The sequence below is a fragment of the Microbacterium oxydans genome (assembly GCF_900095745.1).
GTDB lineage: Bacteria > Actinomycetota > Actinomycetes > Actinomycetales > Microbacteriaceae > Microbacterium > Microbacterium oxydans_B.
This window is the reverse complement of sequence record NZ_FMIR01000019.1, coordinates 676,084-731,829: the sequence shown is the minus strand read 5'-3', so window position 1 is coordinate 731,829 and position 55,746 is coordinate 676,084. Positions and strand designations below refer to the sequence as shown.

Genomic DNA, 55,746 nt, shown 5'->3' with positions numbered 1-55,746 from the left:
AAACATCAATAGTGTTTCGGCGGCCATAGCGTGAGGGAAACGCCCGGTTACATTCCGAACCCGGAAGCTAAGCCTCACAGCGCCGATGGTACTGCAGGGGGGACCCTGTGGGAGAGTAGGACACCGCCGGACTCCTTTTAGACAAAATGGCCACCCATCGTTGGGTGGCCATTTTGCGTTTACACGAAAAGAACAGGGAGCATCATGCCAGAAGAGGAAGAGCGCCGTCCGCGTCGCAATGACGACAGCGGATCGCGCGGTAATCGCGCTTCTGGCGGACGCCCCGGAAACAGCCGTGATGGTGGTGCCCCGCGTCGCGAGGGTGGTGGCTACAACCGTGATGGTGCTGCTCCCCGCCGCGAGGGTGGCTATAACCGCGATGGTTCAGCCCCTCGTCGTGAAGGCGGTGGCTATAACCGCGATGGTGCAGCCCCTCGTCGTGAAGGCGGTGGTTATAACCGTGACGGTGCAGCCCCGCGTCGCGAGGGTGGCGGCTACAACCGTGACGGTGCAGCCCCGCGCCGTGAGGGTGGTGGCTACAACCGTGATGGTGGTGCAGCTCCCCGTCGTGAGGGTGGTGGGTACAACCGTGATGGTGGTGCAGCCCCGCGCCGTGAAGGTGGTGGCTACAGCCGTGATGGTGGAGCCCAGCGTCGTGAGGGTGGTGGGTACAACCGTGATGGCGGAGCTCCCCGTCGTGAAGGCGGTGGCTACAACCGTGATGGTGCAGCTCTCCGTCGCGAGGGTGGCTACAACCGTGATGGTGGAGCCCCGCGCCGCGAGGGTGGTGGCTACAACCGTGACGGTGCAGCTCCGCGTCGCGAGGGTGGTGGCTACAACCGTGATGGTGGTGCAGCTCCCCGTCGTGAGGGTGGGTACAACCGTGATGGTGGAGCCCAGCGTCGTGAAGGTGGTGGGTACAACCGTGATGGTGCAGCTCCCCGTCGTGAGGGTGGGTACAACCGTGATGGTGGTGCAGCTCCCCGTCGTGAGGGTGGTGGGTACAACCGTGATGGCGGAGCTCCCCGTCGTGAAGGCGGTGGCTACAACCGTGATGGTGCAGCTCCCCGTCGCGAGGGTGGCTACAACCGTGATGGTGGAGCTCCACGCCGTGAGGGTGGTGGCTACAACCGTGACGGTGCAGCTCCGCGCCGTGAGGGCGGCGGATACAACCGCGATTCCGCGCCCCGCCGTGACGGTGGCGATCGCGACAAGTCCCGCTCGTTCCCGCAGCGCGGAGGCGCCGGTCGGGAGCGTCCGGCTCAGGCGACGAATGAGCGTCCGCGGTTCGACGAGCCGCAGATTCCCGACGAGGTCACCGCGCGCGACCTCAACGGTGGAGCTCGTAACGAGCTCAAGACTCTGAGCAAGGAGAACGCCGAGCACGTCGCGCGCCACCTGGCGATGGCTTCGAAGCTCATCAACGAGGACCCCGCGCTCGCGCACGAGCACGCGCTGGCCGCTTCTCGACGCGCAGGTCGTATCGCGATCGTCCGCGAGACGCTCGGCATCACTGCTTACGCGACGGGTGACTTCGCCCTCGCGCTCCGCGAGCTCCGTACGTACCGACGCATCTCGGGCAAGGACGATCAGATCGCGCTGATGGTCGATAGCGAGCGTGGCATCGGACGTTCCGATCGCGCGCTCGAGACCGGCCGCGCCGTCGACCGCACCGCCCTCGAGACCCCTGTACGCGTCGCACTGGCGATCGCGATGTCGGGCGCTCGTCTGGACCAGGGTGACCTGGAACTCGCGCTCGGCGAGCTCGAGATTCCCGAACTCGACCCGGATCGGGCATTCGAGTGGAGCCCTGCACTGTTCGCCGCTCGCGCTGCTGTGCTCGAAGACCTCGGACGCACCGACGAAGCCGAGTTCTGGGCACATCGTGCGGAGGTCGCCGCCGAGGCACTCGGTATCGACGAGGCCGGTGACGAGGAGATCTTCATCGAGGACAGCATGATCGAAGGCGAGTTCCTCGACGACGACGTCGCCGAACCGGTCGACGAGGCCGACGAGGCTGACGAGGCCGACGAGGCTGACGTCGTCGAGCCCGCTGCTGAGTCCGACGAGTCGGAAGACGAAGCGGACGAGGAAGCGTCTGAAGAGCCTGTGTCTGAAGCGCCCGCTGCTGACGAGACTGATGCGGAAGAGCCCACGGTCGAGGACGAGGTTCGCGAACTCCTCGGTGAGGACGAGGCCGACGACGCGGATCCGGAGGCGTAGTGGCGCTGTTCTCGCGTAAGCGCGCCTTGCGCACGCCGCTCGACGGCGTCGACACGATCCTCGCCGACCTCGATGGCGTGGTCTACGCGGGCCCCGGTGCGCTGCCGCACGCGGTCGACAGCCTCAATGAGGCCGCGGAGTCGGCGCGACTCGGCTACATCACCAACAATGCGGCTCGCACCGATGCATCCGTCGCGGAGCACCTCAGCAGCCTGGGGCTCCGCGTCGATGCGGCAGACGTGGTCACGAGCCCGCAGGCGGCCATGCGTCTGATGGCGCAGATCGTGCCCGCGCCGGCGACGATCCTGGTCGTCGGTGGCGATGGTCTCGTCGACGAGGTGCAGAAGGCCGGATACACCGTCACGCGCAGCGCCGAGGATTCGCCGAGCGCCGTCGTTCAGGGGTTCGCCCCTGAGGTGGCGTGGACCGACCTCGCCGAGGCCGCATTCGCCCTCAAGCTTCCCGAAGACGAGGGCGGGATCCCGTGGATCGCCACGAATACGGACTGGACGATCCCGCGCGAGCGCGGTGTCGCACCGGGTAACGGCACTCTCGTCTCCGCGGTGCACACGGCCATCGGTCGGTTGGCGACCGTCGCCGGCAAGCCCGAAGCCCCGATCTTCGAAGAGGCGCTCGCCCGGTTCGGCGCGCAGAAGGCGCTGTTCATCGGCGACCGACTCGACACCGACATTATGGGCGCGAGCCGGGTCGGGATCGACTCGGTGCTCGTCCTCACCGGAATCGACCGTCCCAAGCATGTGCTGGCGGCCCCCGAGGGCTCGCGCCCGACCTACATCCTCGGCGACCTGCGTGAGCTGCATGTTCCCTATCCGGAGGTCACGGAACGGGACGGCGTGTTCGACGTGAACGGCGCCGCCGTGCGGGTCGTGGGGGCGGACGTCGAGATCGTGGCGGAGTCCGGATCGCAGATCGACCTGCTGCGCGCCGGCGCGGCCGCGATCTGGGCGTCGGGGACACCCGTGTTCGTGCTGCGCGTTCCCGAGCGCCTCTACGACGACCCCTTCCACCGGCCCTGAGGCAGCTCGCGTCGCTCCGGCCGCCGTCGGAGGCGCCGCGTACAGTGGAACCGTGAGCGAAGAGACGACGAGTGCGCCGACCGACGGCCTGTGGAGCCGTCTGCGTCTGATCGAGGGGCAGCCCCTTCCGGCGAGGGCCGATGCGTACGCGAGCCTGCACGACGAGCTCTCCCGACGCCTCGAGAGCGGCGCGAAGCTCGACCAACGGGAGACTCCGGGATCCCGATGACGCGACTCGATGCCGCCCTCGCCGCCCGAGGACTCGCCCGTTCGCGCAGCCATGCCGCCACGCTCATCGCCGACGGGCTCGTGAGCATCGATGGCCGCCAGGCGGTGAAGGCCTCGACCGCTGTCGGCGACGAGGCGCAGATCACGATCGCGGGCGCCGACCACTACGTGGGCCGCGCGGCCCACAAGCTCATCGCCGGGCTCGACGGATTCGCCATCCCTGTCGAGGGGCGACTCGCGCTGGACATGGGGGCGTCCACCGGCGGGTTCACGCAGGTGCTCCGTGAGCGCGGTGCACGAAAGGTGCTGGCGGTCGACGTCGGACACGGACAGCTCGCCGCGTCGATCGCGGCCGACTCCGGCGTCGTCGCCGTCGAGGGCTACAACGTCCGTCACATGACGCGTGAGAACCTCGCAGAGGCGACCGGGGAGGGCGACGCGCCCGACCTCGTGGTCGGCGACCTCTCGTTCATCTCCCTCGAGCTCGTGCTGCCGGCAGTGGCGGTCATCGCCGAGCCGGGATCCGACATCCTTCTCTTGGTGAAGCCGCAGTTCGAGGTCGGACGCACTGCGGTGCGCGGAGGTCTGGTCACCGATCCCGCCACGCGCGCGGACGCCGTCGCCCGCACCGTGTGGACCGCCTGGGACCTCGGGTTCGGGATGCTCGGCATCCTGCCCTCCCCGATCCTCGGAACGCACGGGAATGCCGAGTATCTGGTGCACCTCGCGCCGGGTCGGGGCAGCAATCCGACAGAATGGTTGGACAGCTTCAACCGACTGGCAGGAGGACGATGAACGTGCGCAGCATCCTGGTCGTCGCCCACGCCGGCCGAGTCGACACGGTCGACGCCGCCCGCCGCGTGATCGGAGCCCTTCGCGAAGCCGGAGCCCGGCCGGTGCTGGCCGCCGACGATCATGAGGCTCTCGTGGCCGTGGACGAGTTCTTCGCGGATGCCGACGTCCTCGGCACGTCCGTCGACCCGGCCGATCTCGAGCTGGCCATCGTGCTGGGTGGGGACGGGACCATCCTTCGCGCCGCCGAGCTGGTCCGTGACAGCGGTGCCCCCGTGCTGGGCATCAACATGGGTCACGTCGGTTTCCTCGCCGAGATCGATCGCGACGACATGGACAAGGCCGTCCGCCGCGTGATCGATCGTGACTACGAGGTCGAGGAACGACTCGCGCTTTCCGTGCGCGTGAAAGACGCCGCAGGGGCGGTCGTCTACGAGACCTGGGCCCTCAATGAGGCCACGGTCGAGAAGGCGAGCCGGGAGCGGATGATCGAGGTGGTCCTCGAGATCGACGGTCGCCCGCTGTCGAGCTTCGGCTGCGACGGCATGGTCATCTCCACTCCCACCGGCTCGACCGCGTACAACTTCTCCGCCGGGGGGCCGGTCATCTGGCCCAGCGTGGAGGCGATCGCCGTGGTGCCGCTATCGGCGCACGCGCTCTTCGCCAAGCCCCTGGTCGTGAGCCCGGATGCCTCCGTCGCCATCGAGATGCTCGAGCGCACCGACGGCTCCGGCATCCTGTGGTGCGACGGACGTCGCTCGCACGACCTGCCTCCCGGTGCGCGTGTCGTCGTCCGCCGGTCCTCACGTCCGGTGCGCCTCGCACGGCTGCACCCCACGGCGTTCACCGACCGGCTCGTGCGCAAGTTCCAGCTGCCGGTCGAAGGATGGCGCGGGCAGGCCCCGGGGGCTCCATCATGATCGAGGAGATGCGGATGCAGGGCCTCGGCGTGATCGCCGACGCCGTGCTGCCGCTCGGTCCTGGGTTCACGGCGATCACGGGTGAGACCGGTGCCGGCAAGACGATGGTGGTCACGGGACTCGGACTGCTGCTGGGCCAGCGCGCTGATTCCGGCGCGGTGCGCGCCGGCGCTGCGCAGGCCTCGGTCGCCGGGGTGTGGATCGTCCCCGAGAAGGGCGATGTCGCTGAGATCGTGGCGGACGCCGGGGGAGAGTTGGAGCCCGCAGGGGCGGGCAACGCCGAGCTGTACGTCTCGCGCACGCTGAGCGCCGAGGGCCGCAGCCGCGCGAGCGTCGGCGGCCGCGCCGCACCGGCAGGTGTGCTCTCGGCTCTGGCCGAAGAACTCGTCGTGGTCCACGGACAGTCCGAGCAGCTGCGTCTGCGATCCGCCGCTGCGCAGCGTGACGCGCTCGACCGCTTCGGCGGTGCTCCGATCGCGACGGCGCTCGAGACGTACGCCGGCTCCTTCGCCCGCTGGCGAACACTCGATGCCGAGATCTCCGAGATCACCGAGAACCGCGACCGCCGTGCGGAAGAGGCAGCTCGACTGCGTGAAGCCCTCGCGCTGATCGAGGCGACCGCGCCGGAGCCGGGGGAGGATCAGGAGCTCTCGGAGCGCGCCGAGCGGCTTGCGAACGCCGAAGAGCTGCGCCTCGCCGCCTCCCTCGCGCATGGCGCGCTCTCGAGCGAAGACGGCGAACCTGACGCATCGGCCCTCGTCGCCGAGGCGCGTCGTCTGCTCGAGCGCACGGCCGATGCGAAGCTCACCGAGATCGGCGAGAGCATCGCCGACATCGGATACCGGATCGCCGACACCGCCGGGCTTCTGTCCGCGTACCTGGCCGACCTCGACGAGACGGGCCCCCACGAGCTCGCTGCCGTCGAAGAGCGCCGCGCGGCGCTCGGGACCCTGATCCGTGCGCACGGATCCCTCGACGAGGCTCTCGCGCTGTGGCAGACGGGTTCCGCCCGCCTGGCCGAACTCGACGACGACGGCGATCGCATCGAACGACTCATCGCCGAACGTGACGCGGCGCGCGCCGAACTCGATGCGCATGCCGCCGCGCTGACCGCGACGCGCACCGACGCCGCCGTCCGCCTCGGCGAAGCCGTGACCGACGAGCTGCACGCCCTCGCGATGCCGGATGCGCGCCTCGAGGTCGCCGTCTCCGAGGGTCCCGAGAGCACCCACGGTCGAGACGACGTCGCCATCCTCCTCGCCCCGCATCCGGGCGCTGAGCCCCGCTCCGTTTCCAAGGGCGCCTCCGGCGGCGAGCTGTCTCGAGTGATGCTCGCCATCGAGGTCGTCATCGCGGCGACCGACCCGGTCCCGACGTTCGTCTTCGACGAGGTCGACGCCGGCATCGGCGGTGCTGCCGCCATCGAAGTGGGCCGGCGACTCGCCCGGCTCGCAGAGAAATCGCAAGTCATCGCGGTGACGCACCTCGCACAGGTCGCGGCGTTCGCGAACAATCACCTGTCGGTCGTGAAGGCCAATGATGGCGCGGTCACGGCCTCGAGCGTACGGCGTCTCGAGGGCGAAGACCGAGAGGCCGAGATGGCCCGTCTGCTGTCCGGACTCACCGATTCCGACGCCGCATTGACCCACGCGCGTGAACTTCTCAGCCTCCGCGTCCCCACTGCCTGATAGGATCGAAGCCCGTGATGAACTCTTCTTCCGCGGCACCCAAGAACGACACGACCAAGCACATCTTCGTGACTGGTGGTGTCGTTTCGTCTTTGGGCAAGGGACTGACGGCGGCCAGCCTCGGCAACCTCCTCACGGCCCGCGGTCTGCGCGTCGTGATGCAGAAGCTCGACCCTTATCTGAACGTCGATCCCGGCACGATGAACCCGTTCCAGCACGGTGAGGTCTTCGTCACGGACGATGGTGCCGAGACCGACCTCGACATCGGCCACTACGAGCGCTTCCTCGACATCAACCTGTCCGAGGCCGCGAACGTCACCACCGGCCAGATCTACTCGCAGGTGATCGCGCGCGAGCGCCGCGGCGAGTACCTCGGCGACACCGTGCAGGTCATCCCGCACATCACAGACGAGATCAAGCGCCGCATGCGCCTGCAGGCCAGCGAAGACCCGCGCCCCGACGTGATCATCACCGAGGTCGGCGGCACGGTCGGTGACATCGAGTCGCAGCCGTTCCTCGAATCCGCCCGCCAGCTGCGCCACGAGCTCGGTCGCGACAGCGTGTTCTTCGTGCACGTGTCGCTCGTTCCGTTCATGGGGGCGTCGGGGGAGCAGAAGACCAAGCCCACGCAGCACTCCGTCGCGGCGCTCCGTCAGGTGGGTATCCAGCCCGACGCGCTCGTGCTCCGCAGCGACCGCCCCGTGAGCGCGAGCAACCGCAACAAGATCGCGCTCATGTGCGACGTCGACGTCGAAGGCGTCATCAACACGGTCGATCTGCCGAGCATCTACGACATCCCGTCGACGCTCAACGACCAGGGGCTCGACTCGTACATCGTGCGTCGCCTCGGCCTCGATCAGAAGGCCGCGGAAGAGGTCGACTGGACCCGTTGGAGCAAGGTGCTGCACGCCGTGCACAACCCCAAGCACGAGGTCACGATCGGCCTGGTCGGCAAGTACATCGACCTGCCCGACGCCTACCTCTCGGTGACCGAAGCCCTCAAGGCCGGCGGTTTCGCGCAGGAGACCAAGGTCAACATCCGCTGGATCCCCTCGGACCTCTGCGAGACGCCGGAAGGCGCTCAGGAGCAGCTGGCCGAGCTCGACGGCATCTGCGTGCCCGGCGGTTTCGGCATCCGCGGCATCGAGGGCAAGCTCGGCGCGCTCAAGTTCGCCCGCGAGCAGGGCATCCCGACGCTCGGTCTGTGCCTGGGCCTGCAGTGCATGGTCATCGAGTACGCGCGTGATGTGGCCGGCATCGTCGGCGCCTCGTCGAGCGAGTTCGACCCGGAGACCTCCGAGCCCGTCATCGCCACGATGGCGGAGCAGATCGACATCCTCGACGGCGGCGACCTCGGCGGCACGATGCGTCTCGGCCTGTACCAGGCGGCTCTCGCCGAAGGATCGCTCGCCCGCGAGCTCTACGGTGCGCCGGAGGCCTCCGAGCGGCACCGTCACCGCTACGAGGTCAACAACGCCTACCGCGACCGTCTGACGGATGCCGGCCTGGTCTTCTCGGGCCTCAACCCCGAGCTCGACCTGGTCGAGTACGTCGAGCTGCCGCGCGACGTGCACCCGTACTACATCGCCACGCAGGCGCACCCGGAACTGCGCTCGCGTCCGACCGCGCCGCACCCGCTGTTCCGCGGTCTCGTCGGCGCCGCGATCGAGCGTCACCGTGCGAGCGAACTGTTCGACGTGAGCGATGACGTCACGGCCGATGCCTGAGTCGATCGAGCCCCTCCGGGACGAGCCGTTCGAGCCGGAGGTGCTCCAGAGCGACCTCGTCTACGAAGGCAGGGTCTGGGACGTGCGCTCCGACCGCGTGCGCTACGGCGACGGCGAGATCGTGCGGCAGTACGTCGACCACACGGGCGCCGTGGCGATCCTCGCGCTCGACGACGATGGCCGTGTCCTGCTGATCCAGCAGTACCGGCATCCGATCCGTCATCGGGATTGGGAGCTGCCCGCGGGTCTGCTCGATGTCGAGGGGGAGGAGCCGCTCGCGGCCGCCCGACGCGAGCTCGCGGAGGAGGCCGACCTGGTGGCCGCCCACTGGGAGCCGCTGGTCTCCTCATGGACCACCCCCGGCGGTAACGACGAGATGATCCACATCTTCCTCGCGACGGGCATCTCCTCGGCTGAGCGCGCGCACGATCGGGAGGACGAGGAAGCCGACATCCGCGTCGAGTGGGTGCCGCTGGCCGACGTCGTGGATGCTGTTCTCGAGGGTCGCATGCACAACGGCATCCTCACGATCGGCGTGCTGGCCGCGGCGCAGAGGCTCCGCGATCGGGGCTGAGGGATGCTGCTCGAGCGCGCCCTCGACGCGTACCTGCGTCATGTCACGATCGAGCGCGGTCTGAGCGAGCACACGATCGCCGCCTATCGGCGCGACCTCGGGTGCTACACGGAGTGGCTGGCGGCAGACGGCATCACCGACACCTCGGCCGTCACGGCCGCGGTGATCGACCGCTTCATCGCGGAACGCGCCTCGGCCGAGCCGGCACCCGCGTCGTCGAGCCTCGCACGGCTGCAATCGTCCGTCCGCGGCTGGCATCGATTCCTCGCCCGTGAAGGAATCGAGGTCGACGACCCGAGCGGACGGCTGCGTCCCCCCAAAGCCCCGCGTCGCCTCCCGAAGGCGCTGACCATCGATCAGGTCGAGCGGCTGCTCGGTGCGCCGTCGCCGGAGGATCCGCTCGGCGTGCGCGACCGCGCCCTGCTGGAACTGCTCTACGCGACGGGGGCCCGCGTTTCCGAGGCGATCGGGCTCGACGTCGACGACCTGGCACACGGTGATGTGCTGCGGCTGTGGGGCAAGGGCTCGAAGGAGCGCATCGTGCCGATCGGCTCGTTCGCGCGTGCGGCGGTCGATGCCTACCTCACGCGCGTCCGCCCGGCGCTCGCGGCGAAGGGGCGCGCATCGGCCCGGCTCTTCCTCGGTGCGCGCGGGGCACCGCTGTCGCGGCAGAGCGCCTGGCTCGTGATCCGGGCGGCCGCCGAGAAGGCGCAGATCACCTCTGAGGTGTCGCCGCACACGCTGCGGCACTCCTTCGCGACGCATCTGCTGCAGGGCGGAGCCGACGTGCGCGTGGTGCAAGAGCTGCTCGGGCACTCGTCGGTCGCGACGACGCAGATCTACACGCACGTCTCGGTGGACACCCTGCGGGACATCTACGCCACCTCGCACCCGCGCGCGCGTTGAGGTCGGCCGACACGGGAGAGGCGCCGTGCCGCGTGCCGAGGCGGCTGAGGAACGGGCCGACCGGTACAATCGACCAAGCACGAAGGAGCAGGAGAATCGGTGGCTGAGAAAGTGGCGAAGTCCAGGGCGAAGGCGCAGAAGGCCGACGAGACCCCCATGGGACCCACCGGCCGTCCGTATCACGGGTTCGCGATCCCGGAACCGCTGAAGTCCCACGGTCCTGCACGCATCATCGCGCTGTGCAACCAGAAGGGCGGCGTCGGCAAGACGACGACGTCCATCAACCTGGCCGCAGCTCTCGCGGAGTACGGCCGGAAGGTGCTTGCCGTCGACTTCGACCCGCAGGGCGCGCTGTCCGCCGGTCTCGGCATCCCGACGCACGACGTACCGACGATCTACGACCTCCTGCTCGACACGAAGCGCGACGCCCACGACGCAATCGTGCACTCCAGCGTCGAGGGCCTCGACGTGATGCCCGCGAACATCGACCTGTCGGCTGCTGAGGTGCACCTCGTCAACGAGGTCGCCCGCGAGACGATCCTCGCCCGTGTCCTGCGCCAGGTCGCGGGGGAGTACGACGTCATCCTCATCGACTGCCAGCCCTCGCTCGGCATCCTCACGGTCAACGCCCTCACGGCCGCACACGGCGTGATCATCCCGCTCGAGTGCGAGTTCTTCGCCCTGCGCGGTGTGGCACTGCTCATCGAGACGATCGACAAGGTGCGCGACCGACTGAACCCCTCCATCACGATGGACGGTCTGCTGGCGACGATGTACGACCCGCGCACCCTGCACTCCCGCGAGGTCCTCGAGCGCGTGGTCGAGGCCTTCGGAGACGATGTGCTGGAGACCGTGATCGGCCGTACCGTGAAGTTCCCCGATGCCTCGGTGTCGGGTGTGCCCATCACCGAGTTCGCCCCCGAGCACGCGGCCGCTCAGGCATACCTGCGGCTGGCGCGGGAGCTGGTCGCCCGTGGCGCTGTCGCCTAGCGAGGGATCCGTCGACGCGACGCTCGAAGAGAGCGCGGGCGATACGGCCGAGCCCGGCTTCCGGGTCTCGCTGTCCAACTTCGACGGCCCGTTCGATCTGCTCCTGAACCTCATCTCGAAGCACGAGATGGACATCACCGAGGTCTCGCTGAGCGCGGTCACGAACGAGTTCATCGCCTACCTCGGTCAGCTCGAGAACGATGAGGAGCTGGACCAGGCGTCCGAATTCCTCGTCGTCGCGGCGACGCTGCTCGACATGAAGGTGGCCGGCCTCCTCCCGCAGGGCGAACTGGTGGATGCCGAGGCCGTCGCGCTGCTGGAGGCACGCGACCTGCTGTTCGCGCGCCTGCTGCAGTACCGCGCCTTCAAGGAGGTCTCGGCGTGGTTCGCCCGGTGCCTGCAGCGCGAGGACCGTCGACACGTCCGCGCGGCACGCCTCGACGAGAAGCACCGCAAGCAGACGCCCGAGCTCGTGTGGTCGCTGACCGCCGACGACTTCGCCGCACTCGCGCTGCTGGCCTTCGCGCCCAAGGAGATCCCGCACGTCGGCCTCGATCATCTGCACGCGCCGCTGGTCAGCATCCGCGAGCAGGCGGCGATCGTCGTCACACTGCTGCGCGGCACGGAGTCGTTGAGCTTCCGCGAGCTGGTCTCGGGGGTGAGCGAGCCCGGCATCGTCGTCGCGCGCTTCATCTCGGTGCTGGAGCTGTACCGCCACGCGGCCCTGTCTTTCGAACAACTGGAACCGCTCGGCGAGCTCACGCTGCGCTGGGCCGCCGACTCCTGGTCGGACGAGACTCTTGCGACCCTGGGGGCCGACTATGACCGATGACATGACCGAGACCGTCGACGAGGCGACCGAGGCGACCGAGATCCCGCTGTCCGAACGCATCGAGGCCATCCTCCTCATCGTCGACGAGCCGCTCGGACTGGTGGCACTGGCCGCCGCGGTCGGCTCTCCGGTGCCTGCCGTGCGGCAGACACTCGAGACGCTTGTCGACGACTACGACGGCAACGGCAAAGGCCCTCGCCGGGGGTTCGAACTCCGCGAGGTCGGTGGTGGCTGGCGTCTGTATGTGCGCGAGGACCTCGATTCGCTGGTCGCCGAGTTCGTCGGCGGACAGGCTCCCGCGCGCCTTTCCCAGGCGGCGCTCGAGACGTTGGCGGTCATCGCGTACAAGCAGCCGGTGACGCGTAGTCAGGTCGCCTCCATCCGTGCGGTGAACGTCGACTCCGTCGTGCGCACCCTCCTCGCCCGCGGTCTGATCACCGAGCTCTTCGCCGACTCCGAGACCGGCGCGATCAACTACGGCACCACCGACGCACTCCTGCAGCACCTGGGCATCAACTCGCTGGACGAGCTGCCCCCGATCTCCCCTCTGCTCGATGACGGTGCAGACGGTTTCGACGAAGGGACCATCCGATGACTGGCTTCGAGGCCTCCACCGACTCCGAGGGCGCCCCCGAGGGCGTTCGTCTGCAGAAGGTGCTCGCCGCCGCCGGGGTGGCTTCACGCCGCGTCGTCGAGCAGTACATCACCGAGGGGCGCATCCGCGTCAACGGCATCGTCGTCTCCGAGCTCGGCCGGCGCATCGACCCGGAGCACGACCTCGTCGACGTCGACGGCAGCGCCGTGCAGCTGGACGTCTCCAAGCGCTACGTCATGCTCAACAAGCCCACCGGGGTCGTCAGCAGCATGAAGGACGAGAGCGGTCGTCCCGACCTCCGTCGCTTCACCGAGGACTACGAGGAGCGCCTCTACAACGTCGGCCGCCTCGACGCCGAGACCAGCGGCCTGCTCATCCTGACCAACGACGGCGAGCTCGCCCATGTGCTGGCGCACCCGTCGTTCGGCGTGACCAAGGTGTACATCGCCAAGGTCGAGGGCACGGTGCTGGCCCAGACGATCTCGAAGCTCACGAAGGGCATCGAGCTCGAGGACGGTCTGATCGCCGCCGACAAGGCGCGTCTGCTGGACACCTCGCGCGGGTCGAGCCTGGTCGAGCTGACGCTGCACTCCGGACGCAACCGCATCGTGCGCCGGATGCTCGCCGCGGTCGGCCACCCGGTCACCGAACTGGTGCGTCGGCAGTTCGGACCGCTCCACCTGGGAACCCTCCCGGCCGGGAAGACGCGGGAACTGACTAAAATCGAACTTGGCGCGCTTTTGACCTTGTCGCGCCGTGATTCCGGTGTCGCCGAGGCGCCAGGCGAGCAGGAGAACGAATGACCGATACGACGAGTGCGCCCACGGCGCGGAGGGCAGGCGCCGTCGCGCCACGGCTCTCCGGTACCGTCCGCGTCGTCGGTGCCGGTCTGCTCGGGTCGAGCGTCGGACATGCGCTCCGATCGAAGGGCATCGACGTCGTCCTGACGGATGCTTCGCCCGCGCAGCTGCGCCTCGCGGTCGACTACGGTGCCGGTCGCCTCGCTGCCGACGATGACGAGCCCGCTCTGATCGTGGTGGCCGTGCCGCCCGACGTCACCGCCGACGTGATCCAGGCCGAGCTGGAGCGCTTCCCGGAGGCCGTCGTCACCGACGTCGCCAGCGTGAAGCTCGAGCCGTTCCGCACGCTGCAGTCGCGCGGCGTGGACCTCACCCGCTACATCGGCTCCCACCCGCTCGCCGGGCGCGAGCGCGGGGGAGCGATCTCGGCGCGCGCCGACCTCTTCGTCGGTCGCCCCTGGGTCGTGTGCCGCGACGAAGACACGAAGGCCGCCGATCTCGCCCTGGTCGAAGCCCTCGCCCTCGACGTGGGTGCCATGCCGCTCGAGATGACGCCGGAGGAGCACGACCGCTCCGTCGCGCTCACCTCCCATGTGCCGCAGGTGGTGGCGAGCCTGCTCGCCGGCCGTCTCGCGGATGCCGAGGAGGGCGCTCTGCGCCTCGCCGGCCAGGGAGTACGCGACACCACCCGCATCGCCGCCTCGGCTCCCGAGCTCTGGGTGCAGATCCTCGGCGCCAACGCCGGTCCCGTCGTCGAGATCCTCGACGCTCTCGCGGGCGATCTCGCCGATGTCGCCGCCGCACTGCGTGAGCCGGGTGCTCCCGGTGCCCGGCGCATCGTCGCGGAGACGATCCGTCAGGGCAACGACGGCGTCGACCGTCTTCCCGGAAAGCACGGACAGAACCAGCGATTCGAGTCGCTCGTCGTCATGATCGACGACACCGCCGGTCAACTGGGTCGCCTGTTCGGCGAGCTCGGAGAACTCGGCGTGAACGTCGAGGACCTGCGACTCGAGCATTCGCCCGGGGCGCAGTTCGGCCTGGCCGAGATCAGCGTCGACCCTGCCGCACTTCACGGGGCGATCACCGGGCTCCAGGAACGCGGCTGGCGGATTGCGGGGAACACGAATGACTGACACCACCACCCCGTCTGCGGCATCGGCTTCTGCGACCGACGCCCACAAGTTCATCGCCATCGACGGCCCTGCCGGTTCGGGCAAGTCCAGCGTGTCGAAGGCCGTGGCCCGCACGCTCGGTTTCGGCTACCTCGACACGGGCTCCGCGTACCGCGCACTCGCCTGGCACGTGCTGGACCGTGGCGCCGACACCTCCGATGCCGACGAGGTTCTCGCCGCGGCATCCGATTTCCCGGTGCGACTGGGGCTCGACCCCGATGACCGCACCGTGCGCGTCGGTGATGCCGATGTCACCGAAGCCATCCGGGACCCGCGGGTCTCCGGTGCCGTGAGCGGCGTGGCACGCGTGCCCGCGGTGCGGGCCCAGGTGAACGAGCTGTTCCGCACGCTCGTCGCCGAGTCGTCGTACCCGGCTGTCGTGGTCGAAGGCCGCGACATCACGACCGTCGTCGCACCGGACGCTCCCGTGCGGATCCTCCTCACCGCGGCCCCCGAAGTACGGGCCGCTCGACGTGCCGCTGAACTCGCCGGCGAGAACGCGGCTGCTGTCGCCGCGGCGTTGCACAAGCGCGACGCCTCAGACAGCGCCGTCGTCGACTTCCTCAACGCCGCAGAAGGCGTCGAGGTCGTCGATTCGACGGAACTCGATTTCCCCCAGACCCTCGACGCCGTCCTCACGGTGATCGAACGAATCCAAGGAGCACACCGTGGCTGACGAAGAATACGAAGGCGGCCCCGACCAGCTCGCCGAGAAGATGGAACAGATCGACGAGCAGCTCGCCGAGCAGCGGGCGGAGACCCTGCGCGCCGGGCTCGCCGACTACGACCTGGACGATGAGGACGCGGCGCTGCTCGCCGGCATCACGCTCGGCGAAGACGGCATCCTGTTCAGCCCGGCGCTTCCCGTCGTGGCGATCGTCGGTCGGCCGAACGTGGGCAAGTCCGCGCTCGTGAACCGCATCCTCGGCCGTCGTGAGGCCGTCGTGGAGGACACCCCTGGTGTGACCCGCGACCGCGTGACGTACAAGGCCGAGTGGGCGGACCGGCGGTTCTCCCTCGTCGACACCGGTGGGTGGGAGCCCGACGCGCGCGGCATCGACCGTTCGGTCGCGATGCAGGCCGAGGTCGCGATCGACCTCGCCGACATGGTGCTGTTCGTGGTCGACGCGATGGTCGGCGCCACCTCGACCGACGAGCACGTCGTCAAGCTGCTGCGCAAGAGCGGCAAGCCGGTGTTCCTCGTCGCCAACAAGATCGATGACGCCCGTCAGGAGCCGGAGGTCGCGGCTCTGTGGAGCCTCGGTCTCGGTGAGCCGCATCCCGTCTCGGCCATCCACGGCCGCGGCGTCGCCGACCTGCTGGACGCCGTGCTGAAGAAGCTTCCCGAGATCTCGGCCGTCGCGAAGCAGGAGATCGGCGGACCGCGTCGTGTCGCCATCCTCGGTCGCCCGAACGTGGGCAAGTCGTCGCTGCTGAACAAGGCGGCCGGCGAAGAGCGCGTGGTCGTGAACGACCTGGCCGGCACGACCCGCGACCCGGTGGACGAGGTCGTCGAGCTCGGCGGAAAGATGTGGCGTCTGGTCGACACGGCCGGCATCCGTCGTCGCGTGCACATGGCGCAGGGCGCGGACTTCTACGCCTCGCTGCGTACGTCAGCCGCGCTCGAGAAGGCCGAAGTGGCCGTCGTCGTCCTGGATGTGTCGGAGTCGATCAGCGAGCAGGATGTGCGCATCATCGACCTCGTGCTGGAGTCGGGGCGCTCTCTCGTGCTCGCGTTCAACAAGTGGGACCGTCTGAACGACGACGACCTCGAGAACGCCGACCGCCGTCGCTACCTGGAGCGTGAGATCGAGCAGGACCTGGCGCACGTCGCCTGGGCTCCGCGCGTGAACATCTCGGCCAAGACCGGTCGTCACCTCGACAAGCTGGTTCCCGCGCTGGAGACGGCGCTGGAGAACTGGGACCGTCGTATCCCGACGGGCAAGTTCAACGCGTTCCTCGCCGAGCTCGTCGCCGAGCACCCGCACCCGCTGCGTGGTGGCAAGCAGCCGCGCATCCTCTTCGGCACGCAGGCGTCGACGCGCCCGCCGACGTTCGTGCTGTTCACGACCGGATTCCTCGACCCGGGATACCGTCGGTTCATCCAGCGGCGTCTGCGCGAGCTCTACTCGTTCGAGGGCACGCCGATCGTCGTGAACATGCGCGTACGCGAGAAGCGCCAGCGCTGATCTGTTCCGGCGCATGTCGCGCCGTGGTGCCGTGGCCCCGATGCTGTGAAAGGCTGAGGGGGTGACTGTCGTACCTCCTGCTGCCGGTGAACCGCGTCGCCCCGAGGGGCCGCGGGATCCGGGCGATGCGTGGGTGGTCGCCGAGTCGGGGGAGCGGTACTGGGGGCGCTTCGGCGCTGCCGGTCTGCTGGCATACGACCCTGCTCGCGGCATCCTGCTGCAGCACCGGGTGGCGTGGAGTCATTTCGGCGGCACGTGGGGGTTGCCCGGTGGAGCACTGCACGAGGGTGAGAGTGCGATCGTGGGCGCCATCCGCGAGGCGCAGGAGGAAGCGGGCGTGCCGGACGGCGCCGTGCGGCCTCGCTTCACGAGCGTTCTCGATCTGGACATCTGGTCGTACACGACGGTCGTCGCGGATGTGCGCGTGCCGTTCGACCCGGTGATCAGCGATCCGGAGAGTGTGGCGCTCGAGTGGGTGCCGGTCGACCAGGTCGCCGAGCTGCCGCTGCATCCGGGTTTCGGGGCGTCGTGGTCGGCGCTGCGCGCCCTGCTCGAGGTACGGCCGGTGGTCGTCGTCGACGCGGCGAACGTCGTCGGATCGGTGCCGGACGGGTGGTGGAAGGACCGCGCGGGAGCGGCCCGGCGGCTGCGTGCGCGCCTCGAGGGATTGGCCGTGCCTGCCGCTGACCTGGAACTCGAGGGATCCGCGTGGTTCCCGGAGGTGTCGATGGTGGTCGAGGGGCAGGCTCGCGGCATCGACTCCGATTCGAGTGTGGTCTCCGTCATCCGCGCCGACGCCGCGGGCGATGATGCGATCGTCGCCGAAGTCGAGCGTCTGGTGGCCGCGAAGCACACCGTGGTCGCGGTGACCAGCGACCGTGGCCTGCGCGAACGGGTCGAGCACGCGGGTGCCGAGCATGTGCGATCGGCCGGATGGCTGCGCGACCTGATCGATCACTGAGCCTGACGTCCCTCCGGGGGCCAGGGTTCATCTACCGAACAGGCGTCAGACGAACATGACCCGTCGGGGTGGCGGATCGGTGTAGGCGCGTCCGAGCGGGCTGTGCCAGGTGATGCTGCCGTCTCGTTCCTGCTGCGCTGCCCACCGATGCGGGTCGGGGATGTCGGGGTGCTTGAGAGTGTGGTGCGCGCGGCAGAGATGCCCGAGGTTGTCGAGGCGCGTCTTCCCGCCCTTGGCATGGTCGTGCTGGTGGTCGATCTCGCAGCGGTGCACCGGCATGCGGCAGCCGGGGAAGCGGCAGTGCTGGTCACGAGCACGCAAGAACCGTCGCATGCCCTCGGTCGGGGTGTACGTATCGGTCTCGACCAGCATTCCGGAGCCGTCAAGGAACAGGCGGGTCCATCCGCTGTTCCATCCGGCGAGAGCGCGGGCGACGTCGGGGTGCAACGGGCCGTGCCCGTCGAGCTCGGCCGGTCGGTCGTCCATGCCGGCGAGCGTGGTCGCGGCGACCGTGACCTGGACGCGTCCCTGGATGCGACCGAGGCCGTCGCCGTGCGCGAGGGACGGGTCGCCGGCGAGGAGGAGGTCGGTGAAGAGGTCTGCCTGGACCTGCGCCCACGTGCGCGTGTCGGCAGGGATGTGCTCGGTCTCCGGGTCGGTCGCGAACGTGTCGCCGTCGGCGCCGAAGATTCTCCCGTCAGGATCGGCACCGGCGTAGGCGTCGAAGGTCGGGTCGTCGAGCGCGAAGTCTTCGGGATGCAGAGCATCGATGTCTTCGTCAGACCACCAGGGCAGGAACTCGGGTACATGATCCTCCCGCGCTCGCACGACCTCCCGTGTCATTCGGCTCAGCCTGTCGGAGATGGCGGTCGCGATCCACTCCGGCAACACCGCCGTGAGCAGGGCGAGGCCGTCGTCGAGCGACTTCACGGTCACGCAGCGTTCCTTCGCCGCTCGCCGATGCCGTTCCCCGATGCTCTCGCCGATGAGTGCGCTGGCGACCTGTCTGGCGTGCGCACGGGTGCGAGCAGCCGTGTCTTGCTCGGCGACGACGAGGACTGCCGTCTCGAACAGGGCCATGACGTCGGCATCGACCTTCTTGTTGCGGATGGCTTCGGCCACGAGCGCACTCGCGCGGGCGATCTCGCGGACATGGCCGGCGCTCAGGGAACCCGCGGCGAACGCTGCACGGACCGCGGGGAGGTGGTCGTGAAGTGCCTGTGCGTCGGCGAATGCGAAGTCCATCGACCCACGGGAGACATGACCGGCGGCGGAGAACTCCACGATCATGGAGCGGTGAATCGCGTCGCGGTGGAACGGGCTCGCTGACACCTCGGCATCGTGAAGAGCGATCTGCTCCACCAGCAGCTCGGCGGCCTCCGCTTCGAGCGCGGCGATGCGCCGTCGCTTCTCGGCCCAGGCATCGAGCACGCGGCGTCGCTCCGCGAGTTCGAGGTCGATGTCGGTCCGAGCAGCCATACCCCTATTCTAGAACAAATATTCGAAAGATCGGGGCGAAGATGACGGCATATCAATCCTCTGGGTCATGGTTCCGCCCGCGCAGCTTGTCGATGTCCCGACGCTCCCGCTTCGTGGGTCGCCCGGCCCCGCGGTCACGCAGACCGAGTGCCGCCTGGGGCTCTCGTTCGGGCGTCTTGTCCTCGTAGGCGAGCGCCGCCACGGGAGCGCCGACTCGCTTGACGAGAACCTGACGCACGAAGAGGATCCGGTCGAATCCGGCGATGCGGATACGCAGCTCGTCGCCCACGCGGATCTGCTGTGCAGCCTTCACCTTGTCGCCGTTCACCCGTACGTGCCCCGCACGGCATGCGGTGGTCGCGGCCGATCGAGTCTTGTAGACGCGGATCGCCCAGAGCCAGCTGTCGACGCGTGCGGCATCCATCAGGAAGCCCGCTTTCGCAGCGTGATCAGCGCGCCCGCGATGATGAGGCCTTGGCCGAGCGTGTAGGTGAGCATCACGGCCGGGCTGCTCCACACCGGGAGCCCGTCGGGGAGGAAGAGCCGGAACGCGAGCAGTGTGTCGCTGGCGAGGAAGAACGCTCCGCCGACCGCGATCAGTGGGTGGCACCGGGCCGAGAATGCCGCAGTGCCGCCGAGGACGAGTCCGTAGACGGCGACCGCGATCAGCAAGCCCCCGGTGTGCGGGCCCAGGACGGCGATCATCGCCACCCACCAGAGTGCGTAGATCAGGGCCCACCAGGGCATCCGCCGCACGCCCAGCCGGCGGGCGAAGAGCAGGATGTATGCCACATGGGCGATGCCGAAGAACAGCAGCATGAGGGGGAGTTCCGGTGCCGCGGGGAAGAACGCACCCACGCCGTCGCCAAGCCAGGAGAAGAGCACCGCCGCGAGGAGCAGGGCCAGGGTCATCGGCGGCTTGATCCACCGGGCAGCGGCCAGGACGGGGACGGCGAGCATCGGCATCAGTAGCAGCTTCGTCGGTCCGGCGAGCGGGCTTCCGACGGCGAGAAGGATGACGTGGAGAACGGAGACCGCGACGTAGGGGAGGAACGTCCAGGCGATCAGCGAGGACGGGGCGCGGCGCTGCATCTCCCCATCGTAGGCTCGGCCGATCGTCGGGCGCGCTGTCGGACGAGGCATACGCGGGCTCAGGATTCGACGGTGACCTGCTGGACGGCATCGTCGATGCCCAGGTGCACGGCCGGCCAGTATCCCTCGGGGAAGTGCTCTCCGCAGCTGTCGGTGAAATGGAGGATGACAGTGCCGTCGGGGGTGGCCTCGATCGCCTCGAGCGCGAGATCGGAGGCGGCGTCATCGAGGTCCTGCGGGTCGGGCTCGCCCGTGTTGAAGTTCGTGACGACGGCATCCGTCGCGATCCGTCGCAGCGTGTGCAGCCGCTTGACGACCTCGCGCGTGCGGGGGAGCAGCAGCGTGACTTCGTCGGGAGTTGTTCCCTCGAGCATGAGCTCGAGTTCCGTGCCCTCGACCGAGACCGTGCCGACGAACCAGTCGTGCGTGAGCACGGAGCCGTCGGTGAGCTCGGAGGTGGCGCGGGTGAAGGTGCCGAGTTCGGGATCGTCGATGGTCGGGCTCGCGTCGCTCATGCCTTCACGCTAGTGGCTCGGGCGCGCGGCACGATCATGGGGTCAGGTCGAGGGCGACGAGGGTGCGCCCCGGCTTGAGTGCGGTCTTCTCGGTGAAGCCGGCCGCGAGGAACGTGCCGAGCGTGCCGTGGAACAGATCGTTGGCTCGTTGCTTCTCGCCGCGTGTGTCGACCGGGTAGCCCTCGATCAGTCGAGCACCGGATTCACGGGCGTAGTCCACAGCGGCTTCCAGGAGTGCGTGATTCAGCCCGACGCCGCGGTGCTCGCGCCGCACGACGAAGCACGTGACTGCCCAGACGGATTCGTCATCGAACGGCTCGGTGGTCGCCGCCGCGATGATGCGCGTGCGCGGGATGCGAGCCTGACGGGTGCGTGGCCCGATCCTGATCCACCCGGCCGCCTCGCCGTCGACGTAGGCGATGATCCCGGGCGGAGGCCCGTCGGCGATCTCGGCGCGGAACATCTCGGTGCGCTGCGGGGTCGTGGTCGTGTTCCAGTCCTTGTTGCTCAGCACGGGCCAGATGCACTGGCAGCTCGCGCCGTCGCCGCCGCCGGTGAGAGCGTGCTGCACATCGTCCCAGCGGTCGGTCGTCGCTACCTCGGTCGTGATCGTCACCATGCACGCGACGGTACGCGCGGCATCCGACAACCCGCAACGGCTCGGTTCGCGGAGGGGCTCGGGTTGCGGCTAAGATAGGGGAGTTGCCTGCGCGAGAGTGCAGAACAACGGGCTGTGGCGCAGCTTGGTAGCGCACTTGACTGGGGGTCAAGGGGTCGCAGGTTCAAATCCTGTCAGCCCGACCACAAAGCCCCGGAGAACCGCAGGATTACGCGGAACTCCGGGGCTTTTTCTATGCCCGCCCGAAGGCTGAGCCGGCGGCGTCTCGCATACGTCTCACACGACGACGAGAGATGCGTCCGAGGCAGCGAGATGACGGGCGGCCTCGAGCGCCTCGGTCCGACGAAGCTCGACGGCTGCGATCGCCTCGTTCACCCGTTCGGCCATAGGTGCGAGTCAGTGTTCAGCATCTGCGTCGCGTCCTTGGCAGTGGCGCGCGATGCTCGCTGTATCGGACACGGACACGTGCACTGACGACACGACGCAGCTCTGCACGGCGATCTCTGGTTACAACGATCGCCTCGGGCTTTGAACCGAGAAGACCCCCACCGAGCTTTCAGGCTGGGTGGGAGGCTTCTGCCGTTGATCAGCCGATCAGTCGCTGATTGTTCCAGCCATGACCGATCTGCGTCGGGTTGGAGACTCCACTTCCGGTGCCCGGGTAGAGCAGGAGGTTTCCACTCGCGTCTCGGGCGATGATGTCGGCCTTGCCGTCAGTGTTGTAGTCCCCTCCGCCGGTGATCACGCTCATCCCGTTCCAGCCGTTACCGATCTGGGTTCCCGCTCCGATGCCGTAGCCGGTGCCAGCATAGAGAAACAGCAAGCCAGCACTGTTGCGAGCGATGATGTCGCCATACGCGTCTCCGTTGAAGTAGCCCGCCACGGCGGCGGTGATACCGGACCAGTTGTTGCCGATCTTCAGGGGTTCGGGGAAAGACCCGCTGCCGTTACCCCGGTACGCGTAGAGGTTGCCGTCAGCCGCTCGAGCGACGATATCTGCGCGGCCGTCACTGTTGAAGTCCGCACCGCCCGTGATCAATGACATGTTGGCCCATCCATGGCCGACTTGCGTCGGGTTGAACGAACTCGCCCCGTTGCCTCGATAGAACCATTGGTTGCCGTCGTTTCGAACGGTAACGATGTCTCCGTTGCCGTCCCCGTTGAAATCGCCGCGAACGATCGCAGTGGTCGTACCCCAGCCGCTGCCGAGCGTCTGGCCGGTCAGGCCACCGGCACCGTTTCCGTAATAGGCGGTCATGTCGGTGTCTCCACCTAAGACGTCATCGTGTCCGTCTGAGTTGATGTCGTACCCTCCACCGCCACCCGCACCGAGGCCGGGGAAGTCCATGGGAATCGCGTTGCCTCGGGTGACGTTCGTGTTGCACGTGTACCCCTGGTTTGCGATATTGGCGCCGTCGCGGCGCAGTTCGAAGTGCAGGTGAGGTCCGCTTGAGTTTCCGGTGCTCCCCACGACGCCGATCTGCTGTCCCTTGGTTACAGCCTGACCAAGATTCACCGATCCCGGCGACACCATGTGCGCATACAGGGTCGTATATCCACCGGGGTGGGAGATCACCACATAATTGCCATACCCGCTGCTATACGTGCGAGCGCTGACTGTCCCACCGTAGGCAGCGATAATCGGTGTTCCCCCGTTGTTGGAGATGTCGATGCCTTCGTGATCCCGTGGGTTGCCGCATCCATCGTCGACGCGCGAAAGAATCTTCCCAGAGGCCGGCTGGACCATCGCGCCATACGCGGCTTGCGCGGCGGGCGGCTCCGCTACGAACGGGGTCAGCGCGCCGACTGCAACCGCAAGCGCCGCCAGCATTCCAATTCGGGCGCGACGAGGCGCCAGAGTTCTCTTCATTTTCAGTTCCTAAAAGTTGAAATGGGACCCGCGGCCGAGGGCGTTCGCGGTCAACCTATCAACCTGCCTGGGCGCAGCGATGTCCCCTTTTCGCCCTACAGACATGCCCAGCGAGAACTAGATACGTTGAGAGACCCCCACCTCGCGTGTCCGGGGGACGCCGACCATCTCCAAGAACCCCCTCCGAAGGGTTGCGGCCACGCTCGATGCGCCGACCTGGGCGTTGTCCCGACTGGGGGTCCGGTGACCCCCCGTCGGCGTGCCCATAGGCTGGGCGCATGCCTGCGTTCTTGTACCCCGCCTTGCCGGATCGCGGGGATGGGGCGCGGTTGGGTGGTGCTCCGCCATCGGCGATCGAGACGCATCCGCTTCTGGAGACGCATCGGTATCTGCTGACTCTCGCCGCAGGCAGCGCGTCGTGGACGGGCGGCCGTGAGGTGTCGGTGGTGCTGCGTGCCGGCTTCGGCATCGAAGACGAGGATGTCGTCTATCCGGACATGGCGATGCGGGCGATCGTCCATGACCCCTCGCCGCGTGGCGGGCGGGACGACCTGGGGTGGCCAGGGCTGCGTGCGACAGCGCTGATCCAACGACCGGACGCCGCGTCCACACCGGCTCTGGTGCGGATCGATGACGAACCCGTCTTGATCCAGAACGAGCCGGCGTTCGCTGATGCCGTGCGCGCCGACGGGCATCGCTTCCTCTTTCAGATCGATGAGGACGGGTGGCCCGTGGAGGGCGAGCTCGAAGACCTCATCGAGGAGTATCTGTGGGGATACGGCTCGGTGTACTTCTACGGCACACCGGGCGCGGACGGGATCGTGCGCGACGTCGTCGCAGGCTTTCTCGATTTCTAGCCGAACGCGACAACACCGCTCGCGGCCCTCGAAGCGCGATCGATAAACTGCCACGGTGAGCACCGTCGAATATGAGGTCGTGACGCCGGACGGCGCCACGGACCCGCTCCAGGTGGGGCCGCACGATGACTGATCCCTCCGGAATCGACGGCGTACCGAATGGCCGGCTCACGTTCCGCACGGTGTGGGGTGGTCCGTCGCCGCAGGCGGGCTTCATCGAAGAGGTCGCGCGGATGAAGCAGCACCTGCGCACGGTCGAATTCTCGTATCAGCTCGACCTCTTCCTGATGGTCGGAGGCGAGATCACGCCCGTGCCCGGGCCGTCCGGGTTGCGAACACCGCGGGTGTTCCTGTCGCGACGCACTGCCACAGGAGAGATCCGGATCAGCAACGACGATGTCAGCGCCGCCGTCGATCCCGTCGCCTTCCTGCGGCAGACGATCCACCAGGCGATCGCCGAGCTCATGAGTCGCATCGCTGCTCGTGACCCTGCCTTCGACGCGGACACGGAGCGGGAGAAGATCGCCTTCCTCATCGACGACGAGGCCACCGTCGACGCTCAGGCCGTTCCCGCTGCGGAGACGCCTGCTGCCGAGAGGACGCGCGAGTGAATGAGCCGGTGAAAGCGCCTGGCGATGCCGAGCTGTCACGCCGGTGGACACCAGAGCGGCTGGCTGCGCTGCAGGAGCAAATCCTGGAGCAGGCGCGCATCCTGAAGGGCCCGCATCGGTTCGATACCGACTGGCCGGCGACGGACGAGGGCCTGCTTGATCTGCGCGGCGTGAAAGCGGGGCGCGAAGGTCTGCAGTTCCGGTACGTCACCCTGTCCCGCGTTGATTTCCGCCGTGCGCGAGGCCGCCTGATGTTCTTCGAGTCCGAGCTCTCCGACTGCCTGTTCGATTCGGTATCGCTCACCGGGCAGCCCCGTTTCGACCGCAGCTTCGTGCGCTGCAGTTTCCGTGGCGCATCCCTGAAAGGGCTGGCGATCGGCACGCAGATCACCGAGTGCGACTTCTCGGGCGCGAACCTGCGCACGGTGAGATCGTTGCCGAACGCTCGATTCGAACGCTGCATCTTCGACGGCGCTGACCTCAGTGGCGCTGACTTCTCGGACACCACCTTCACGGACTGCACGTTCGTCGATGCCACGTTCTCCGCGGGCACGAGCTTCACCCGGTGCACATTTCTGAACACGTCCGTCGCGTTCGGTCTCGCGCGCGTGACACGCTCCCATCGCGAGGGCGAGCCGCTGCCGGACCAGTGGGACGGCGAGGAGCACGCCGACGCCGCGCGTGAAGCGTACGCGCAGCGCTTTGCGCGTGCCGCGGCCGCGGGACGTGCGGACGATCTGCCCTTGGACCCGGACGTCAAGAGTTAGCGGCTCAGCCTCGTTCGGGGAGACGGGTGCCATCGAACAGGAGTCTCTCGACGACGTCGTTCCGTGCTGCCGGACGCGCGATGATGTACCTCAGCAGATCCTCGAAGTGAGAGAACGCGACCACCGCTTCTTCGAACTCCGGCTCCGTTCCGTGGACGACAGCTCCGTCGTCGCGCACTGCCAGGTACTCGTATCCGTTGCGAACGGAAAGCAGGATGGGTAGGTGGCGCTTCCAGAAACGGGAGACCGCGACCAACTCATCACCCGTTGTCGCCGCCTGGATGCTCAGCTGTTCGAACTCGTTCCACGCGAAGGCATCCTCCGCGCCGGTCGAATAGTCGTGGCGGGACAAGAACCACCCGGTCTCGTCTGCGTTCGACAGCTGCGAGAACGAGGACACCCAGCGGATCACCGTGTCGGGTGCCGTTCGCAGCGCGGAGGGAACTCCGTCTTCCGTGGACAGCGGCGGCTCACCCGTCCACCCGGCTTCCTCCAGGCATCCGGTGGCACGTCGGAAGAGTTCCGTCATGCTGCCAGGCTACCGAGCTGGCTCTCCAGGCAGACGGTCACGTGGTCGCGCCGGTGTTGGCCCATTCCAGTGTCGCCAACTTCGCCTCGATCGTCTCGAGGCCGACGTGACCGCATCCGACCAGGGTGAGCCGGCGCAGTCGAGGGAGGTCGTTGACGGCGGCGATGCCGACGATCTTCTTGCAGTACTGGATGTTGACGATCTCGAGTTGCTGGAGGGCAGCCAGCTCTGAGATGTCACCCAGGGCGGTGAGATTCTTCAGCCGCAACGATTCCAACTGGGGGAGCACGCTGATCCCGGTGAGGCTCGTCAGGGTGCGTCCACCGATCAACCCGAGCCGGCGAAGCCCGACCGGTTCGACGAGGCGGAAGATTTCTTCGTCCGTGGGCACGTTCAACAGGTTCAATTCCTCCAGCGGGAGTTCGAGCGCCTGCCGCACATTGTTCAGAGATCTCTGCGGGTAGAGGGAGAGGGCCTGGAGCCGGGGGAAGTGCTCGTTCTTGAAGCGGAAGGGTTCGCCGACGTAGAGGGTCTTCAGGTTCGGCACCACCACATCCGGCCACACCAGCGTCCGCTCACCGATGTGCACCGAGAGGTCTTCCAGACTCTCAGGGAGATCGCCCTGCCGCAGTTCGGTGACGATGGTGGGGAGGACCCGCCCCGGGCCGATGCTGAGGGCTTTCAAGCTCGTCATCGCCGAGATGATCTCCGGGAGACGGTCAAGCGGTCCGTCCAGCGGAGACCACAGGTGCACATCGGTGATGCGCGACAGCTGCTCGGCGTCGTAGGGCCGGTCATAGAAGACGAGGTCCCTGTCCGGCACGTCGAACTGGTCCTGGTGCGCACTGTGCAGCACCATGGTCCGCTTGCTCATGATGTCCTCATCCATTCATCCGTGAGTCCGCGGGCTGTCGTCCCCGCCGCACAACTCAGATTAGTTGTGCGAGCTGTCGTCGCTCCTGCCGTGCCGGGCCGGTCCCGCTCGCAGCGCACGCTTCGCGCGTGTCCTGGTCGTCGGGATAATGGAGAGGTGACGTTGACTCAGGAGGTCGTGACCTACGACGGTTTGCCGGCCTCGGCAGGAAGCGCGCATTCGCTTCGCACGAAGGATCCCCGCACTGCCTACGATAGCGTTCAGGCTTTCCTCGACACCGCCGTACAGACCATCGGTGCGCCGGAGATGTCCTTCCAGCTCTGGGCCGGAGGGCCGCCCGACATCGCAGGCCGGTTCGAAGCGTTTGCGGCCGCGCACCTCGGTGGGCCGCAGAACCGGCAGCGTACACACACCCAGTGGCGGGTTCGCTCCGATGACGTCGATGCCACGCTCGACACCCTGAGCGGTGCGGGTTCGGGAGCCGTGACCACCCATGGGCACCCGCTGGCCTCGCTGGTCTGGAGCGCGCCGGTGGCTATCGTCGACCCCGCGACAGGCGCGCCGTACGGAGGGATCGACGCCGACGCGTTCGGTGGGTTCGCGGTGGATGGTTACGGGCGTCTCCTCGGCGCGTCCGGGGCGCGTGCCACGTTCGGCACGACAGCCTCCTCCCTCTCGCTCTGGCTCGGGTTCCCCGCCGACGACCGGTTGCACGATGCTGCCGCTCACGTGCAGAAGCACCTGCCCTTCCGCCTGTCGGCGAAGCATTGGCGCCGGTGGCGTGCCACGAAAGATGGGCAGTCGTACCGGGCGACCAAGATCACGTCACCGCTGGTGTCATGAGCGCACCGTCGAAGCTCCACCGGCTCTGCGTCTTCATGACACCCGCCGATGAAGAACAGTTCAGCGACGCGGTGCGAACCAGCCTTCCCGCGGTGCGGTTCGTCGACGCCACTCAACAACCCGAGACACTCACCCCGACGTTTCGCTCGTCACTGAGCGAGTGCGCGGGCCCTCACGTCACCCTCGTGGACACGAGCATCATCTCCGAGAGCATCTTCCATCGTGACTACGTGGTGCCTCACCCGTCCGGTCGGGGGTGGGTGTACGCGATCGTCGGCGCCGGCCTCGCGAGCCTCGTGCGGTCACGTTCCAACGACGACGGCCTGCGGAACGGCGAGTTGCGGGCATCCGTGCCGGAAGATGACACCCGCACCACCGAGTACATCCGCGAGCTGATGCGTGTGGTGCGCGCCGGCGGGAGGGGCGTGTTCGCCGTCGATCCGGTGACGAAGAACGTGGCGCCTCGCGCGGAGAGGAACTTCGTCGCGTGGCCGGATGCCGCATCCCGTTTCGGGGCGAAGGATGCTCCGCTGCTCACCAACGGCCCGACGGCCTGGTTCACCGTCGAGCGCTGAGGAGCTGACCGCGAGGGGTCTCAGAGGCGGACAGCGGGAAGCGGTTCGATGTCGTGGCCCCGAGCGCCGAACGATCCGCGCGCCCGCGGCTGGATCAGAGGCAACGCTTCGGAGAGGCTTCCGCCGAGTCGGTGGAGCGAATCGAGCGAGCGAGATTCCCAGACGGCGAACTCCCCGTCCGGGGTGCGCGACGAAGTGTCCCACAGCAGCGCGTCACCGTTCTCGCTCCACCCGAACACTCGCAACGACACCGGCCGCGACCAATCGGCATCGGGCTCGACCATCCACTCGAACTCCTCTTCCTCGCCCTCCCGATACACGGAACGGAACCGAGCGGTGAGATTCTCTCCACGCCCCTGAAGGCCGTCGGCGAAGCCGGGAAGAACGGGTGGGTAGATCAGCCAGAGGCCGAAGAGTCGAGCCCAGCCCGCACGCCGGATGAACGCACGATACGACTCGGGAAACCTTCCTCCGTCCGGAAAAAGGTACGAATCGAGAAGCTCCAGATCGACATGTTCGAGAGTCGGACGACCGTTCACCGTCAACGTGTGAGGCATGGATCGACTCTATGAGAAGTGTCCTGGTGGTGACGGATTCAGGGCACGAGCACGATGCGCCCGAACACCTCACCGGCATCCATGAGCCGGTGCGCCTCGGCGGCGGCGCTCAGGGGGAGGGTGTCGTGAACCACGGGGGAGAGGATGCCGCGGACGGCGTCATCGAATATCTCGCCTCGTACTCGGATGAGCTCGGCGCGTGGCACGGTGTCGAGGCTGAGCGTTCCGAAGGTGATCGATCGGCGGAAGCCAGCCAGAAGCGCGGTGCCGAAGTCAGCGGGCGGGAATCCACCGACCACGCCCACGGCGATCAGGCGACCGTTGGGAGCGAGCCGCTCGATGAACCGGGGAAGATCGGGTCCGCCGACGATGTCGAGGATGACGTCGAACTCGGACGGGGCCTCTGGATCGCCCGCACCGGCGCGGTCGAGCACGTGCGTGGCGCCGAACGCCCGCAGCCGCTCCCCGCGCTCGCGAGACGACGTGGTGACGGCGATGGTCGCGGCGCCGGTGCGAGCGGCCAGCTCGACACCGGCCAAACCGATGCTCCCGGCGGCGCCCCGCACGAGCACGGATTCGCCCTCGACGAGGTGGGCGCGTTCGAGCGCGAAATGCGCGACCGGTGCCGCGCTCCCGAAGGTCACCGCGTCGACGGACGAGAGCTCGGAAGGCAGTGCGACGATGTCGTCGGCGCGTGCGATCACGTACTCGGCATACCCGCCCGAGATTCCCGTGAACGCCCAGACGCGGCGACCGAGCCAGGCGGGGTCGACATCGGCGCCGGTCGCCGTCACGACCCCGGCTGCCTCGCTTCCCGGGATCATCCCCGAGTCGCGGGTCGCTTCAGCGATGCCGCCTCGGCGGATCACGACGTCGACCCCGCCGACGCCGATCGCCTCCGTTCGAACGAGGAGTTCGCCGACTCCCGGCGTCGGGAGGGGAAGGTCCGTCAACTCCATCCCGCTCGGGTCGCCGAAGCTCCGGATGATCACTGCGCGCATGGTGCACTCCGTTTCGTGGCGGGAGGGTCGAACCCGCCTTCGGAAACGTAACGGACGCCTGCGTCCACTTGACTAAAGTGAGACACATGTCCACGACTCTGCCTCAGGACCTGCGCTCCGACGCGAAAGAGAACCGTGATCGGGTGCTCGCCGCGGCTCGCGAGTTGTTCGCGACCGAGGGCCTCGACGTGACGATGCGAGAGATAGCCCGACATGCGGGTGTGGGCCCGGCCACCCTCTATCGGCGGTTCCCCACGAAAGCCGATCTCGTCCGCGCCGCTTTCGTGAACGAGCTCGACGCCTGTCGCTCGATCGTGGTCGACGCCGTTGCCGACCCCGACCCGTGGCGCGGCTTCCGCGGCATCATCGAACGGGTCTTGGCGCTCAACGCCCGCAACCAGGGCTTCACCGATGCGTTCCTCTCCGCCTACCCCGACGCCGTCGACTTCCGAGCACAGCGCGAAGCGGCGGTGCGGGGCATCGTCGCGGTCGCTCGTCGCGCCATCGACGTCGGCGCGCTGCGTGGCGACTTCGTCGTGGATGACTTCCTGATCGTCCTGCTCGCGGCGCGTGGACTCTCGAGCACGACGGAGGCGGAGCGCACCCGCGCCGCGCGTCGTTACGCGGCGCTCGTGATCGACGGGCTGCGCGCATCCGACCGGCACGGGCCGCTACCCCCTTCGCCGCGACTCCTCCCGAGTGTCATCCCGGGGTAGGACGCGCCGTCGCCATCCAGGACGCTGCAGGAGACGTCGTCCCCACCCCGACACGCATCTGTGATTCGCAAGAGAATCCCGGGAGGGTGGCCCCGCCAGGTCTGGGGAACCCTCGGGACCACCGGCCGGCTCAGCTGGGGACTTCGCCGGCCCGTGACCGCTGTCACTTGCGATCCGGTACAACCTAACCTCGAACGCCCGGCTTGGACACCCCCTTATGGTTTCCTCTGCACGGGGCTAGCGTGGCTCGCTGCAGTAGCCGCCGATGCCCGGGGAGGGAACGGGGCACTGCGCGGCTGGCGGCCCGGGGTGGTGTGGAAGGGATACCACGACGGGCCGCCGGTTTTGCTCGGGGTGTTCCGAGCGGGCTTCCGCGGGACGCGTCAGACCCCGCCCGGTCCCGCACCCACCGCTCCGTCGCCCGGCCCCAGCCGGAAGACGGGCACGAAGTCGGGGTCGACGATCGCAGGGCGCCGCAGGCTGAACGCGGAGATGTCGTGCTCCGTGCGGCCGACGGTCAGCAGCTCGGCGAGGATCCGCCCCATCAGGCTCGCGAACTTGCCCGCGTGGCCGGCGCCGTTGAACACCGCGACATGGGGATGGCCGGGGATGGTGTCGAGCACGAAGTCCCGGTCGGCGGGCATGTCGTACACGCAGGTCTTGCTCATCAGGAGCGGGCCGGCGGCGGCCGGAAGGTGCTCCCGGAGGAAGTCGCCGAGCAGCAGCGGCTCCGTGTCGTCGGGCACGAACGTCCGCTCGGCAGATGAAATGAAGCGCCCGCGCATGTCCCGGGCGATCTTGACCGCCGCTTCGCCGTAGACGGGGAATCCGTAGTGCACCTCGTCGGCGTGATGGATCCAGATGGGGAACCTGTCCGGAGTGAAGTCTGCGAGGTGCGATGACGAGAAGTACCCGACCTGCTCCTGACTCAGCGTGAGTTCGAAGGAGAGACCGAGGTCAGGCATGAGGTCGCCGAGCCACGAACCGGCGGCGACGACGAGGTGGCCGCCGTCGAACGAGCCCTCCGATGTCGTGATCGTGACTCCTTCAGACGTGACCCGCACGCCGGTCACGACCACCCCCGCGCGGAACTCGACCCCGGCGGCCCGGGCGAGCGACACATGAGCGGACACCGACCGGCGGATGTCGAGGATGCCGCCATCGGCCTGATGGATCCCGATCGTGTCGTCGCTCACGTTCCACTGCGGGTACTGCGTGCGGATGTCGTCGATCGTCAGCTCGTCGTAGGGGATCCCCGCGGCATCCATCGCCCGACGGTACCCGTCGATCTCCGCCGCGCCGGTGCTGCCCGCGGCCGCGAGGTCGATCCCGCCGGTCTTCGTGTAGACCTGAAGGCCCGAACGCTCCTCGACCTGGGCCCAGGCGGCGAACATCGCATCCGTGAGCCGGGTGTACTCCTCGCGATGGTAGGCGCGGCGGATGATCCGAGAATGGTCGCCGGAGGAGCCGAAGGCATGGCCGAGCTCGAACTGCTCCAGCACGAGAACGCGCTCTGCGCCGGCCTGCGCCAGCCAATAGGCGGCCGCGGATCCGATGGCTCCGGCACCGATGACGATGTGAGAGTAGCCCTGGGTCATGTCGTCGACTCCTTCGTGAACGATGCGATGAAACGGTCTGCGGCGGCATCCACCTCCGCCGAGGGGCTGAGTAGTCGCTGCAGCAGGAGCCCACGCATGCCGGCGACGGCGACGAGGCTCGACTGCGCGGCATCCGTCGCCGAGGATCCGTCGCGACGGGCAGCCGCTTCGAGGAGACGCGTCAGATCGTCGAGATCGGCCACGAACTCGTCGTAGGCGCCACGCTCATAGACGGCCAGGCCGATCAGATGGAAGAAGGCGCGGGTCCGCTCCTCCTGCGCTGCGCTCGAGTAGAAGTCCCAGATCGATCGGAACAGCTCGCTGAATCCGAGCCCCTCACTCGTCGCCGCGATCATGAGATTGTCGCGGCCGCGTGCTTCGGAGAGCACCGCGCTGAGCAGACCCGGCCGCGAACCGAAGTGGTAGGTCAGCAGCGTGTGGTGCACGCCGAGCCGCTCGGCCACCTGCCGCATCGACAGGTTCGGGCTGGGACCGTTCTCGCCGAACTCGTCGAACAGCGCCTGCAGGAGGCGCGCCCTTCCTTCGCCCACCGGTGCTCGCATGTTGCCTCCGTTGACTTCTTCACCACTGTTGAGTACGTTAGCGCACAACCAATTCACCACTGTTGAGGACGCAGTCGTTCTCGGAAGAGGCGTCATGACCGAGATCTGGTTCGCAGGCGGGATCATCGCCGACGGGTCCGGCGCCGAGCCTTCGCCTGCGGACGTCTGCGTGGAGGACGGCGTGATCACCCGGATCGGAGCGGCTCCGGCGAGCGCGACCACCGTCGACCTCGACGGCATGCTGGTGACGCCGGGCCTGATCGACGCCCATGTGCACTTCGGCCTCTCGAGCCCGATCCGCGCGCAGTTCGGCTTCCAGCTCTCGGCCGCCGAGATCGCCGCCGACATCTTCCACACCGCGAGCCGCACCCTCGATGCGGGCTTCACCACGGTGCGCGACACCGGAGGCATCGACGGGGGAGTGGTCGACGTCATCGCGAAGGGCAAGGTGCGCGGTCCGCGGGTGCTGTCGTGCGGCCCGGTGCAGTGCCAGACCGGCGGACATGGCTACTACGGGGCGGCGTGGGAGCCGACCGAGCTGTGGGAGACGCACCACATTCCCGGCCTCACGGCCCTGTCCCTCATGTCAGGCAACGCCGACGAGCTGCGGCGCAATGTGCGGGAGTCGTTCCGGCGCGGGGCGACGTTCCTGAAACTCTGCGTCACGGGTGGTGTCGTCGGGGGCCATGACCGCCTCGACGACACGCAGTTCACGGTGGCGGAGATCGCGGTCGCCGTCGAGGAGGCCGCCGCGCGCGGCACCTACGTGACCGTGCACGCGCACAACAATGCCGGCATCCGCAATGCGGTGCGGGCGGGCGTGCGCTGCGTGGAGCACGGCACGGACATCGATGAGCCGACCGCACAGCTCATGCGGGATAACGATGTGGCGCTCGTCCCCACCTTCGCGGTGGTCGATCAGATCATGGACCCCGGGAGCCTCGACGTGGACCCATCGACACGCGACCGCCTGGCCGGCGCTCGTCGCCGCATGGCGAACGCGCTCGAGATCTCCCGCGCAGCGGGGGTGCGGATCGGCCTCGGCTCCGACCTCCTCGGACCCGAGCAATACCGCCGAGGCGAGGAGCTGCGACTGCGCGCCGAGCTGGAGTCGCCCATGCAGGCGCTCGTCTCGGCCACCCGCGTCAATGCCGACATCCTCGGCATCGGAGACACCGTCGGGATGCTCCGCGTGGGCATGGCGGCCGACATGGTCGCGTGGGAGCGGAACCCGCTCGACGATGCCCGCGTCTTCGCGGATCCGGACATGGCCGCCTTCGTCGTGAAGGCCGGCCGCATCATGAAGGGAGACACCCAGTGAGCGCGATGCTGAACGGCTGCTTGGCCGACACGGAGTACCTCGAGGTCACGGCACGGTCGGGACATCGCTACGCGGTCTGGGTGACGACGCCCCCGGGCTACGCGGAATCCGCCGAGTCCCTGCCGCTGATCTACGTGACGGACGGGAACTGGGCCGTCGGGCTCACCGCCCCGCTCATCGTTACCCAGGCGGACCCCTACCTCACGATCGCCCCCTACATCCAGGTCAGCGTCGGCTACGCCGGTGACGAGGCCGCGCAGTGGGCTCAGCTTCGCAACCGCGACCTCGTGCCGCCGGGAGAACCCGTGGGCGACGAGATGCGGAGGACACTCACGGCTGCCCGCGATTCCGGAGCGATGACCCCGGAGCACGTCGACGCCTACCTCGCCCAGCTGGCCGACACCCACGCCGACGTCTTCCTCGAGTTCCTGACGGAGGAGCTCCACCCCCTCCTGCAGTCGAAGTTCCGTGTGAGCGAGACCGGTCATGGGCTCTTCGGCTACTCCTACGGAGGTCTCTTCGCCCTGTACGCCTGGTTGCACGCGACGTCTCCGTTCGCGACGTTCGGCGCCGGCAGCCCGGGTGTCGCCGCCACGGACAGCCAGGTGTTCCCCCTGATCGCTGCGCTTTCGGACCACGATCCCGCGTCCTCCGCTCGGCGGCTGCACGTCACGCTGAACGAAGCCGAGCTGTTCGGAGAGATTCCCATCTACCGGGAGATCGGGCGCAACCTGCTCACCGTCCTAGAAGAACTGCATGCGAGGGGACGCGCGGGGGACGTCTCGAGGGCCATGCTGCACGAGACCCACCTCACCGGGCTGCAGGCCTCGTTCCTGAGCTATCTCAAGACCTGCCACACGCGCTCGGGATCCATCCCCGGCGACGACGCCCGTGAGTGAGTCCGCGCTCCTCGCCGATCTCTCCGCGGTGCTGCCCGCCGACCGTCTGACGACGGACCCGGATGTGCTCGAGAGCTACGCGCACGACGACGCCGAGTGGGCGGAGTGGTCGCTGCCCGCCTGCCTCGTGCGACCGCGCACCCCCGAAGAGGTGCAGGCGGTGGTCCGGGCATGCCTGCGCCATGACACCGCGGTCGTCGCCCGTGGGGCGGGCACCGGGCTCTCCGGCGGTGCCAACGCGCTCCCCGGCTGCGTCGTGATCTCCCTGGAGCGGATGAACGCCGTGCTCGAAGTGGACGAGCTCGAGCGCCTCGCCGTCGTGCAGCCCGGGGTGGTCAACGACGACCTCCGCGCCCGCGTCGCCCAGAACGGCCTCTGGTATCCGCCGGATCCGGCGAGCTCGCCCTGGTCGACCATCGGCGGCAACGTCGCGACGAACGCCGGCGGGGTCTGCTGCGTGAAGTACGGCGTCACCCGGGACTACGTGCTCGGGATGCAGGTCGTGACCGGGACGGGAGAGCTCGTCCGCCTGGGACGCCGCACCGCGAAGGGCGTCGCGGGATACGACCTGACCGGTCTTCTCGTCGGATCCGAGGGGACGCTCGGTATCGTCACCGAGGTCACGGTGCGACTGCGGCCGGCGCGCCCGCCCGAGCAGACGATCGCCGGGTTCTTCGACTCGCTCACCGACGCGGGGGAGGCGGTGCGCGAGGTCGCGGCTGCCGGGCTCACGCCGTCGGCGCTGGAGCTGATCGACCGGAACTGTCTGCGCGCGGTCGACGACTGGAAGAACATGGGGCTCTCGGCCGATGCCGCGGTCGTGCTGCTCGGGCGCGTGGACACCCCGGGTGCCGCGGGGGAGGAAGAGGCGGCCGCGCTGCTGGCCGCCTTCGAGCGCGGCGGTGCCACGTGGGCCGACCGGAGCACGGACGAGGCCGAGGGGGAGGCGCTCTTCGCCGCCCGGCGCCTGGCCTATCCGGCCTTGGAACGCCTCGGTCCCGTCCTGACCGAAGACGTGTGCGTCCCGAAAGCCGCCGTTGCGGAGATGCTCGGACGCATCGAGGCCATCGGGCTCGCGAACGACGTGCTCATCGCCAACATCGCGCATGCGGGCGACGGCAACCTGCATCCGCTCCTCGTGGTCCCGACCGGTGACGACGAGGCGCGCGCTCGCGCGGAGAAGGCGTTCACAGAGATCATCGACGCCGCCCTCGCGCTCGGAGGCACGGTCACCGGCGAGCACGGCGTGGGTCTGCTCAAGCGCGAGGGGCTCGTGTCAGAGCTCTCTCCGGTCGTCCTCGACATGCATCGAGCGATCAAGACCGCCCTCGACCCCGCCGGAATCCTCAACCCGGGCAAGGTCATCGGATGACGCGACGGCCGCGTCTTACGGCGCGGTCGCCAAAGCGCGGAAGGCCGCGGCACGGGACGAGATCGCGGTGAGGTCGACGGGCCCCGTGCCGGTGAGCGGCGAGCCGACGCCCACCGCCAGGGCGCCTCGGCGCAGGTACTCGCGTCCGCTCTCGACGTCGACACCACCGACCGGGATGATCGGCGCATCCGGCAACGGTGAGCGCAGCGCCGACAGGTAGGACGGTCCGCCGAACTCGGCGGGGAAGAGCTTGACCGCGGTGGCGCCGCGCTCGAGAGCGGCCAGAACCTCTGTCGGCGTCAGGGCACCCGCGAGCACGGGGATGCCCGCTGCGGCCGACACCTCGATCGACGCGGTGACCGCCGGGGTGACCATGAAGGATGCCCCGGCTGCGGTGGCAGCCGAGACATCGGTGGCGGTGAGCACGGTGCCGGCACCGATCTCGGCTCGCGGGTCTTCGGAGAGCTCGGCGATCGCATCGAGTGCGCCGGGTGTGGTCAGCGAGACCTCGAGCACGCGAAAGCCCGCGTCGATGAGCGTGCGCCCGATGGCGACGGCATCCTCGCTCGCGGTGCTGCGGATGATCGGCATGACCCGCTCCGCGCGGAGCAGCTGGAGGAGTTGCGTGGAGCTCACCATTCCGCGAAGCTCCCATCCTCATGGCGCCAGATGGGACCACGCCAGGCGTGCCCCCGCTTGTCGGCGTCGCGGACGGCGGTCTCATCGATGTCGATGCCGAGTCCCGGCTTGGTCAGCCGCTCGATGAATCCGGTCGAGAAGTCGAAGTCGGAGGTGTCGGCGACATAGTCGAGCACCTCGCCGTCCTCGTTGTAATGGATGCCGATGCTGTGCTCCTGGATGAAGAAGTTCGGCACGGCGAAGCCGATCTGCAAAGAGGCGGCCAGAGCGATCGGGCCCAGCGGGCAGTGCGGCGCGAGCTGCACGTCGTAGACCTCTGCGAGGCTCGCGATGCGGTGCGTCTCGGAGATGCCTCCGGCGTGCGACAGGTCGGGCTGGGCGATGGCGATTCCCGACTGCAGCACCGGCAGGAATTCCTGTCGGCTGTACAGCCGCTCGCCGGTCGCGATCGGGATGGACGTCATGTCGGCGATGCGCCCGATCAGATGACTGTTCTCCGGGATGACGGGCTCCTCGACGAACATCGGCCGCAGCGGCTCGAGCGCCGGCATCAGGCGCCGCGCGTCCGCCAGGCCGATGCGGCCGTGGAAGTCGACGCCCACGTCGCCGGTGTCACCGAGAACCTCGCGGGCGGCGGCGACGCGGGCGACGACACCGTCCAGGTCGCGCAGGGTCGACATCCGCTCCATCCGTCCGGAGGCGTTCATCTTGACGGCGGTGAGTCCCTGCTCGAGCCGCGCGGAGATCGCGTCGGCGACCTCGTTCGGCTCGTCCCCGCCGATCCACCCGTACACGCGGATGCGGTCGCGCACCGGCCCGCCGAGCAGCTGGTGGACGGGAAGCCCGGCGCTCTTACCGGCGATGTCCCACAGGGCCTGATCGAGCCCGGACACGGCGGAGGAGAGGATGGGGCCGCCCCGGTAGAACGATCCCTTCGTCATGACCTGCCAGTGGTCCTGAATGCGCAGCGGGTCCTGCCCGATGAGCAGCTCTGACAGTTGCTCGACAGCGGTGCGCACGGTCTCGGCACGCCCCTCGACGACCGGCTCGCCCCAGCCGACGATGCCCGTGTCGGTCTCTACGCGGACGAACAGCCATCGCGGCGGAATCAGGAATGTCTCGATGCGTGCGATCTGCACAGGGAACCCCATCGGTTTCGGCGGAACCGATCGACGGACACGTCGATCGGAAGTTTTCTTCTCAGATGCACTATAACGTATGCCTTTTGATGTCGTGGTGGCTGGTAACTTACAAGAATGACGCTGAAGCCTCAGGACACCCCGCTCGTTTCGCTGGCGGGCCTGCATTCCCGTGCTCTCGACGAGCTGGGTCTCGCGATCTGCGCGGGAGAGCTCGCCGCCGGGTCGAGCCTCACTCTCGAGGAGATCGAAGAGCGCTGCGGGATCTCCCGATCGGTGGCGCGAGAGACGGTACGCGTGCTGGAGTCGATGCGCCTGGTCGTGTCCCGCCGCAGGATCGGCGTGGTCGTGCTGCCGGAGTCCGAATGGAACCTCTACGACCCACAGGTCATCCGGTGGCGCCTCGACTCGCCGGATCGCGCGGAGCAGCTGTCGGCGATGGTGGAGCTGCGTGCTGCCATCGAGCCGGAGGCCGCTCGGCTGGCGGCGACGCGAGCCACGGCGAAGGAGGTCAGTGCGCTGATCGCCCTGTCCGGCGAGCTGTGGGCCGCGGGTGAGCAGGGCGACGACGATCGGTTCCTGGAACTCGACGTGCAGTTCCATGCGCTCATTCTTCGCCTGTCGGGCAATGCGATGTTCTCCCGGCTCGACGGACTCATCGGGCAGGTGCTCGTCAGTCGCACTGAGCATGGCCTGGTGCCGGATCGACCGGCGGATGTCGCGCTGCAGCTGCATGTCGACGTCGCCGGCGCGATCCAGCGGCGCGACCCTGATGCCGCATACGGAATCATGCGCTCGATCCTCGTGGCCGCCCTCGACGAGATCGACATCTTGTCCGTCGCTGCCGAGCGCGGAAATCTGCCGGAAGAATCCCGCTGATTCAAAAAGCATACGTTCTCTCGATTTGCTGTGATAACGTGCTCAGAGCGTCACCGTCGTCGTAGGTGCCGAGATCGACTGAGTCGTCTTTCCCGGTCGTCCTCGCCGAGTTGACGGTTGCGTTTGCCCCACCGCCGGATCCCCGGCCGCCGATCGGCGCGCCCGAGGAGACCGGCCCCCAACGAGGAGGACAGAAATGACCAGAGTGCAGCGTCGCCGCAGGGTCGTGGCGGGTGCCGTCGTCGCCGCGACAGCCGTCATGCTCAGCGCCTGCGGAACCCCCGCAGCCCCCGGCAGCAGTGGATCGGCGGAGACGGTCTCCCAGGCGGAGATCGACAAGGCGATGAGCACGCCGACCACGATCGACTTCTGGTCCTGGGTGCCCGACATCCAGAACCAGATCGACCTGTTCGAGGCCAAGTACCCGGAGATCACGGTCAAGCTGTCGAACCAGGGCGGTGCCACGGCGCAGTACCAGAAGCTGCGCGCCGCGGTGAAGTCCGGCGATGTGCCCGACGCGGTGCAGATCGAGTACTCGTTCCTGCCGTCGTTCACGATCACGGAAAGCCTCGAGAACCTCGCGCCCTACGGCGCCGGTGAGCTGTCGGACCAGTTCGTGGACAGCGCGTGGGCCATGGTCGGCACGGACGACGCCGTCTGGGGTCTGCCGCAGGACCTCGGCCCGACCGGTCAGCTGTACCGCACCGACATCTTCGAAGCCGCCGGCGTCGAAGCTCCCACCACCTGGGATGAGTACGCAGAGGCCGCCGCCGCCATCAAGGAGAAGACGGGCTCGTACATCTCCGACCTCCCCGGCAACAGCTTCTCGCCGATCCTCGCCCTGCTGTGGCAGGCCGGCGCTCGTCCGTTCGGGTATGACGGCGACAAGACGGTCACGATCGACCTGGACTCCGACGAGGTCACCGAGGTGATCGGCTACTGGAACGACCTGATCCAGGCCGACCTCGTCGACACCGCACCGCAGCTGGACGACAACTGGTACCAGAGCATCTCCAGCGGCAAGTATGCGAGCTGGCTCGCCGCCGCGTGGGGCCCCGTGTTCCTGCAGGGCACCGCCGCGGACACGAGTGGTCTGTGGCAGGCCACCGAGATGCCGCAGTGGGATGCGTCGGAGCCCGCCTCCGGCAACCAGGGCGGATCGGCCATCACGGTGACGGCCGACTCCGACGCCAAGATCGTCGCCGCCGAGTTCGTCAAGTTCCTGGCGACCGATGCCGAAGCGACGCAGACACTCGCCACCGAGCAGTTCATCTTCCCGTCGCGGATCGAGACCCTCGACTCGCCGGAGGTGCGCGACCAGGAGATGGAGTTCTACGCCGGGCAGAAGGTGAACGGCGTGTTCGCCGACATCGCTCAGACCGTCGACAGCGACTGGCAGTGGCTGCCGTACAACGACTTCGCCAGCAGCAGCTTCAAGGAGACGCTGGGCGCCGCCATCACGGAGAAGAAAGACCTCTTCGCCGCTCTGGCGGACTGGAAGGACGAGCTCGTCAGCTACGGCGAGGCCCAGGGCTTCATCGTCGTCACCCCGTAGCACGTGTGGGGGCGGAGCCCATCGGGATCCGCCCCCGCAGAACCATCGCACCGAATCAGAAAGGCCCCGTCGATGAGCACCACGGCTCTCGGACGCAAGCGCTGGAGTGACAAGCGCCGCAAGAACACCGCGGCGTACCTCTTCATCGCCCCGTTCATGATCCTCTTCGCGACGATGTTGTTGCTGCCGCTGCTCTATGCGGGCTATCTGAGCCTGTTCAAGGTGCAGCTCGTCGGCGGCGATTCGTTCGTCTGGTTCGACAACTACGTCCGCGCGCTCGGCGACGAGAGATTCCTCGTCAGCGTGATGCGCATGTTCGTGTTCCTGCTCATCCAGGTGCCGATCATGCTGGGGCTTGCGTTGTTCTTCGCGCTGGCGCTGGACAGCGCGCGGGTGCGGGGCGGCAAGTTCGCCCGGCTCGCCATCTTCGTCCCATACGCCGTCCCCGGTGTCGTGGCGACCCTCATGTGGGGCTACCTGTACGGCGACAACTTCGGGCCGATCGCACAGTTCATGAGGGCCATCGGGCTCGGCTCTCCCGAGCTGCTCTCCTCGGACAACATCCTCGGCTCGATCATCAACATCGTCACCTGGCAGTTCGTGGGCTACAACATGGTGATCATGTATTCGGCGATGCGCGCCATCCCGACCGAGCAGTACGAAGCGGCCCGCATCGACGGGGCCGGTCAGTTCCGGATCGCCTGGAGCATCAAGATCCCCGCGATCCGCAACTCGATCGTGCTGTGCACGATCTTCTCCGTCATCGGAGCGTTCCAGCTGTTCAGCGAACCGAAGCTGCTGTACGAAATCGCCCCGAATGCGATCGGCTCGTCGTTCTCGCCGAACCTCTACGCCTACAACCTGGCCTTCACGAACCAGGACATGAACTACGCGGCAGCGATCGCGTTCCTGCTCGGTTTCATCATCATGATCGTCTCGTACGTGTTCCAGCTCTCGGCTGCGCGTCGGGAGAAGGGAGCGCGCGCATGACCGCCACCGTCGAGACGCACGCCACTCGTGCCGTCGTCACGAGTTCCGCACCCCGCCGCCGCCCGAAGTCCCGCGTCCCGGGGGAGAAGCGCAGCAGCATCCTCACCATCGTCCTCTGGGTGTCGGCCGGCTACTTCCTGCTTCCGCTGTTCTGGCTCATCGTCGCCTCGACGAAGGACAACTCGTCGCTGTTCTCCAGCTTCGGCCTGTGGTTCGCGGGCGAGAACCACCTCATCGACAACCTCACCACCCTGTTCACGACCCGCGACGGCGTCTTCGTCCAGTGGATCGGCAACACGGTGCTCTATGCGCTCGTGGCCGGTGTCGGATCGGCTCTGCTGTCGGCCGCCGCCGGATATGCGTTCGCGAAGTACGACTTCCCTGGCAAGAAGTTCCTGTTCGCCGTCGTGCTCGGCGCGATCATGATCCCGACCACCGCGCTCGCCATCCCGACCTACCTGCTCTTCGCCGGAGCAGGGCTGACGAACACGATCTGGGCCATCATCCTGCCCTCGCTGGTGAGCCCGTTCGGCGTGTACCTCATGCGTGTCTACGCGGAGGAAGCCATCCCCGACACCCTTCTGGAGGCGGGCCGGCTGGACGGTGCGAGCGAGTTCCGGATCTTCTGGCAGGTCGCACTGCGGATCATGACGCCCGGCATCGTGACAGTGCTGCTGTTCGCGATCGTGCACACCTGGAACAACTACTTCCTCCCGCTGATCATGCTCACCGACCCGGACCTCTTCCCGCTCACTCTGGGTCTCGCGCAACTGCAAGCGGCCAGCGAGGCGGGCGGCGGAGCATCCGCACAGTTCTCGACCGTCATCACGGGCTCGCTCGTGTCGATCGTGCCGCTCGTGATCGTGTTCCTCTACCTGCAGAAGTACTGGACATCGGGCCTCACGACCGGAGGAGTCAAAGAGTGAACAACCTCAGCGCGATGAATGACCGGATCGCCTGTGATCTGGCCGCAGAAGACCGCGAGCGCGGGATCACCCATGCCCTCGTGTCGATGGACCGACCGCTCGAGTACTGGGAAGAACTGTCCCCGTCTCGGAACGTGCTGCCGCCGCGGGCGCACGCCCGGTCTGATGCCCCGGAGCTGAGCCTCGACGGCGTCTGGGACTTCCGGTTCTCGCCCGGCGGCGACGCGCCGGTCGACTTCCTCGGCGATGCCCTCGACGCGCAGACATCGGCTGAGGGATGGAGCACGCTGGCCGTTCCGGCACATTGGCAGTTGAACGGCTTCGGCTCCCCGATCTATACGAACCGCGTCTATCCGTTCCCGGTCGACCCGCCGTACGTGCCGCGCGAGAACCCCACCGGCGACTATCGCCGCACCTTCACCGTTCCTGCGGACTGGGACGTGGAGCGGGTGCTGTTGCGCTTCGACGGCATCGACTCGCTGGGAACGATCTGGCTCAACGGCGAACAGGTCGGCATCGCCGCCGGCAGCCGCCTGCGTAACGAGTTCGACGTGACGGCGCTCCTCCGACGCGGCGCGGAGAACGTCCTCGCCGTCCGGGTGCACCAGTGGTCCAGCGGCAGCTACCTCGAGGATCAGGACATGTGGTGGCTGTCCGGGATCTTCCGCAGCGTCACCCTGCTCGGACGCCCGGTGGGCGCGATCGAGGATCACTTCGTGCACGCCGACTACGAGGCGGCGACGGGCGAGGGACAGCTCCGCGTGGACGCCGTCGTGGCGGGCGGCGCTCCGGCGCGCGTGCGAGTGCCGGAGCTCGGCATCGACATCGCGGCCGGAGAGGTCGCTCGGATCCCGGTCGACCCCTGGTCGGCGGAGCTGCCGCGGCTGTATGCGGGCGAACTCGTGTCCGAGGGGGAGGCGATCGCGTTGCGTATCGGTTTCCGTCGCGTGGAGGTCGCAGATGGAGAGCTGCGCGTCAACGGGGTGCCGATCCTGCTGCGCGGCACGAACCGGCACGACTACGATCCCGACACCGGCCGCGTCATCTCCGAGGAGCGCATGCGCGCGGACATCGTCATGATGAAGCAGTTCAACGTGAACGCCGTGCGCACCAGCCACTACCCTCCGCAGGCGCGGTTCCTGGAGCTCTGCGATGAGCTCGGACTGTGGGTCATGGACGAATGCGACCTCGAGACCCACGGCTTCTTCCCGGTCGACTGGTTCCACAAGCTGCCGGGCAACCCCGCCGAGGACCCGCGCTGGGAGGCGACGCTGGTCGATCGGATGCAGCGGCTCGTCGAACGCGACAAGAACAGCCCGAGCGTCATCATGTGGTCGCTCGGCAACGAGTGCGGCACGGGGCAGAACCTCGGGGCGATGGCCCGATGGGCCAAGCTGCGCGATCCGTCACGGCTTCTGCACTACGAACGCGACTGGTCGTGCGAGTACGTCGACGTGTACAGCCGCATGTATTCGACGCACCGTGAGCTCAACCTGCTCGGACAGCGCCAAGAGGCGCCGTTCCCCGACGCGGACCTGGATGCCCGTCGCCGGAACATGCCGTTCCTCCTGTGCGAGTACGTGCACTCGATGGGCAACGGACCCGGCGGTCTCTTCGAATACCAGGAGATCTTCGAGCAGTATCCCCGGCTGGCAGGCGGTTTCACCTGGGAGTGGTTCGATCACGGCCTGCGTGCGCACCGAGCGGATGGCGAGGAGTACTTCGCCTACGGCGGCGACTTCGGTGAGGAGCGTCACGACGGCAACTTCATCGCCGACGGCATCGTCTTCCCCGACGGCACCCCCAGCCCGGCTCTGCACGAGTTGAAGAAGGTGCTGCAGCCGGTCGCGTTCTCGTTCGTGCGTGGAAAGACGGTCGTGCACAACAAGTACGACCACCGCGACCTGTCGCACCTCCGCTTCTCCTGGGAACTGCACCGTGACGGTGTGCGTGTCGATGGGGGCGACCTCGCCGTGGGGCACGTCGCTGCGGGCGAGTCCGGTGCTCTCGAAGTGCCCGCGTTCGACGTTCCCGCTCGGTCTGACAGCACCGCGGAACTGGTGCTGACGGTGCGTGCCGTCCTGGCCGCGAGCGCCGACTGGGCCGATGCCGGTCACGAGGTGGCGTGGGGCCAGTCCGTAGTGGTCCCGGCAGCGGGTGCACCCGTCGAGTCGAGCGAGTCCCCTCGAAACGTGGGGGATCGCATCGCTCTCGGCGAGGCGCTGTTCGACCGTCGCAGCGGTGACCTGATCTCCCTCGCCGGCATCGAGATCGAGGCGCCGGCGTTCGACACCTGGCGCGCGGTCATCGACAACGACCGGGATTTCTCCTGGGAGCCGCGCGAGTCCCGCTGGCGACAGATCGGGCTCGATCACCCGCGACACGTCGTTCACGCCGTGGAGGTCTCCGAAGAGGGGATCGCTGTGCGCGGACGTCTCGGCTTCGACGGCAGTGATCTCGGCTACGCCACGACGATGCGTTGGACGGCGGCGGAAGGAGCCGTCTCTCTGGCGGTCGAAGCCGAACCCCTCGGCAACTGGGACATTCCGCTGCCGAGATTCGGCCTTCGCCTCGCTCTTCCCGCAGGCTTCGCCGATGTCGAGTGGTACGGACCGGGACCCGGCGAGGCCTATTCCGACAGCAGGCAGGCGGCTCGGATCGGTCACTGGCAGCGCAGCATCGACGAGATGCAGACGCCGTACATGATGCCGCAGGAGAACGGCAACCGCATCGATGCACGCTGGCTGTGCCTGAGCGACGGAGAGCGCCTGCTGCGCATCGACGCGCATCCGCACGTGGACTTCACCGTGAGGCGGTGGCGGTCCGAAGATCTGGATGCCGCCCAGCATCCGTACGATCTGCAGCCTTCCGACCGGGTGTGGCTGAACCTCGACGCGGGACAGGGCGGCCTGGGGTCGGGGTCGTGCGGGCCGGGGGTGCTCCCGGCGCAGGCGATGCTGCCGGCGACGTTCCGATATGCGGTGACGTTCAGGCCCGGCGCCGCGTCTGCGTAGTGCCTAGGGGCGTGCGCAGACCTCGACGAACGCCGTCGCCCGATCACGCAGCGCGCTCGGATCGCCGCCCGAGAAGGCATCGCCGAGCAGTGGACCGCCCACGCTGACGGCCGCCGCGCCGGCCTGCAGCCACGCCGAAGCGCCCGCGAGGTCGACGCCGCCGGACGGGACCGCGACCAGATCGGGGAAGGGACCGCGCAGGTCCTTGAGGTAGCCGGGACCGACCTGCCCCGCGGGGAAGATCTTCACGGCCGAGGCCCCGGCCGACCACGACGCGAACAGCTCGGTCGGGGTGAGTCCTCCGGGCACGATCGGCACACCGGCGTCCGTTGCCTGGGTGACGAACGAGGCCGAGGTGATCGGGGTCACGAGGTACGTCGCACCCACATCGATCGCCCGTGCGAGGTCGACGGAGTTCGTCACGGTGCCGATGCCGAGGTCGATCGCCTCCCCGAACCGCGCGAGCAGCTGCGGGAAGTGCTCGAACGTGCCCGGTGTGGTCAGGGTCAGCTCCACACTGCGGATGCCGGCGTCGACGAGCACGTCGAGCACGGCGTCGTAGTCCACGGCACGCTTCGCCCGAGCCACGACGATCAGTCGCGAGTCGACGGTTCGCGGCGGCAGCGCGACCCGTCGCACCTCACCGGTCATGGCCTCACCAGTCATGGACGGTCCCGTCGAGCAGACGGTTCACCGGCAGGTACGCCTTGGTGTACTCGTGACCGGCTGCGGCATCCTCGTCGAGGTCGACACCGAGTCCGGGCTTGTCGCCGGGGTGCAGGAAGCCCTTGTCGAAGGTGAAGGAGGTCTGGAACACCTCGAGCGTCTGCTCGTTGTGGGGCATGTACTCCTGGATGCCGAAGTTGTGGATCGCGAGGTCGAGGTGCAGGGCCGCGGCCATGCCGACGGGGGAGATGTCGGTGGGGCCGTGGATGCCGGACTTGATGCCGTAGATCGCGGCGAAGTCGAGCAGCTTCTTCATGGCCGTGATGCCACCGGTGTGGGTGACCGCCGAGCGCACGTAGTCGATCAGGCGCTCGGTGATGAGCGTCTGGTAGTCGAAGACCGAGTTGAAGACCTCGCCGATCGCGAGTGGAGTGGTCGAGTGCTGACGCACGAGGCGCAGCGCCGTCTGGTCCTCACCCGGGGTGCAGTCCTCGAGCCAGAAGAGGTCGTAGGGCTCGATGTCCTTCGCGAAGCGCGCGGCCTCGATCGGCGACATCCGGTGGTGCCCGTCGTGCAGGATACGCAGGTCGGTGCCGAAGTCCTCGCGGATCTGCGAGAAGATCCCGGGCATGTGGTTGAGGTAGTTGCGCGTGTCCCACGTCTCCTCGCTCGGGCGGTCACCCGAGCGCTTGGCGGGCTCGTAGTCGTAGCGCACGCCCGGTCCGGTCGATGAGACACCGTAGATCTGGCCGAGGCCGGGCACGCCGGTCTGCACGCGCACGGCGGTGTAGCCGAGCTCCTCGTAGCCGGTGATCGCGTTCTTGAGGGCGGCGTAGTCGGTGCCGGAGGCGTGCGCGTAGACACGGACGCCCTCGCGGCTGGCACCGCCGAGCAGCTGGTAGAGCGGCATCCCGGCCTTCTTGGCCTTGATGTCCCAGAGCGCCATGTCGACGGCGGCGATCGCCGCCATGGTCACGGGTCCGCGGCGCCAGTACGGGCCGCGGTAGAGGTACTGCCAGGTGTCTTCGATCCTGTCCTCATCGCGGCCGACGAGCATCGACGCGACGTGGTCGGAGAGGTAGGAGGCGACGGCGAGCTCGCGCCCATTGAGGGTCGCGTCGCCGAGCCCGGTGATGCCGTCGGAGGTCGTGATCTTGAGCGTGACGAAGTTGCGTCCGGGGCTGGTGATGTTGACGTCGACGATCTCGATGGTCATGTCGTTCTCCTGGTGGTGCGGTGCGAGGTGCGGGTCGAGGTGCGGGGTGCGGGCGTTCGGGCGCCCGCACCCCTGGTCGTGATCAGCCGTGAGGTCAGATCGCGTCGCGCGGATCCGTGAGGTCGCGACCGGCGACCTCGGGCATCCAGATCGAGGCGATGAGCGCGCTCAGCGTGAAGATGAACAGCATGATGATGATCGGGATGAACGAGCCGGTGACGGCCGACACCCACGCCGCGGCGATGACGGGGCCCGCGCCGGTCGCGACGATGGCGGCGATCTCGCGCGCCATGGCCGTGAACGTGTAGCGGTTGCGCGATCCGAAGAGCTCCGGGAGCGTGAGGTTCTCGAGTGACGCGAAGCTCATCACCGCGAGGTTGTGCAGCACGACGTATCCGACGAAGACCTGTGCGGTGTCCTTGCTGCTGATCATGAGCATCGTCGGGACGATGATGATCAGCGCGATGATCGACCAGACCATGTACATGCGCTTGCGGCCGAAGCGGTCACCGAGCCAGCCCGAGAGCGGCACGGTGATGAAGGCGACGAGCGACGAGACGATCACCGCGTTGACGCCGATCGAGCGGTCGAGCAGCAGCACGACGGTGATGTAGCTGAGCAGGTACGTCTGGATCATGCCGGAGTTGCCGGCCTGGCCGAAGCGCAGCAGGAGAGCGATCGAGAACGCCTTCCAGGGCTTGCGCTGCATCGCCTCGAGGGTGCGGATGTCGTTGGTCTCGGTGGCGAGCTGGATCGCCTCGTCGCGGGAGAGGGCCTTGCCGTCGACGACGTCATCGCGCTCCTCGAAGACCGGGGTCTCCTTGAGGTTGAAGCGCACCCAGATCGCGAAGAGCATGATGACCGCGCTCGCGATGAACGGGATGCGCCAGGCCCAGGCGATGACCTCGTCCTCGCTGTAGGCGACGAGGAGGATGGCCCAGATGCCCGAGGCGAGCAGCGTGCCGCAGTTCGTGCCGAGGGCGACGAGCGAGGCGATGATGCCGCGGCGCTTGGCCGGTGCGTACTCGGCGAGCATGACACCGGCACCCGAGATCTCGGCTCCGGCACCGAAGCCCTGCGCGATGCGGAGCAGCACGAGGAGGATCGGTGCGAGCACGCCCACCTGCGAGTACGTCGGCAGGAAGCCGATGAGGGTGGTGGCGAGACCCATCAGGAGGATCGTGTAGAACAGCACCTTCGTGCGGCCGGTCTTGTCCCCGAGGCGTGCGAAGAAGAACGCGCCGACCGGGCGGGCGACGTAGCCGACGCCGTACGTGGCCATCGCGGCGACGACGGCGACCGCCGGGTTCTCGGAGGAGAAGAACAGATCGGCGAAGACGAGTGCGGCTGCCAGCGAGTACAGCTGGTAGTCCATGAACTCGAGGGCGGTGCCGAGCCATCCGGAGATGGCGGCGCGCACGAGGTCGCGTACAGACCTCTTCGCGGCGGGATCGGCGGCCGCGGCCGTCGTCTGCGGTTCGGACATGGGAGGTACTCCTTCGGACCAGGAACAGGGTGGGTGTATCGGTGCGGCGAGCCGCCGGGTGGGGGTGAGTCGTTAGAGGGCCAGGAGGACCTTGGCCGAGGCGGACGAGTCGCGGGCGAGCTCGAACGCCTGGACGGCATCGGATGCCGGGAGCACGTGGGAGATGACGGAATCGAGGGCGTCGGACTCGGCCAGCAGCGCGACGGCATCATCGATCTCGGTGGAGAAGCGGAAGGCGCCGCGGATGGTCAGCTCCTTGGCGAGCATCGGGGCGAGGTTCACTCCGATGTCGGCGTTCGGGAGCATCCCGACCTGGACGATCGTCGCGGTGCGGCGGGCTGCGCGCACTGCCTGGGTGAGCGCGACTCCGACCCCGGAGCACTCGAAGACCACGTCGTACGACTCGTTCTCGATCGTGTCGCGGCCGACGAGCGAGACCTCGGTCGCGCCGAGGGACTTCGCCCGGTCGAGGGGCTCTTCGCGCACATCGCTGGCGCCCACGACCGCGGCGCCGGCCTTGATCGCGGCGGCGACGACGAGCAGGCCGATGGGTCCGGCGCCGATCACGAGGGCGCGCTTGCCGGCGATGTCTCCGGCAAGGCTCACGGCATGGATCGCGACGGCCAGCGGTTCGGCCAGGGCGGCGCGCTCGAGCGGAAGGGATGCCGGGAGCACGCGGACCATGTGGTCTTCGACGATCAGCAGCTCGGATGCCCCGCCCTGACGGTGCGGATCCGCCGCGGCGCTGCCGAAGTAGTCGCCACCCGGGCGCAGGTGCGGGTGGTCCTCGAGGCCGGGGACCTCGGCTCCGTAGCGCGCGGGGTGCACCGTGACGGGAGTGCCGGGCGTCAGACGGCCCGACGGGTCGAGGTCGACGACACCGGAGAGCTCATGACCGGGGGTCAGGGGCTCACGGATCGTGTACTCGCCGTTGGCGCCGTGGAAGTAGTAGTGCAGGTCGGATCCGCAGATGCCCACGTAGTTGACGCGCAGGCGGACCTCTCCGTCGCCGGGGGTGGGCGCCTCACGGTCTTCCCAGCGGATGTCTTCCTTGCCGTGGATGGCGAGAGCCTTCATGGCTGCAACTCCTCTGCGCTGGTGCGTGATGATGTGGTGGTCCGGGATGACGAGACGGCATCGTCGATCGCGGCACCGACGCCGCGACGCTGGATGATGTCGACGAGCTCGCCGACGCGGGCGATGAACCCATCCTGCGATCCGAGTTCAGCACCGAACAGGTGCAGCTCGCCGATCACGCGCTGCGCGAGCTCGCGGCCGTTGCGGGCGGTCGCCGCGAATCCGGCGAGGCGCTCGCGGGCGCCGTCGGTCATCGCCGCAGCGTGCAGACCGGGGTCGAATCCGGGCAGCGGGGCGATGCACGACAGGTAGCCGGCGACGGTCAGGGCGATCAGGTGCGGCATCCCGCCATCACGCAGGACGAGAAGTGCGGGCTCGGGGATGCGCTGGCGCAGTTTGACCGAGCCGTCGGTGCCGACCTGGCTCGTGCGGTGACCCAGGGCGCTGTTGGCCCACCGTTCGAAGAGTTCGCTCTCGTAGGCGCGGATATCGACGCCGGACGGGACCTCGATCGACGGCTCGTACTCGTCGCGCAGCACCGCGCGGGCGGCGCTCTCGATGCCGTCGAGCCCGATGGCCTCGGGGATCGTGCCGACACCGCTGAGAGCGCCGAGGTAGGCGATGAGCGAGTGGGTGCCGTTGAGGAGTCGCACCTTCATCTGCTCGTAGCGTCCGACCTCGTCCGTGAACACCGCGCCGCCCGCCTCCCAGGCCGGGCGTCCCCCGGCGAAGCGGTCCTCGATCGCCCACATCGTGAAGGGCTCGGCCGGCACGGGGATGTCGTCGCGGACACCGAGCAGCGCGCTGACGCGGGTGCGCATCTCGGTGGTGGTCGCGGGCACGATCCGGTCGACCATGCTCGAGGGGAACGACACCGCACGGCCGAGGAAAGCCAGGGCGTCCGCACCCTCGGAGCCGGGCAGCTCATGCAGGAACTCGCGGACGAGCTTCTCGGTGTGGGCGCCGTTGGCCGACAGGTTGTCGCAGCTGAGGATCGTGATCGGGGCTCCGCCGGCGGAGGCACGGGCCTGGAGGCCGCGGGCGAGCTGTCCGATCGTCGAGCGGGGTGCGCCGCCTCGAAGGTCGGCTCGCACGGTCTCGTCGTCGAGGTCGAGGTGCTGCGTCGCGGGGGAGTAGCTGTAGCCGTTCTCGGTGACCGTGAGGGTCACGATGCGGATGCCGGGGTCGGCGATCTGCGCGACGACGCGCTCGGGCTGCTCGGCGCCGACGAACGCGTCGGTGTGCACCCCAGGGATCATGAGCGAGGTGCTGCCGGGCGCGATGGTGGCGACGGAGTAGAGGAAGTCCTGGGCGTGCAGGGCGTCGACGATCGAGCGTGTCCGCGAGGCGACCCCGATGATGCCCCAGTCGCCGCCTGAGGCCTGGAGCGCGGCGGCGGTGTAGACGGCCTGGTGTGCCCGGTGGAAGCTGCCGAGACCGAGGTGAAGGATGCCCGCACCCGCGGGGGAGACCAGCGGAACGGCGGCCGTGGATTCGGCCCGGCTCAGGATCCGCAGATCGGCGTTGATCGTCATGTAAAGCAGTGTGAATGGTTTGTACAAACTTGTCAAGTCATTACATGATCGGGAGTGATGATCTAGGATTGCGGAGAAACGGGGGAGGCGATGTGGCAGCGACATTGACGGACGTGGCACGGCGCGCCGGCGTCTCCATCGCCACCGCATCCCGCGCATTCGGTGAGCCCGACCGGCTCGCGCCGACCACCCGCGAACGTGTGCTCGAAGCCGCAGCCGAGCTGGGCTATGCCACCACGCAGGCGGGAACCGCCACCCGCACGTTCGGCGTCGTCGTCCCCGATGTCGCCAACCCGGTCTACGGCATGCTGCTCAAAGCCATCCAGGGGCAGGCATGGCACGGTCGCCACCGCATCGTGCTCTTCGACGCCGACGAAGACCGTCGGCGCGAGCATGAGCAGATCGAGCAGGCCCGCAAGCTCGACGGGATGCTGCTGTGCTCTCCGCGACTGCCCGACGCCGACGTGCTCGACCTGGTCCGCGATGTGCCCGTCGTCGTCGTGAACCGCCAGATCGACGGCATCGCGTGCGTGCTCATGGACACCGAGCACGGACCCGCCCAGGCGATCGAACACCTCGTCGCGCTCGGGCACGATCACATCGCGTATGCCTCGGGTCCACGCGGTTCCTGGGCCGACGCCCGCCGATTCGAGACCATTGCTGCGGCCTGTGAGCGCCACGGCACCCGCCTCACACGTCTCAGTCATCAAGCAGCCTCCATCCAGGGTGGCCGGGCCGCTGCGGCTCTCGCCGCCGCCAGCGGCGCCACGGCGGTCATCGCCTACAACGACCTCGTCGCGCTCGGTATCGAGGCGGGGATGTCCGAGCTGGGAAGGCACTGCCCGTCGGACATCAGCATCGTCGGGATCGATGACATCGATCTCGCCGGTGCGGTCACGCCCGGACTGACCACCGTGCGCATGCCCATCGAGCGATGCGGTGCCCTGGCGGTCGACCTTCTGCTGAAGACGATCTCGGGTACGGAACTCGGAGACATCCCACCCCTCGCCTCCGAGCTGATCGTCCGCGCCTCGACCGCAGCACCCCGCTGACCGGCGCGGCCGCTGAGGCATTCGCCCGACCCGTCGTGAGCGCGCTCCGCCACGTCACCGGGGTGCAGTAGCGTGATTTTCGTGGAACAGCTCAGCGATCGGGAACGGGCGGCGACACCCGGGGTGAAGACGGTTGCCGTCGTGGGGCCGGGGGCGATCGGGACCACCGTCGCGGCCGCACTTCACGAGGCGGGACGCACGCCGATTCTCTGCGGCCGGACCGCGCGAGACCAGCTGGAGCTGCGGCGCAGCGACGATACGGTGATCGTCCCGGGCCCCGTGCTGACCGACCCTGCGCACGTCGTGACGACCGTCGATGTCGTCTTCCTGGCCGTGAAGGCGACGCAGGTCGACGCGGCGGCGCCGTGGCTGTCGGCTCTGTGTCGCCCGGACACCGTGGTCTGTGTTCTACAGAACGGCATCGAGCAGACGGCGGCCGTCGCCCCGCACACCCCCGGGAGCCCGGTGGTACCCGCGGTGGTGTGGTTCCCCGCGCAGGCTCAGGCGGATGGCTCGGTGTGGCTGAGGAGTGATGCGCGCCTGACCCTGCCCGATGCTCCCGGCGCCCACCGGGTGCGCGAAGCCCTTCGTGGAAGCCGTTGTGCGGTCGAGCTGACCACCGACTTCGCCACTGTCGCCTGGCGCAAACTCCTGCAGAACGCCGTCGCCGGACTCATGGTCCTCGCGGGGCGGCGAGCGGGCATGTTCGCCCGCGACGACATCGCTGAACTGGCCGAGTCGTACTTGGGGGAGTGCCTGGCGGTGGCCCGTGCCGACGGCGCCGTGTTGGGTGACGAAGTGACGGCCGAGATCCTCCAGACCTTCCAGAGCTTCCCCGCCGATATGGGAACGTCGATCCTCACCGATCGGGAAGCCGGTCGACCGCTCGAGTGGGACATCCGCAACGGCGTCGTCCGCCGCCTCGGTCGGACCTACGGCATCGCGACACCGGTCAGCGACGTCGTGGTGCCGTTGCTCGCGGCGGCGAGCGATGGCCCCGGGTGACCGTCAGGTCTCCCGTCGAAGCGCGTCCGACTCGGTGGTCAGGAGCTCGCGCGGGTGATCAGCGTGGGCGTGTAGAGCACCTGCTCGTGCACGTGCTCCTCGTTCTCCATCTCGTCGATGAGCAGCCGCGTGGCGGCCTTTCCCATCTCATACATCGGTTGGCTCACGCTGGTGATCGGAACGTTCGCGTGCGAGGCGAGGTCGACGTTGTCGTATCCCACGATCGCGATGTCCTCGGGGACGCGCAGTCCGTGCGCCATCATCGTCCGCTCCACTCCGAGGGCCAGCTGGTCGTTCGCGCAGACCACGGCAGTCGGGAGGTCGCCGGCAGCGAGGATGCGTTCGGCAGCACGCTCGCCGCCGGCGACCGAGATCTCCTCGCGGTAGACAGCGATCTCGCCAGGGTCCAGGCCGGCTGCGGATGCGGCCGAGCGTATGCCGCTCAGACGCGACTGATGCTGGCGGACGTGGCTGGCGCCGCACGCGAACGCCACGCGCGTGTGGCCGCCAGCGAGGAGGTGCCTCATTGCCTCGGCGGCGCCATGGTGGTCGTCGACGGCGACGGAGCACGACTGTGTGCGGGGAGCGCGGCGATCCAGGAACACGATGTGCGTGCCCTGGTCGCGAAGCCGGCTCAGGTTGTCGGACACTCGAGCGACGGGGCTCATCAGCACCCCGCTCACACGGTGAGCCTCAAGAGCGCCCAGAGCGCGGGTCTCCCGTTCCATGGAGTTGGCGGAGTTGAACAGCATCACGACGTAGCCGGCTTCGCTGGCGGTGTCTTCCACCCCGCGCGCCACCTCGAGGAAGAAGGGGTTCTCCAGATCGAGCAGCACCAGGCCGATCGATCGCGACCTGCCCACGGCGAGGTCTCGTGCCGCGCCGTTCGGCACGAAGGCGAGCAGGCGCATCGCCTCCTCGACTCGTTCGCGGGTATCGACAGCCACCCGATCGGGACGATTGAGCACGTTGCTCACGGTGCCATGCGACACCCCGGCCAGTCGCGCCACATCGCGAACCGTCACACCCCGACGTTCGCGCGGTGGTCGAGCCTGCTCTGACTGCATCGAGATCCTGTCCGGCCGAGGCCAGGTCGAGTGGCGTGCGCCGGGCTACGAGAGGGCACGGACACGTGCGCTGAATGTGGACCGGTTCAATGTGTTCACGTCAGAGTACGGCAGTGCCGGACCATCGTCAACGTGTCAGGCGCGGGAACCGTGGCGGTGGAGCTGCACGCACGGTTGCAAAACCGGATAGTCCTGACTCTTGACACGCCCACACTCGGCAGGAGATAGTCACTGCAACGACAAAATGGACCGGTCAAATTGCGGACCGATGTCGTCCAAGAGACAAGGACCAGAACAATGACGTTTGGCATCACGGCACGACGGCTCACGGCTGTAACCGTCACTGTGGGGATCTTCGCACTCGCCGGCTGCAGCGCCGCGACCCCGGGTGGCGGTGCGGGCGAGGTCGACGGCAGCGAGATCACGATCGGCACCTTCTCGCCGCTGCTCGGTCAGTTCGAGCAGTACGCGGAGGCCTACACGAAGGAGTTCCCCGACCGGAAGGTGAAGGTGATCGGGGTCAGCGAGGACTTCAGCAAGTACTCGCAGATTCTCGCCACCCAGCTCATCAGCAAGAAGCTCCCCGACATCTTCTTCAACGTGGACTTCGCCGCGAACGAGTTCGCGACCAACGGTGTCTCGCTCGACATCGCGGATCGGCTCAACGACGGCGAGGGGCTCGAGGAGGACTTCTTCCTCCCGCAGTTCCTCGGCCAGTACCGTCCGATGGAGACCCCGGACCAGATCACGGGGCTACCGGTCAGTGCCGACTCCACGGCGCTCGTCTACAACAAGACGCTCTTCGAGGAAGCCGGGGTGGATGAGCTCCCTGACGAGACCTGGACGTGGGACGACTTCCTCCGGGTCGCCACCGAGATCCAGACCAAGTCGGGCGGGAGCATCTTCGGCACCGTGCCTCCGGGCGCGGACGGCTCGGGGATCGTCGAATGGGGCCCCGTCCTCGTCGCCCACGGTGCGAAGGTCTACGACCCGGAGACGAACGACGTCGACATCGACTCACCGGAGGCCATCGAGGCGTGGAAGTCGATGATCGCCTTCTACGGCACGGGCTCCGGCGGCTACACGTCCACCGGCGGTGATCCGGCCTACGACTTCTCCTCGGGGAAGGTGGCGATGGGTATCACCTCCCGGGCCAACATCGCGGGCTTCCGCGAGACGCTCAAGGACGTCGACTGGGACGTCAC

Annotated in this window: 55 protein-coding genes, 1 tRNA gene and 1 rRNA gene (1 of these 57 only partly in view); 37 read left to right on the top strand and 20 right to left on the bottom strand. The window is 68.1% G+C overall.

Features of this window, described 5'->3' with window-relative positions:
* Window positions 1-15: 15 nt before the first annotated feature.
* The 19 genes from rrf to BQ2383_RS18960 all read left to right on the top strand — a co-directional run bounded on the left by rrf (window position 16) and on the right by BQ2383_RS18960 (window position 17,637).
* Window positions 16-132, top strand: a 5S ribosomal RNA gene (gene rrf / locus BQ2383_RS19045).
* A gap of 166 nt (window positions 133-298) precedes the next feature.
* On the top strand, window positions 299-1,366 hold the full coding sequence (locus BQ2383_RS19040) for a hypothetical protein (RefSeq protein ID WP_140403389.1): 1,068 nt from the start codon (window positions 299-301) through the stop codon (window positions 1,364-1,366).
* Between the two features lie 38 nt (window positions 1,367-1,404).
* Window positions 1,405-2,223: a hypothetical protein gene (locus BQ2383_RS19035; protein WP_091037564.1), complete on the top strand. Its 819-nt coding sequence runs from the start codon at window positions 1,405-1,407 to the stop codon at window positions 2,221-2,223.
* The gene (locus tag BQ2383_RS19030; protein WP_091037561.1) at window positions 2,223-3,260 is read left to right on the top strand and encodes an HAD-IIA family hydrolase; all 1,038 of its coding nucleotides are present in this window, start codon (window positions 2,223-2,225) and stop codon (window positions 3,258-3,260) included. The genes BQ2383_RS19035 and BQ2383_RS19030 overlap by 1 nt, the downstream gene beginning before the upstream one ends.
* Window positions 3,261-3,312: 52 nt before the next feature.
* Window positions 3,313-3,489 (top strand): hypothetical protein, encoded by a 177-nt coding sequence (locus BQ2383_RS19425; RefSeq protein WP_167381665.1) that lies wholly within the window; start codon window positions 3,313-3,315, stop codon window positions 3,487-3,489.
* Complete coding sequence (locus BQ2383_RS19025) at window positions 3,486-4,283, top strand: TlyA family RNA methyltransferase (protein ID WP_091037559.1); 798 nt, start codon at window positions 3,486-3,488, stop codon at window positions 4,281-4,283. Before BQ2383_RS19425 ends, BQ2383_RS19025 begins: the two co-directional genes overlap by 4 nt.
* A complete protein-coding gene (locus BQ2383_RS19020; RefSeq protein ID WP_091037556.1) occupies window positions 4,280-5,200 on the top strand; it encodes an NAD kinase in 921 nt (306 codons plus the stop codon). Before BQ2383_RS19025 ends, BQ2383_RS19020 begins: the two co-directional genes overlap by 4 nt.
* Complete coding sequence (recN, locus tag BQ2383_RS19015; protein WP_091037713.1) at window positions 5,197-6,888, top strand: DNA repair protein RecN; 1,692 nt, start codon at window positions 5,197-5,199, stop codon at window positions 6,886-6,888. Before BQ2383_RS19020 ends, recN begins: the two co-directional genes overlap by 4 nt.
* Before the next feature lie 17 nt (window positions 6,889-6,905).
* Complete coding sequence (locus tag BQ2383_RS19010; protein ID WP_091037554.1) at window positions 6,906-8,615, top strand: CTP synthase; 1,710 nt, start codon at window positions 6,906-6,908, stop codon at window positions 8,613-8,615.
* Window positions 8,608-9,189 (top strand): NUDIX domain-containing protein, encoded by a 582-nt coding sequence (locus BQ2383_RS19005; RefSeq protein ID WP_091037551.1) that lies wholly within the window; start codon window positions 8,608-8,610, stop codon window positions 9,187-9,189. The genes BQ2383_RS19010 and BQ2383_RS19005 overlap by 8 nt, the downstream gene beginning before the upstream one ends.
* Window positions 9,190-9,192: 3 nt before the next feature.
* Complete coding sequence (xerD, locus tag BQ2383_RS19000) at window positions 9,193-10,095, top strand: site-specific tyrosine recombinase XerD (protein ID WP_091037548.1); 903 nt, start codon at window positions 9,193-9,195, stop codon at window positions 10,093-10,095.
* 156 nt (window positions 10,096-10,251) lie between these two features.
* On the top strand, window positions 10,252-11,085 hold the full coding sequence (locus tag BQ2383_RS18995) for a ParA family protein (RefSeq protein ID WP_167381670.1): 834 nt from the start codon (window positions 10,252-10,254) through the stop codon (window positions 11,083-11,085).
* A complete protein-coding gene (locus BQ2383_RS18990) occupies window positions 11,069-11,917 on the top strand; it encodes a segregation and condensation protein A (RefSeq protein WP_091037545.1) in 849 nt (282 codons plus the stop codon). The genes BQ2383_RS18995 and BQ2383_RS18990 overlap by 17 nt, the downstream gene beginning before the upstream one ends.
* Window positions 11,907-12,512: an SMC-Scp complex subunit ScpB gene (gene scpB / locus BQ2383_RS18985; RefSeq protein WP_091037542.1), complete on the top strand. Its 606-nt coding sequence runs from the start codon at window positions 11,907-11,909 to the stop codon at window positions 12,510-12,512. The genes BQ2383_RS18990 and scpB overlap by 11 nt, the downstream gene beginning before the upstream one ends.
* A complete protein-coding gene (locus BQ2383_RS18980; RefSeq protein WP_091037539.1) occupies window positions 12,509-13,315 on the top strand; it encodes a pseudouridine synthase in 807 nt (268 codons plus the stop codon). The genes scpB and BQ2383_RS18980 overlap by 4 nt, the downstream gene beginning before the upstream one ends.
* On the top strand, window positions 13,312-14,448 hold the full coding sequence (locus BQ2383_RS18975; RefSeq protein WP_091037535.1) for a prephenate dehydrogenase: 1,137 nt from the start codon (window positions 13,312-13,314) through the stop codon (window positions 14,446-14,448). Before BQ2383_RS18980 ends, BQ2383_RS18975 begins: the two co-directional genes overlap by 4 nt.
* The gene (gene cmk, locus BQ2383_RS18970; RefSeq protein WP_091037532.1) at window positions 14,441-15,163 is read left to right on the top strand and encodes a (d)CMP kinase; all 723 of its coding nucleotides are present in this window, start codon (window positions 14,441-14,443) and stop codon (window positions 15,161-15,163) included. Before BQ2383_RS18975 ends, cmk begins: the two co-directional genes overlap by 8 nt.
* Window positions 15,164-15,203: 40 nt before the next feature.
* Window positions 15,204-16,676, top strand: a complete 1,473-nt coding sequence (der, locus tag BQ2383_RS18965) for a ribosome biogenesis GTPase Der (RefSeq protein WP_205828847.1) — start codon at window positions 15,204-15,206, stop codon at window positions 16,674-16,676.
* Between the two features lie 61 nt (window positions 16,677-16,737).
* A complete protein-coding gene (locus BQ2383_RS18960) occupies window positions 16,738-17,637 on the top strand; it encodes an NUDIX domain-containing protein (protein ID WP_091037525.1) in 900 nt (299 codons plus the stop codon).
* A gap of 45 nt (window positions 17,638-17,682) precedes the next feature.
* On the opposite strand, the gene BQ2383_RS18955 is transcribed toward BQ2383_RS18960, so the two are convergent.
* Genes BQ2383_RS18955 through BQ2383_RS18935 form a run of 5 tightly spaced genes read right to left on the bottom strand, consistent with a single transcriptional unit; the run spans window position 17,683 to window position 21,342 of the window.
* Complete coding sequence (locus BQ2383_RS18955; RefSeq protein WP_091037523.1) at window positions 17,683-19,116, bottom strand: HNH endonuclease signature motif containing protein; 1,434 nt, start codon at window positions 19,114-19,116, stop codon at window positions 17,683-17,685.
* Between the two features lie 52 nt (window positions 19,117-19,168).
* On the bottom strand, window positions 19,169-19,540 hold the full coding sequence (locus tag BQ2383_RS18950) for an RNA-binding S4 domain-containing protein (RefSeq protein WP_205828834.1): 372 nt from the start codon (window positions 19,538-19,540) through the stop codon (window positions 19,169-19,171).
* Window positions 19,540-20,208: a lysoplasmalogenase family protein gene (locus BQ2383_RS18945; protein WP_091037520.1), complete on the bottom strand. Its 669-nt coding sequence runs from the start codon at window positions 20,206-20,208 to the stop codon at window positions 19,540-19,542. Before BQ2383_RS18945 ends, BQ2383_RS18950 begins: the two co-directional genes overlap by 1 nt.
* Before the next feature lie 59 nt (window positions 20,209-20,267).
* The gene (locus BQ2383_RS18940; protein ID WP_091037517.1) at window positions 20,268-20,723 is read right to left on the bottom strand and encodes a hypothetical protein; all 456 of its coding nucleotides are present in this window, start codon (window positions 20,721-20,723) and stop codon (window positions 20,268-20,270) included.
* A gap of 34 nt (window positions 20,724-20,757) precedes the next feature.
* Entirely contained in the window at window positions 20,758-21,342 is a 585-nt protein-coding gene (locus BQ2383_RS18935; protein WP_091037515.1) for a GNAT family N-acetyltransferase, read from the bottom strand.
* Window positions 21,343-21,450: 108 nt separating this feature from the next.
* Between BQ2383_RS18935 and BQ2383_RS18930 the strand changes: the two genes are divergently transcribed.
* Window positions 21,451-21,527: transfer RNA gene (locus BQ2383_RS18930), tRNA-Pro, on the top strand.
* Between the two features lie 401 nt (window positions 21,528-21,928).
* Here the strand turns inward: BQ2383_RS18930 and BQ2383_RS18925 are convergent.
* Window positions 21,929-23,212, bottom strand: coding sequence for a VCBS repeat domain-containing M23 family metallopeptidase (locus BQ2383_RS18925; RefSeq protein WP_091037512.1), 1,284 nt, complete (start codon window positions 23,210-23,212; stop codon window positions 21,929-21,931).
* 278 nt (window positions 23,213-23,490) lie between these two features.
* Here BQ2383_RS18925 and BQ2383_RS18920 point away from each other — a divergent pair, with 278 nt between their 5' ends.
* From BQ2383_RS18920 to BQ2383_RS18910, 3 genes are all read left to right on the top strand, one after another.
* The gene (locus BQ2383_RS18920; protein WP_091037508.1) at window positions 23,491-24,069 is read left to right on the top strand and encodes a hypothetical protein; all 579 of its coding nucleotides are present in this window, start codon (window positions 23,491-23,493) and stop codon (window positions 24,067-24,069) included.
* A 125-nt stretch (window positions 24,070-24,194) separates the two neighbouring features.
* Window positions 24,195-24,680, top strand: a complete 486-nt coding sequence (locus BQ2383_RS18915; RefSeq protein WP_208617700.1) for a hypothetical protein — start codon at window positions 24,195-24,197, stop codon at window positions 24,678-24,680.
* Window positions 24,677-25,447, top strand: a complete 771-nt coding sequence (locus BQ2383_RS18910) for a pentapeptide repeat-containing protein (protein WP_208617699.1) — start codon at window positions 24,677-24,679, stop codon at window positions 25,445-25,447. The genes BQ2383_RS18915 and BQ2383_RS18910 overlap by 4 nt, the downstream gene beginning before the upstream one ends.
* Before the next feature lie 4 nt (window positions 25,448-25,451).
* Here BQ2383_RS18910 and BQ2383_RS18905 read toward each other — a convergent pair whose 3' ends face one another.
* Both BQ2383_RS18905 and BQ2383_RS18900 read right to left on the bottom strand, forming a co-directional pair.
* Complete coding sequence (locus BQ2383_RS18905; RefSeq protein WP_091037506.1) at window positions 25,452-25,976, bottom strand: hypothetical protein; 525 nt, start codon at window positions 25,974-25,976, stop codon at window positions 25,452-25,454.
* A 37-nt stretch (window positions 25,977-26,013) separates the two neighbouring features.
* Window positions 26,014-26,850, bottom strand: coding sequence for a leucine-rich repeat domain-containing protein (locus tag BQ2383_RS18900; RefSeq protein ID WP_140403388.1), 837 nt, complete (start codon window positions 26,848-26,850; stop codon window positions 26,014-26,016).
* Between the two features lie 156 nt (window positions 26,851-27,006).
* Here BQ2383_RS18900 and BQ2383_RS18895 point away from each other — a divergent pair, with 156 nt between their 5' ends.
* Together BQ2383_RS18895 and BQ2383_RS18890 are read left to right on the top strand one after the other, a co-directional pair.
* A complete protein-coding gene (locus BQ2383_RS18895) occupies window positions 27,007-27,693 on the top strand; it encodes a hypothetical protein (RefSeq protein WP_091037501.1) in 687 nt (228 codons plus the stop codon).
* Window positions 27,690-28,268, top strand: a complete 579-nt coding sequence (locus tag BQ2383_RS18890; protein ID WP_091037498.1) for a hypothetical protein — start codon at window positions 27,690-27,692, stop codon at window positions 28,266-28,268. Before BQ2383_RS18895 ends, BQ2383_RS18890 begins: the two co-directional genes overlap by 4 nt.
* Before the next feature lie 20 nt (window positions 28,269-28,288).
* On the opposite strand, the gene BQ2383_RS18885 is transcribed toward BQ2383_RS18890, so the two are convergent.
* Both BQ2383_RS18885 and BQ2383_RS18880 read right to left on the bottom strand, forming a co-directional pair.
* A complete protein-coding gene (locus tag BQ2383_RS18885; RefSeq protein WP_091037495.1) occupies window positions 28,289-28,825 on the bottom strand; it encodes a hypothetical protein in 537 nt (178 codons plus the stop codon).
* Window positions 28,826-28,863: 38 nt separating this feature from the next.
* On the bottom strand, window positions 28,864-29,826 hold the full coding sequence (locus BQ2383_RS18880; protein ID WP_091037493.1) for a zinc-binding dehydrogenase: 963 nt from the start codon (window positions 29,824-29,826) through the stop codon (window positions 28,864-28,866).
* An 86-nt stretch (window positions 29,827-29,912) separates the two neighbouring features.
* On the opposite strand from BQ2383_RS18880, the gene BQ2383_RS18875 reads away from it, so the two are divergent.
* Entirely contained in the window at window positions 29,913-30,542 is a 630-nt protein-coding gene (locus BQ2383_RS18875) for a TetR/AcrR family transcriptional regulator (protein WP_091037490.1), read from the top strand.
* Between the two features lie 383 nt (window positions 30,543-30,925).
* On the opposite strand, the gene solA is transcribed toward BQ2383_RS18875, so the two are convergent.
* Together solA and BQ2383_RS18865 are read right to left on the bottom strand one after the other, a co-directional pair.
* Window positions 30,926-32,140 (bottom strand): N-methyl-L-tryptophan oxidase, encoded by a 1,215-nt coding sequence (gene solA / locus BQ2383_RS18870; RefSeq protein WP_091037488.1) that lies wholly within the window; start codon window positions 32,138-32,140, stop codon window positions 30,926-30,928.
* Complete coding sequence (locus BQ2383_RS18865; protein WP_091037475.1) at window positions 32,137-32,703, bottom strand: TetR/AcrR family transcriptional regulator; 567 nt, start codon at window positions 32,701-32,703, stop codon at window positions 32,137-32,139. Before BQ2383_RS18865 ends, solA begins: the two co-directional genes overlap by 4 nt.
* 94 nt (window positions 32,704-32,797) lie before the next feature.
* Between BQ2383_RS18865 and BQ2383_RS18860 the strand changes: the two genes are divergently transcribed.
* From BQ2383_RS18860 to BQ2383_RS18850, 3 genes are read left to right on the top strand one after another with little or no spacing between them, the layout of a single operon-like run.
* On the top strand, window positions 32,798-34,024 hold the full coding sequence (locus BQ2383_RS18860; RefSeq protein ID WP_091037472.1) for a metal-dependent hydrolase family protein: 1,227 nt from the start codon (window positions 32,798-32,800) through the stop codon (window positions 34,022-34,024).
* A 5-nt stretch (window positions 34,025-34,029) separates the two neighbouring features.
* A complete protein-coding gene (locus BQ2383_RS18855; RefSeq protein WP_244176065.1) occupies window positions 34,030-34,923 on the top strand; it encodes an alpha/beta hydrolase in 894 nt (297 codons plus the stop codon).
* A complete protein-coding gene (locus tag BQ2383_RS18850) occupies window positions 34,916-36,295 on the top strand; it encodes an FAD-binding oxidoreductase (RefSeq protein WP_091037467.1) in 1,380 nt (459 codons plus the stop codon). Before BQ2383_RS18855 ends, BQ2383_RS18850 begins: the two co-directional genes overlap by 8 nt.
* Before the next feature lie 15 nt (window positions 36,296-36,310).
* Here the strand turns inward: BQ2383_RS18850 and BQ2383_RS18845 are convergent, their stop codons facing one another.
* Window positions 36,311-36,934 carry a bifunctional 4-hydroxy-2-oxoglutarate aldolase/2-dehydro-3-deoxy-phosphogluconate aldolase gene (locus BQ2383_RS18845; RefSeq protein WP_091037465.1) on the bottom strand — a complete coding sequence of 208 codons (624 nt, stop codon included), beginning with the start codon at window positions 36,932-36,934 and terminating at the stop codon, window positions 36,311-36,313.
* Window positions 36,928-38,073, bottom strand: coding sequence for a galactonate dehydratase (gene dgoD, locus BQ2383_RS18840; protein WP_091037704.1), 1,146 nt, complete (start codon window positions 38,071-38,073; stop codon window positions 36,928-36,930). The genes BQ2383_RS18845 and dgoD overlap by 7 nt, the downstream gene beginning before the upstream one ends.
* Before the next feature lie 117 nt (window positions 38,074-38,190).
* On the opposite strand from dgoD, the gene BQ2383_RS18835 reads away from it, so the two are divergent.
* The 5 genes from BQ2383_RS18835 (at window position 38,191) to BQ2383_RS18815 (ending at window position 45,437) form a co-directional block, all read left to right on the top strand.
* Window positions 38,191-38,952 carry a FadR/GntR family transcriptional regulator gene (locus tag BQ2383_RS18835; protein WP_091037462.1) on the top strand — a complete coding sequence of 254 codons (762 nt, stop codon included), beginning with the start codon at window positions 38,191-38,193 and terminating at the stop codon, window positions 38,950-38,952.
* Between the two features lie 196 nt (window positions 38,953-39,148).
* Window positions 39,149-40,507 (top strand): ABC transporter substrate-binding protein, encoded by a 1,359-nt coding sequence (locus BQ2383_RS18830; protein WP_091037458.1) that lies wholly within the window; start codon window positions 39,149-39,151, stop codon window positions 40,505-40,507.
* A gap of 72 nt (window positions 40,508-40,579) precedes the next feature.
* Complete coding sequence (locus tag BQ2383_RS18825; RefSeq protein WP_091037455.1) at window positions 40,580-41,497, top strand: carbohydrate ABC transporter permease; 918 nt, start codon at window positions 40,580-40,582, stop codon at window positions 41,495-41,497.
* Window positions 41,494-42,423 (top strand): carbohydrate ABC transporter permease, encoded by a 930-nt coding sequence (locus BQ2383_RS18820; RefSeq protein ID WP_091037454.1) that lies wholly within the window; start codon window positions 41,494-41,496, stop codon window positions 42,421-42,423. The genes BQ2383_RS18825 and BQ2383_RS18820 overlap by 4 nt, the downstream gene beginning before the upstream one ends.
* Window positions 42,420-45,437 (top strand): glycoside hydrolase family 2 TIM barrel-domain containing protein, encoded by a 3,018-nt coding sequence (locus BQ2383_RS18815; RefSeq protein ID WP_208617698.1) that lies wholly within the window; start codon window positions 42,420-42,422, stop codon window positions 45,435-45,437. The genes BQ2383_RS18820 and BQ2383_RS18815 overlap by 4 nt, the downstream gene beginning before the upstream one ends.
* A 3-nt stretch (window positions 45,438-45,440) precedes the next feature.
* Here the strand turns inward: BQ2383_RS18815 and BQ2383_RS18810 are convergent, their stop codons facing one another.
* The 5 genes from BQ2383_RS18810 to BQ2383_RS18790 all read right to left on the bottom strand — a co-directional run bounded on the left by BQ2383_RS18810 (window position 45,441) and on the right by BQ2383_RS18790 (window position 51,417).
* The gene (locus BQ2383_RS18810) at window positions 45,441-46,103 is read right to left on the bottom strand and encodes a bifunctional 4-hydroxy-2-oxoglutarate aldolase/2-dehydro-3-deoxy-phosphogluconate aldolase (protein WP_244176057.1); all 663 of its coding nucleotides are present in this window, start codon (window positions 46,101-46,103) and stop codon (window positions 45,441-45,443) included.
* On the bottom strand, window positions 46,093-47,319 hold the full coding sequence (gene manD, locus BQ2383_RS18805) for a D-mannonate dehydratase ManD (RefSeq protein ID WP_091037452.1): 1,227 nt from the start codon (window positions 47,317-47,319) through the stop codon (window positions 46,093-46,095). The genes BQ2383_RS18810 and manD overlap by 11 nt, the downstream gene beginning before the upstream one ends.
* Before the next feature lie 94 nt (window positions 47,320-47,413).
* Entirely contained in the window at window positions 47,414-48,805 is a 1,392-nt protein-coding gene (locus BQ2383_RS18800; protein WP_091037451.1) for an MFS transporter, read from the bottom strand.
* 72 nt (window positions 48,806-48,877) lie between these two features.
* Window positions 48,878-49,882: an L-idonate 5-dehydrogenase gene (locus BQ2383_RS18795; protein WP_091037450.1), complete on the bottom strand. Its 1,005-nt coding sequence runs from the start codon at window positions 49,880-49,882 to the stop codon at window positions 48,878-48,880.
* Window positions 49,879-51,417 (bottom strand): mannitol dehydrogenase family protein, encoded by a 1,539-nt coding sequence (locus tag BQ2383_RS18790; RefSeq protein ID WP_091037447.1) that lies wholly within the window; start codon window positions 51,415-51,417, stop codon window positions 49,879-49,881. The genes BQ2383_RS18795 and BQ2383_RS18790 overlap by 4 nt, the downstream gene beginning before the upstream one ends.
* Window positions 51,418-51,530: 113 nt before the next feature.
* On the opposite strand from BQ2383_RS18790, the gene BQ2383_RS18785 reads away from it, so the two are divergent.
* The gene (locus tag BQ2383_RS18785) at window positions 51,531-52,469 is read left to right on the top strand and encodes a LacI family DNA-binding transcriptional regulator (protein ID WP_244176056.1); all 939 of its coding nucleotides are present in this window, start codon (window positions 51,531-51,533) and stop codon (window positions 52,467-52,469) included.
* Window positions 52,470-52,550: 81 nt separating this feature from the next.
* Complete coding sequence (locus BQ2383_RS18780; protein WP_091037440.1) at window positions 52,551-53,474, top strand: oxidoreductase; 924 nt, start codon at window positions 52,551-52,553, stop codon at window positions 53,472-53,474.
* Window positions 53,475-53,512: 38 nt separating this feature from the next.
* On the opposite strand, the gene BQ2383_RS18775 is transcribed toward BQ2383_RS18780, so the two are convergent.
* Window positions 53,513-54,541 carry a LacI family DNA-binding transcriptional regulator gene (locus tag BQ2383_RS18775; RefSeq protein WP_091037439.1) on the bottom strand — a complete coding sequence of 343 codons (1,029 nt, stop codon included), beginning with the start codon at window positions 54,539-54,541 and terminating at the stop codon, window positions 53,513-53,515.
* Between the two features lie 297 nt (window positions 54,542-54,838).
* Here BQ2383_RS18775 and BQ2383_RS18770 point away from each other — a divergent pair, with 297 nt between their 5' ends.
* Window positions 54,839-55,746, top strand: partial view of an ABC transporter substrate-binding protein gene (locus tag BQ2383_RS18770; protein WP_091037436.1) — the 5' portion only. 418 nt of this gene lie beyond the right edge of the window; only the first 908 of its 1,326 coding nucleotides appear in the window; the start codon lies at window positions 54,839-54,841; its stop codon lies beyond the right edge, outside the window.

Coding starts and splice junctions, on each gene's coding strand:
- BQ2383_RS19040 (WP_140403389.1), top strand. CDS start 299: ATGGTGGTGCCCCGCGTCGCGAGGGTGGTGGCTACAACCGTGATGGTG.
- BQ2383_RS19035 (WP_091037564.1), top strand. CDS start 1,405: ATGGCTTCGAAGCTCATCAACGAGGACCCCGCGCTCGCGCACGAGCAC.
- BQ2383_RS19025 (WP_091037559.1), top strand. CDS start 3,486: ATGACGCGACTCGATGCCGCCCTCGCCGCCCGAGGACTCGCCCGTTCG.
- BQ2383_RS19020 (WP_091037556.1), top strand. CDS start 4,280: ATGAACGTGCGCAGCATCCTGGTCGTCGCCCACGCCGGCCGAGTCGAC.
- recN (WP_091037713.1), top strand. CDS start 5,197: ATGATCGAGGAGATGCGGATGCAGGGCCTCGGCGTGATCGCCGACGCC.
- BQ2383_RS19010 (WP_091037554.1), top strand. CDS start 6,906: ATGAACTCTTCTTCCGCGGCACCCAAGAACGACACGACCAAGCACATC.
- BQ2383_RS19005 (WP_091037551.1), top strand. CDS start 8,608: ATGCCTGAGTCGATCGAGCCCCTCCGGGACGAGCCGTTCGAGCCGGAG.
- xerD (WP_091037548.1), top strand. CDS start 9,193: ATGCTGCTCGAGCGCGCCCTCGACGCGTACCTGCGTCATGTCACGATC.
- BQ2383_RS18995 (WP_167381670.1), top strand. CDS start 10,252: ATGGGACCCACCGGCCGTCCGTATCACGGGTTCGCGATCCCGGAACCG.
- scpB (WP_091037542.1), top strand. CDS start 11,907: ATGACCGATGACATGACCGAGACCGTCGACGAGGCGACCGAGGCGACC.
- BQ2383_RS18980 (WP_091037539.1), top strand. CDS start 12,509: ATGACTGGCTTCGAGGCCTCCACCGACTCCGAGGGCGCCCCCGAGGGC.
- BQ2383_RS18975 (WP_091037535.1), top strand. CDS start 13,312: ATGACCGATACGACGAGTGCGCCCACGGCGCGGAGGGCAGGCGCCGTC.
- cmk (WP_091037532.1), top strand. CDS start 14,441: ATGACTGACACCACCACCCCGTCTGCGGCATCGGCTTCTGCGACCGAC.
- der (WP_205828847.1), top strand. CDS start 15,204: ATGGAACAGATCGACGAGCAGCTCGCCGAGCAGCGGGCGGAGACCCTG.
- BQ2383_RS18955 (WP_091037523.1), bottom strand. CDS start 19,116: ATGGCTGCTCGGACCGACATCGACCTCGAACTCGCGGAGCGACGCCGC.
- BQ2383_RS18950 (WP_205828834.1), bottom strand. CDS start 19,540: ATGGATGCCGCACGCGTCGACAGCTGGCTCTGGGCGATCCGCGTCTAC.
- BQ2383_RS18945 (WP_091037520.1), bottom strand. CDS start 20,208: ATGCAGCGCCGCGCCCCGTCCTCGCTGATCGCCTGGACGTTCCTCCCC.
- BQ2383_RS18940 (WP_091037517.1), bottom strand. CDS start 20,723: ATGAGCGACGCGAGCCCGACCATCGACGATCCCGAACTCGGCACCTTC.
- BQ2383_RS18935 (WP_091037515.1), bottom strand. CDS start 21,342: ATGGTGACGATCACGACCGAGGTAGCGACGACCGACCGCTGGGACGAT.
- BQ2383_RS18925 (WP_091037512.1), bottom strand. CDS start 23,212: ATGAAGAGAACTCTGGCGCCTCGTCGCGCCCGAATTGGAATGCTGGCG.
- BQ2383_RS18920 (WP_091037508.1), top strand. CDS start 23,491: ATGCCTGCGTTCTTGTACCCCGCCTTGCCGGATCGCGGGGATGGGGCG.
- BQ2383_RS18915 (WP_208617700.1), top strand. CDS start 24,195: ATGACTGATCCCTCCGGAATCGACGGCGTACCGAATGGCCGGCTCACG.
- BQ2383_RS18905 (WP_091037506.1), bottom strand. CDS start 25,976: ATGACGGAACTCTTCCGACGTGCCACCGGATGCCTGGAGGAAGCCGGG.
- BQ2383_RS18900 (WP_140403388.1), bottom strand. CDS start 26,850: ATGAGCAAGCGGACCATGGTGCTGCACAGTGCGCACCAGGACCAGTTC.
- BQ2383_RS18890 (WP_091037498.1), top strand. CDS start 27,690: ATGAGCGCACCGTCGAAGCTCCACCGGCTCTGCGTCTTCATGACACCC.
- BQ2383_RS18885 (WP_091037495.1), bottom strand. CDS start 28,825: ATGCCTCACACGTTGACGGTGAACGGTCGTCCGACTCTCGAACATGTC.
- BQ2383_RS18880 (WP_091037493.1), bottom strand. CDS start 29,826: ATGCGCGCAGTGATCATCCGGAGCTTCGGCGACCCGAGCGGGATGGAG.
- BQ2383_RS18875 (WP_091037490.1), top strand. CDS start 29,913: ATGTCCACGACTCTGCCTCAGGACCTGCGCTCCGACGCGAAAGAGAAC.
- solA (WP_091037488.1), bottom strand. CDS start 32,140: ATGACCCAGGGCTACTCTCACATCGTCATCGGTGCCGGAGCCATCGGA.
- BQ2383_RS18865 (WP_091037475.1), bottom strand. CDS start 32,703: ATGCGAGCACCGGTGGGCGAAGGAAGGGCGCGCCTCCTGCAGGCGCTG.
- BQ2383_RS18860 (WP_091037472.1), top strand. CDS start 32,798: ATGACCGAGATCTGGTTCGCAGGCGGGATCATCGCCGACGGGTCCGGC.
- BQ2383_RS18855 (WP_244176065.1), top strand. CDS start 34,030: ATGCTGAACGGCTGCTTGGCCGACACGGAGTACCTCGAGGTCACGGCA.
- BQ2383_RS18845 (WP_091037465.1), bottom strand. CDS start 36,934: ATGGTGAGCTCCACGCAACTCCTCCAGCTGCTCCGCGCGGAGCGGGTC.
- BQ2383_RS18835 (WP_091037462.1), top strand. CDS start 38,191: ATGACGCTGAAGCCTCAGGACACCCCGCTCGTTTCGCTGGCGGGCCTG.
- BQ2383_RS18830 (WP_091037458.1), top strand. CDS start 39,149: ATGACCAGAGTGCAGCGTCGCCGCAGGGTCGTGGCGGGTGCCGTCGTC.
- BQ2383_RS18825 (WP_091037455.1), top strand. CDS start 40,580: ATGAGCACCACGGCTCTCGGACGCAAGCGCTGGAGTGACAAGCGCCGC.
- BQ2383_RS18820 (WP_091037454.1), top strand. CDS start 41,494: ATGACCGCCACCGTCGAGACGCACGCCACTCGTGCCGTCGTCACGAGT.
- BQ2383_RS18810 (WP_244176057.1), bottom strand. CDS start 46,103: ATGACTGGTGAGGCCATGACCGGTGAGGTGCGACGGGTCGCGCTGCCG.
- manD (WP_091037452.1), bottom strand. CDS start 47,319: ATGACCATCGAGATCGTCGACGTCAACATCACCAGCCCCGGACGCAAC.
- BQ2383_RS18800 (WP_091037451.1), bottom strand. CDS start 48,805: ATGTCCGAACCGCAGACGACGGCCGCGGCCGCCGATCCCGCCGCGAAG.
- BQ2383_RS18795 (WP_091037450.1), bottom strand. CDS start 49,882: ATGAAGGCTCTCGCCATCCACGGCAAGGAAGACATCCGCTGGGAAGAC.
- BQ2383_RS18790 (WP_091037447.1), bottom strand. CDS start 51,417: ATGACGATCAACGCCGATCTGCGGATCCTGAGCCGGGCCGAATCCACG.
- BQ2383_RS18775 (WP_091037439.1), bottom strand. CDS start 54,541: ATGCAGTCAGAGCAGGCTCGACCACCGCGCGAACGTCGGGGTGTGACG.